This is a genomic window from Kineosporia rhizophila (genome assembly GCF_021277265.1).
In the GTDB taxonomy this organism is placed as follows: Bacteria; Actinomycetota; Actinomycetes; order Actinomycetales; family Kineosporiaceae; genus Kineosporia; species Kineosporia rhizophila.
The window spans coordinates 55,828-101,504 of record NZ_JAJSOH010000029.1; the positions used below are offsets into that span (position 1 = coordinate 55,828).

Consider the following 45,677-nt stretch of genomic DNA (forward strand, 5'->3'; position numbering starts at 1 on the left):
CATCCCCGCCGTGGGCGACGAGGTGCCCGTCGAGGGCGCTCGGGTCCGGGTGGAGCGGATGGACGGGCGTCGGGTCGACCGGGTGAGGCTGATCCTGCCCGACAGCGCCACGCCCGACCGGGGTGCCTCGGCCGACCCCGCGAAGGTGACTATGAACACCCGTCCGGCCCAACGGCCGACGGTCGACGCGGGCTCGCCCGGAAGGCAGCAGTCGTGACCAGCCTCCTCGTCGCCGCCCTCCTGCTGGCCCTCAACGCCTTCTTCGTCGGGGCCGAGTTCGCCGTCATCTCGGCTCGGCGCAGCCAGATCGAGCCGCTGGCCGACGCCGGCAGCCGGGCCGCCAAGACCGCGATGCGGGCGATGGAACAGGTCTCGCTGATGCTGGCCTGCTGCCAGCTCGGGATCACCATCGCCTCGCTGGGGCTGGGCCTGGTCGCCGAGCCCGCGATCGCCCACCTGATCGAGGTCCCGGCCGAGGCGGCGCACCTGCCCGAGGGCCTGATCCATCCGCTGGCCTTCGCCGTCGCCCTGGCCATCGTCAGCTACCTGCACGTGGTGCTGGGCGAGATGGTGCCGAAGAACCTGGCCCTGGCCGGGCCGGACCGGGCGGTCCTGGTGCTCGCGCCGCCGCTGCTGGCGGTGGCCCGGGCGGTCTCCCCGGTGATCCGCGCCCTGAACTGGGTGGCCAACCACGCGGTGCGGCTGCTGCGGGTGGAGCCCAAGGACGAGGTCGCTGCCGCCTTCACCGCCGACGAGGTGGCCTCGATCGTCACCGAGTCCACCCGGGAGGGCCTGCTGGACCATCACGGGCTGCTCACCGGGGCCCTGGAGTTCAGCGAGCTCTCGGCCGGCGACCTGATGATCCCGATCGGCCGCCTGGTCACCGTCCCGGTGGGCAGTACCCCGGCCGAGGTCGAGCGGCTGGTCACCCGCACCGGGTTCAGCCGCTTCCCGGTGGTCCGGCCCGAGCCGGACGATTCCGAGGCGGCGCCTGCGGTGCTGGGCTACCTGCACCTGAAGGACCTGCTGTACGCCGACGACGAGCGGCACGGGCTGCCGATCCCGGAGAAGCGGGTGCGTTCGCTGGTCGCGGTCGGGGCCGAGGACGAGGTGGAGGAGGCCCTGGCGACGATGCAGCGCGCGGGCAGCCACCTGGCCCGGGTGGTCGACCACGAGGGTCGCACGCTGGGGGTCCTGTTTCTTGAGGACGTCATCGAGGAGTTGGTCGGTGAGGTCCGGGACGCGACCCGGCGGGATCCGGGCCGGACGGCCACCCGCGCCTGACCCCGACCGGATGAGGTGTGACCGATTGGTTGCACTGAGCGATGTCGGCGTGGGCTTTCTCGCTCGGCATCCAGGTTTCAGACGCTTCGGCGAGGTCCCTGGCGGTCAGTGCCACGACTTGATGTCGCTGAGTCTTGCGTCACATCAAGCGCGTCACTCAAAGTCATGAGCCGTGTTGCCTGCGTGCGCATGCTCACAGAATTGATAACACTCAGTTGAGGTAAGCATACCCCAAGTGCGGGATATTGGACGTCGTATGAACGGCTTAAGTCCAACAGCGCGTCCCAACTTGATTTACCCACCCCGGTGGCCTTTATAGTTCCGTGACTCATCACCCAGAGTGCGGTTGGTAGGAACCCCCTCCACCTCCCTTCAGCCCTCCAGGAGGATCAACGGTGCCGTCGCATCGCGCCGACACAGCTGCCCCCGCGTTACGTCCGCGGAACAACCGGGGCACGCGGTCTTCAGGATCGCAGCGTCGCTCAGCCACGGGTGTTCAACGCCCGAATGCACCACGCCGCCCGCTCCGCAAGCCCGGCGGCTCGCTCAGTGCTCCGCAGGTCGGCATCGCCGGTGCCCTGGGTATCGCGACCATCGCCGCACCGATCAGCGGTGCCATGGCCGACCCGATGCCCAAGGCTCAGGTCAACCAGATCGCCAGCACCGTCTCCGTGGTCTCGGCGGTGTCCTTCCCCAACGCGGCCACCGCGGCCGGCATCGGGGTCGAGAACCTGGCCGTGGTGCCCGCCGAGGGCACGGTCCAGGCCGCCACGCCCAACCTTCTGGCTGCCCCGAAGACGATCATCGTCAGCCGGGCCTCCCGGGCCGGCGAGCGTTCGGTGCTGCCCGGCTGCTCCGGCATCCCGACCACCACGGGCGCCAGCAACGGCCAGCTGCCCGAGAGCTCGCTCTGCACGCTTTGGGACTCGGACCACCGGCTGCGGGCCGACGCGGCCGTGTCGCTGGCCAAGCTCAACATCGCGTACAAGCAGGAGTTCGGTAACGACATCTGCCTGACCGACTCCTACCGCACCCTGAGCGAGCAGTACGCGGTGCGGGCGAGCAAGCCCACGCTCTCGGCGGTGCCCGGCACCAGCGAGCACGGCTGGGGCCTGGCGGTCGACCTGTGCGACGGCGTCAACACCGGCACGGGTGCGCGCTTCCAGTGGCTGGCCGACAACGCGTCCTCGTACGGCTGGGAGAACCCGGACTGGGCCAAGTCCGGTGGCGGTGGCCCGTACGAGCCCTGGCACTGGGAGTACGCCGCAGGGCAGTGAGCTCTGTTTCGATCAGCTTCATCCGCCGAGAGCCGACTCTGTTCATGGGTCGGCTCTCGGCTTTTGCCGGACTGACCTGACTCGACTGCCCCGACCTGGCTCTGACCGGACCTGCCGGTCGTCTGCCTGTCTTCTCGTCGGCCGGCGTGCTCGCTGTCCGCTTACTTGTTCAGGTCAGGTTTGGTCTGCCTGCCTGCTGCGGAGCGAGAGAGCTGCCTGCGAAGGATGAACCCGCGACCAGTGGATCGGCTGATCCGTCAACGGTGGGGGCTACGCGCGCAACGGCAGTTCTCCTCCCGGTTCCGTGGTGGAGAGTGAGACCACGGGCGGGCTGCCGAACGCTGCGGATGACCGTTCCCGGCGCGGCTGAATCACTGGCCGCGGGTGGCACTGTGCATTTGTGGATGCGCCGTAACCGCTGCGTCTGAGGGGGCGCTGTGTTTGTGGCGTGTGCTCTGTTTCTGGGTGGTGCCGTGTTTCTGAGGTGCGTGCTTCTGGGGTGGTGCGGACTTCTGGGGTGGTGCGGTCGTGAGGTGTCGCGTGTATGTGGGGTGGTGCTGTGTATGTGGGTGATCCGCCAGCTGTCTGACGGTTGCTCTGGCGCGGCCCGCTTCAGGGGCGGGCCGTCCGGCCTGGAGGACGTTCACCCTTGGTGGCTCCGGCGCAAGCCGATCTGACATCGTCGGCCGCGGGGGCTCGTCCCGTAATTCTGGTTTTCAGTTGTGGTCGGCGCCGCACGACTCCCGTGCATCGCACGGACTCCCGTGCTCGGCTCCGTCAGGGGTGGGATCTGCCGATTCGGGCTGGGCCCTCATCGCACGGTCCCGGAGGAAAAGCTGGTCTGCGCCGACTTCATGACGCCGACCTCCGTAGACGTTCAAGTGTTCAGTTGTGGATCCGTTGATGCTGAACGGTTTTCGTGACCCTGGTGCGGCCCTGCGGTGAGGGCTCGACTCGGCTGTCTCGAAAGCGCCGGTGGTGCTGGTGTTTCGGAGGAACTGGTTGAGCTGGTGGTGCTGGTGCAGTTCGCGGAGGATCTGCTGGTTGTTCAGTTGCCTTGTGCTTCAGCTGGCTTCGCGCAGCTGAGCGGTCTTGCGGGCTTCGCGACGCTCCTTGCGCTCGGCCAGGTAGATGGCCTCACGGTCTTCCTCGGTCAGGCCGCCCCACACGCCGTACGGCTCACGGACCGACAGGCCGTGCTCGCGGCACTGCTGAATCACCGGGCAGCCGGCGCAGACGGCGACCGCAGCAGCATCACGCTTGTGACGGGCCGGGCCACGCTCACCCTCGGGGTGGAAGAAGAGCTGGGGGTCGGCCTCGCGGCACGCACCCTGGTACTGCCACTCCCAGACGTCGGCGACGGGAACGGGGAGACGGGAGAGCTCGGCCATCAGATCCTCCGGGTGCTGCGGTGATCGGCCCCTCGGCCGATCGGGTGCTTGAACCTTACTAACCGAGTCAGCCATTGTTCAAGCCCTTCGCTCCGAAACTTGTTCACGAGTACTTCAAGGTGGCCGGATCCGTCCTGAAGCGGTTCGTCTGCGACGGCCCGGTAGCGGGTTGTTCAAGTACCGGGCCGCCTCCTCGGAGATGGGCTCTGACCTGCGGAAACGCTGGTCTCGCGGATCCGTGGGCGGCCCCGTGAACCACTTGCTTCACGCGCTGAACCAGGTTGTTCACGCCTGCCGAAGCGGTGCAACGGTTTGTCGGGAGTGGTGCACGAACACCTTCGGAGCGAAGCGATTCACCGGCGTGTCGACTGTCTGAAACGGTTCCGCTGCCCTTTCGTGATCTGCCGCTGAAGCGATTCGTCCCGGATGGGCGAATCGCTTCAGCGTTCCGACGGCTGCATCGCGTCAGCGCAGGAAGCCGGCCAGACGGCTCAGCGTGCTGGGCTCACGCAGGATGCTCCCGTGGCCGGCCCCCTCCATCACCAGAAGCTCGGCGTCCGGCAGTACTTTTCGGACGTGTTCGGCCGAGCGCAGCCGCTCCTCGTCCAGCGAGCCCACGATCATCAGAGTGGGCAGCGTCAGACCCTGAAGCGTTTCGTCGTCCACCCCTGGATCGTTTTCCGAACCGGCCATGTACGCGGCCAGGGCCTTGGCGTCGTTGGCCTTGAAGGCGTGCACGGTGGCCTTGTCCAGGGGCTGCCCGGTCCAGGCCTGCCAGCCCTCGAGGAACCCGGTCATGCCGCCTTCCTGCAGTGACGCGATGCAGCCGGGGAAGAAGACCCGGTCGAAGGCGCCCTCGGCCGTGCTCGGCGCTCCGGCGATGCTGACGAATCGATTCAGGCGCGAAGGATGCGCGGCAGCGAGCGAGAATCCGACCCGCCCGCCGAGCGAGTAGCCGACGTAATCGGTCACGCTCGTTTCGGTCCGGTCCAGCACAGCGACCAGATCGGCGACAAAGGCCTCCATGCCATAGGCGCTTTCATGGTGCGGCCCCTCGCTACGCCCGTGCCCCCGAAGATCCACGGTGATCACGTTGTGCGTCTTGGTGAGTTCGCGGACATACCCGAAGCCCCGCCAGATGGCTTGGGAGAGGGCAGTGCCGTGAGACATCAGGACGGTGGGGGCAGCGGGGGAGGGGGAGCCACTGGGGGAGCCGGACGAACTGGAGACGGAGCTGGCCGGCTGGGCGCCACCCTGCGGACTGAGGTCGCGGGGGAAGGTGCGGTACGCAATGCGCGTGCCGTCGACCGGGCTGATCACGGTATCCACGGCCAGGACGTTACTTGGCGGGCAGGCCAGGGCCAGGGGTGAACGGTCGGCCCAGGTTGGCATGGATGGGGAAAGGAACCGTGCCTCAGCGGCTCCTTGGTCCGGCGACTCGCACCTGGAAGCGGATGACAGTCGCCGATCCAGCGGCCGCCGACCGTACAAGCCACCACTACGCAACCTTCTCGCTGCGACGCTGATCCCTGGACCGGGCCAGCCCACAGCAGCCAGGCCAGGGGTGCGGGCTGGACGCCAAAGTGTGCATCTGGTTCACCTGGTACCAGGTGTACACGATGTACACGTCGTCCTGTGGCGACCGCGGGCTGCATACCGGCCTGACCGGGAGCCGTGGGTAAGGGACCGGGGCGAAGAACCGGGGGTGAGGAACCCGTGGGCGAGAAACCCGTGGGCGCGGGACCCGTGGGCGAGGGACCCGTGGGGCGGGAGCATGTCGGGAGACCAGTGGCGAGGGGCCGGAGGCGGAAGAGCGGGGCGGGGTGAGGGACCTGTGGGCGGGAGAACGGGGTTGAAGAACCCGTGGGCGCGGGACCGGGTTAGGGGCCCGTGGGCGGGAGAGCGAGGGTGAGGACAGCGGGGCGAGAGGCCAGAGACCAGGGGTGGGGGCGAGGGACCGGGAGATGGGGCCGACGGGGTCGACGTGGTCGCGGCGGCGGTCGGCCACTTTGCGGTGTGTGCGAGGCAGCGACTGGCCTCCGACGAGGAGCGCAAGCGGTACATGTTGCACGAGGATCCGCGCGCACCTTGTCTCCTGGCCCCCGACTGGTCCCGGGCTCGAGGGTCCGCGCACTTTCCTCCTCGGGCCTGGACCGGTCCGAGGCCCTTTACGTGCGTGGGGCCTCCCTCGCCATCAGTCGGGAGGCGCTGTGGGTGGGGCTTTCCGGCTGCGACACACCCCGGCTCCACTGCGGGCCGGGAAGGTGAGTTCGGAGACGGGGCCGGGAGACGGGCCGGCCGCGGCTGAGGGGCGGCGCGCTGGCCGGCCGCGGGCGGCGCCCGCTCGGTCCTGTGCCCTGCCCATGGCCTGCTGCAAGGGACGCAGGTATTCCGGACCAGTCACTGCGGATCGGTCAGATCGGGCCGAGAGCAGGTCAGGTATTTCGGGCATCGAGATCCGCGTGTGAAAGTTCGCGTGTGATGGGCTCTTGGCCCGCGGGCCGGGCCAAGAGCCCCTTCCTGCATCCCTGGAACGAAACCCGCGCCACCCGGGCCCGGGCCCGCCTGAACGCCGACCTGCCGCCGCGCTGCCGGGTAGGGCCTCAATGTCGGCCTGGGTCGGCAGGTCCGGGTCCTGGTCCTGGATGGGTATCGAAGCTGGTGCCCGGGGTGGGGTCGAAGCTGGTGTCCGGGGGGGAAGTTGGTTCAGTAGCGCGGGATCTCGGGGGAGTCGGAGTCGAGGGGGACGGCGTTGCCGCGGACCAGGCCCAGTTCGGCCGATTCTCGGGTCAGCAGGGTGTTGAGGGCCCACTCGCTGGCGGTGCGGACGCGGTTGCCTGGCATTGAGAGCAGGTGGTAGCCGCGGGTGACGGCCTTGGCGGGGAGGCCGGCCAGGGGGATCTGCAGGGGGTTGGCCGCGGCCTGGGTGCCGCCGAGGTCGACCACGAAGCCGAGGTCGTGGTGCTTGTAGGGGCGGCGCTCGCCCTGCCCGAACGAGGCGGCGACGTTATGGGCGGCGAGTTTGCCCTGTCGGGTGGCGTGCTGCGCGGTCATGGCGGTGACCTCGCCGGGCCGGGTGAGGTCGGGCACGGCCGCGATGTCCCCGGCGGCGAAGAGCTCGGGATGCCCTGGCACGTTGAGGTATTCGTCGACCACCAGGCGGCCCTTCTCGAGGGGGAGGTCGAGGCCGCTGACGACCGGGTCGGGGCGCACGCCGACGCACCAGATCAGGGTGCGGGTGGGGACGAAGTCGCCGTTGGTGAGGTGAACGCCTTCTGCTGTAGCCTCTTTCACCGAGATGCCCATCAGCACCTCGACCCCGCGCTGCCGTAGCACCTTGTCGGAGGCCTCGGAGAGGCGCCGGTCGAGGGTGGGCAGAACCCGCTCGGCGGTGTCGAGCAGCAGCCAGCGGGCCTTCTGCCCGGCCAGGCGCGGCCGGTCGCCGAGCAGGACGTCGGTGATGAGCGGGCCCTGGGCGGCCACCTCGGTGCCGGTGTAACCGGCCCCGACCACCACGAACGTGCTGCGCTGGTCGCGCTCGGCCCGGTCTTCCGTGGTGTCGGCGAGCGCGATCTGGCGGGTGATGTGGTCGCGGAGGTAGACGGCCTCGGGAATGCCCCGGAAGCCGTGCGCGTACTCGCTGATGCCCGGCACCGGCAGCAGCTTGTTGACGCTGCCGGCGGCCATGACCAGCCGGTCGTAACCGAGGGTGCCGGAACGCTTCTCGGCATCGACGTAGGTCAGGGTGCGGGCCTGCAGATCGACGCTCTCGATCGACCCCAGCACCAGCCGCACCTTGGGCAGGGCCCGGGAGAGGGACACCGCGATACGTCGGGGGTCGAGGGTGCCGGCCGCGACCTCGGGCAGCAGCGGAAGGTAGAGGAAGTAGTTCGTCGGGTTGATCAGCACGATCTCGGCCGACTCGCCCGCGAGCCGACTCAGCCCGCGGGCGGCCTCGAAACCGGCGAAGCCCGCTCCGACGACGATGATTCTGGCGCGCCGGCGCTGGGCGAAAGCAGCATCGGTGATCATGGGACGACCCTATGCGGCTTATCGGTTCTACGCCGCCTGCGATGCTTCCAGCCGCAACAGGGCCTGCTTGGCAGTGACGCCCCCGACGTACTGCCCCATGCTGCCGTCGCTGCGGACGACCCGGTGGCAGGGCACCACCACCGGCAGCGGGTTACGGGCGCAGGCCGTGCCGACGGCGCGGACGGCCCGCGGGCTGCCCGCGGCGGCGGCCACCGTGGCGTAGCTGGCGGTGCTGCCGTAGGCGATGGCCTGCAGATGGGCCAGCACCGTGTGCCGGAAGCCGCTGGCCAGGCTCAGATCGAGTGGGAGGTCGAAACTGTGCCGGTCGCCGCGCAGGTATTCACCGATCTGCTGGGCGGCCTGGTCGAGGCGCTCGGGGGCGTGCAGGAGCCGCGGGCCGATGCGCTCGGCCAGGTCGGCCAGCACCTGGTCGTGCCCCTCGACGGCGTAGGCCACCCGCACCAGGCCCACCGGTGTGGCGGCCAGCAGCAGCGGGCCGAGCTCGGTGTCGATGGTGCGGTAGACCACGTCGAGCAGGCCCCGCTCACCGGCGGCGTGGGCCAGACGAGCGCGCAGCCGGCTCTGGTGGTCGGCGACCCCCTCGCCGCCCTCGGCCAGGCCGCGATCGAGGAAGTCGGTCAGGGCCTGCTCGAGCACGCTGATCTCGGCCGCCTGCTCAGGCGTAGAACTGTCGGGCATGGTGTCTGCCACCTTCTCCTGTTCGAGGCGCTCGGCCAGCCCGGGGAAGAAGGGCGGCCAGAGCTTCGCGGTCTTGGTCATGACGTCTCCTGGGGCTGAAGGATGCTGCGCAGTGCGGCGATGCCGTCGGAGGCGGCGCGACGGGCGGCCACGACCGAGCAGTTGAGCAGGGCCGCCACATCGGCATAGGGCAGCCCGGCCACGTGGTGGTACGCCACGGCCTGGCGTTGCCGCAGGGGCAGGGCGAGCACGGCCGGCCAGGGATCGAGGGCATCGGCCTGGTGCGGGAGGGACGCCAGGGCTCCGTCCAGCCCTTGTGCGAGGGCCTGCCCGAGAGCGACCTCGTCTACCGGTTCGGGGTGCTCGGGCGGATCGTTGCCCGCGTGCGCCTGGGCCACCGGCACCGGCCCCCGGGAGAGGTGGCGCAACTGGTCGACGGCCTTGCGGTGCGCGATGGTGACCAGCCAGGCCTCGACATTGCTGTCGGGCTGGAGGCCGGGATAGGCCTGCAGCGCGGCCAGGAAGGTTTCTGACCAGGCATCGTCGGCGGCGACGGGCCCCACGACGGCGCGGCAGACCCGCAGGACCGTGGGGCCATGGCGTTCGACCACGCTCTCGAAGGGTTCTCGCTTCACACTAGGTAAACGCGGGCAGCACCGCGGATGTGAGGTCGGCGGGCAAACTTTTCCGGAGACGCGGATGCAGGGCTGCAATCAGCTCTGGACGAGGCCGGGCAGCATCAGCCGGAGCGGGTTCCAGCTGACGCTGCCCGTGGCGGACGGCGGGGAAACCCGTCAGACCTGCCGCGCGGTCAGGAAACGGGTCAGGTCCATCAGCTCGTCGCGGACCGACTGCTCCATCGGCACCGACTCCAGGGCCTGGTTCGCCTTCTCCACCTCGCGCTCGGCCTCGGAGAGCGCCCAGTCCCGCCCACCGGCATCGGCCAGCACACCGGCCACCCGCTCGAGTTCGGCCTCGGCCGGCCCGCCTTCCGGTTCGCTCGAACCCAGCCAGTCCACCACCGCCCGGGCCGGCGCCCCACCGGCGCTCAGCACGTAGGTGACCGGCAGCGACTTCTTCCGGGTACGCAGGTCCGACAGCACGGGCTTGCCGGTCACCGCTGCGTCGCCCCAGATGCCCAGCACGTCGTCCACCAGTTGGAAGGCCATCCCGACGTGCGCGCCATAGGCGCCCAGAGCGTCCACCATTTTCTCGTCGCCCCCACCCAACAGGCCGCCGATCCGCGCACTGGCCGACAACAGCGCGCCCGTCTTGCCCGCCGCCATGGCCCGGCACTCGTCCAGCTCGATCCAGCTGCGCCGCTCGAAGGCCAGGTCTTCGGTCTGCCCCCGGATCAGCTCACGCACCGCCCGGCCGAGCGCCGCGGAGGCCCGGGAGTCGCTGGGCAGCAGCACCTCCTGAGCCAGATTCAACAGCGCATCGCCGGTCAGGATGGCCGCCGGCACACCCCACAGCGCCCAGACCGTGGGCCGGTGCCGACGCTCGGTGTCGCCGTCCATCACGTCGTCGTGGATCAGGGAGAAGTTGTGCACCAGCTCCACCGAGACAGCTCCGGGCAACGCCGCCTCGGCCCCCGCCGAACAGGCCTGGGCCGCCAGCATCACCACGGTGGGCCGCACCGCCTTGCCCGCCGTACCCTCGCGGGGCGTTCCATCGGCCTCGGTCCAGCCCAGGTGGTACTCGGTGATGGACCGGTTCGCCGGGTCCAGCCGCGCCACCGCCTCCCGCATCGCGGGTTCCACCAGAGCACGGGTGCGATTGAGGGCGGGGGGAACGGATGCTGCTGCCTCAATGCTCATACCGGAGCCTCCTGCGGCGCTGATGGGGAACCGTGACGCGGAGTGCAGCCAAACGTCCGTTGATCATCCGGAGTTCCGTGAGCAACCCGTTCAGGGTTGCTCGCACACCGTGGTCCCGCCTGTTGACAGGGCCCACAACTCCGCTCAAAGACATTCATACGCACCTCCCGCGCAGGTTCGGTGCGGACGGGCGGCCGGATTGCTCGGACGCCGACAAATTTCCGGGGCATTGCCGGACCGGTATGCGCGCAGTCCGCAGCGCCCGTTACGTATGCGTCCGGTCCTCCGACATGGTTCGATGCCGAAGTGAACTCCATCAGTCGGGGCTGGCTGTTCATCGTGCTCTTCGCGCTGGTCGCCATCGTGGTGCTGCTCGCGCGCGGATACGGCGGCCAGGGGGACATCGAGGGCTCGGTCGACGTCGGCCCGACCGGCACCACCAACCCCGCGCTGCCCTACGCCGGCGCTGCCGAAGTGCCCTACGACGACGAGGCCCCGGCGGACGAGACCGACGAGGACGACGAGGAAGAGGACGAGCCGGCGCCCGCTCCCACCCGGGTCACCGGCCAGCCGGCGAACACGGTCTACGCGGCCGGCGACCAGATCTTGCCGCTCTCGGGTGACAGCAGTGACCTGGCGGCCTACGTCGGGCAGCGGGCGACCGCCCGGGGGATCCCGGTGCAGTCGGTGGTCGCCGACGAGGGGTTCTGGGTGGGTAGGGCGAACGACCGGATCTGGGTGCAGCTGACCGGGCGGCCGCCGGAGTCGACCTACCACGTGGAGCGCGGTGACGAGGTGACCTTCGCTGGTGAGGTGGTTGCGCACAACGCCGGATTCGCCGACGAGGTGGGCGTGAACCAGGCCGAGGGAGCACGCTCGCTGACCTCCCAGGGTGCCCACATCGAGGTGCAGAAGCGCACTTTGGCGCTGGCGCCCTGACTCACCCGTCCGGTGCCGCCCGAACTTGAACCCTTAAGCAGGAGCATCACCCGGAAGGCCCAGAGAACAGCCCTCCGTTGATGCTCAGGCCACGGCCCACGGTGTCGATACCCACTGGGTGCCTCTCGCATCGACGGTCCTCGGGACGACACTCGCACCCGAGAAGATCGACCCCCAGCCCCGGACGGCCCGCCCCGAGTTCCGCCCGGACATCGAGGGTCTGCGCGCGGTGGCGATCATCCTGGTGGTGCTCTACCACTGCGGGATCAACGCGGTCAGCGGTGGCTACGTCGGGGTCGACGTCTTCTTCGTCATCTCCGGCTTCCTGATCACCGGTCACCTGGCGCGTGAGGTGGAGACCACCGGCCGGCTGCACATCGGCCGGTTCTACGCCCGTCGCGCGATGCGCCTGTTGCCCGCGGCCACCCTGACCATCGTTGCCACGCTGCTGGCGGCCTGGTGGTGGCTGCCCTCGGTGCGGCTGAAGGACATCGCCACCGACGGTCTGGCCGCCACCGGCTACGTGCTGAACTACCGGCTGGCCGCGACCGGCACCGAGTACAGCGGCGAGGGCGAGATGCCCTCTCCGCTGCAGCACTTCTGGTCGCTGGCCGTGGAGGAGCAGTTCTACCTGGTCATCCCGTTGCTGCTGCTGGCGACCGCGGTGCTGCTGCGACGTAAGGCGGCCTTCGTCGGGCTGGTCGCGGTGATCACGGCGGCCTCGTTCGCCTGGTCGGTCGCCTCGACCGACAGCAACGGCGTCTGGGCCTACTTCGGCGCACCCACCCGGGCCTGGGAACTGGGCGTGGGGGCGCTGCTCGCCCTGGCCCTGCCCCACATGCCCCGCCTGCCCGACGCCCTGGCCACGCTGCTTCGCCTGGGTGGCCTGGCCGCGATCGTGGCCGCGGCGATGATGTTCGACGACCGCACCCCCTTCCCCGGTCATCACGCCGCGCTGCCGGTGATGGGCGCCTTCGTGGTGATCGCCGCGGGCCGGGCCAGCAGCGGCCGGCTGCTCAGCCACGGTGTGCTGAAGGCGATCGGGGCCCGCTCCTACTCCTGGTACCTCTGGCACTGGCCGGTGCTGCTGATCGCCCCGTTCGTGCTGGACGAGGAGCTCGAAGTCCCCGGGAAGCTGGCCGCGGCCGGCTTCGCCTACCTGCTGGCCGTGCTCAGCTTCGCGATGATCGAGCGCCCCCTGCACGAACTCGGCCGGGAACGCGAGGGTTGGGGCCGCAACGCGATCACCGGCGTGGGCCTGATGGCCGTGGCCGCCGTGTTCTCCCTGCTCGTACCCGTGTTTCCCGACCGCACGCCGACCGGCACCGTGAACGCGGGCAAGCTCGAGCTCACCGGCAGCGCCACGGCCCGGGAGAAGCAGTTGGAGAAGAAGCTGAACGCGGCGATGGAGAACGACGAGCTGCCCAAGAACCTCACCCCGACGCTCAAGAACGCCGCGCGCGACCTCCCGCCCGTCTACCACAACGGGTGCCACCGCGAGCTCGAAGGCGTCACCGCCCCGCGCTCCTGCGAGAGCTTCGGCGACCCCAAGGGCAAGAAGCAGGTGGTCCTGCTCGGCGACTCGCACGCCGCGCAGTGGTGGCCGGCCCTGGACAAGATCGCCAAGGAACGGCACTGGCGCTTCGCCAGTTTCACCAAGAGCGCCTGCACCGCCGCCGACGTGACGATCTACCTGGAACTGGTGAAGCGGAACTACAACGAGTGCATCGAGTGGCGCAAGAACATGATCGCCCGGATCCAGGAGATGAAGCCCGAGCTGGTGGTGATGTCGGCCAACGCGGACGGCGGCGAGGCGCTGAACGGCAAGGGCTCGCAGGACGAGCGCTGGGTGGACGGCTGGCGCCGTAACGCCGAGGCGGTCCAGCGCTCCGGCGCCAAGGTGGTCTACCTGGACGACAGTGCCTGGCCCGCGGTGAACGTGCCGGAGTGCCTGTCCACCAAGCCCACCGAGATCTCCGAGTGCGCGGCCACGGAGCGCCAGGCCACCACCGCGCCCGACCGCAGGCAGATGATCAAGGACATGATCGAGGACATCGGGGGCACCGCGGTCGACCCGATGCCGTGGTTCTGCGCCCCCAAGGGCTGCCCCGTGGTGGTCGGCAACACCCTCGTCTACCTCGACGACAGCCACGTGACCACGGCCTACACCAAGACGCTGGCGCCGATCCTGGCCGAGCGGATCAAGCTGAAGTGATCACTCGTTCACCCAGCCGTGCCGCCGCGCCATCGTCACCACCGCACTACGCAGCTGGGTGATCTGCGCGCCGGTCATGCTCGGCACCGACTCCAGGCACAGCTCCACCAGTTCGCTGCCCAGAGCGTCGGCCGACACCGTCTCGCGCGCAGCGCGTTCGGACCCGTTGGCCGAGCGCTGCGGTGCGATGGCGGGGGCGCCGTGGGTGGCGGCAGCCGCCACGGTGGCCGGGGTAGGCACGGGCGGGGCGACAGTGGCCACCGACGAGGACGGAGAGGCCCCGTTGCTCGCGTGCGGTTGCGCCGCGGAGGAGTGCGCGGCAATCGCCTGCTGGGGCTGTATGGCGGGCCCGTGGGTGGCCGCGGCCTGGACCGCGGGTGAGGGCAGCGGTTTGACGGGGCTGCCCGGCATGGTTGCCGGGGAGGGGCCGGTGGGGGGCGTGGGCACGGCGGCGGGGGTGACAGAGGACGTCTGTGCCGCCTGGGGTGCCTGAGGTTTCGTGACGCCGTTGGCCGGGGTGGGTGAGCCCGCCCGGCCCTTGATCACGCGCACACCGGTGGCCTTGAGCCCGCGCTCGCCCTCGATCACGTCGAACTCGACGGGAACTCCGGGGTGGTACTGGTGTTTTTCTGCGAGCAGCGCGTTGGCATGCAGAAAGACGTCTTCACCCCCGGAGTCCGGAGCAATGAAGCCGTATCCACGAATTTCGTCGAACCGCAGTATCTTTCCTGTCGCCACAGCAGTCGCATCCTTCTCGTCATCGCCGAACGCGAGGTGGTCGATAATAGCGGATCCACGGCTCGCGAAATCGCTCCTGAGACACTCTTCCAGATAACAGAATGCCAGGTCAGGAGGGTTGCGAGAACGCGCCGGGAAGAGCCGGAAATGACCCGCGAGTATCGGTGGGTATAACGATGTCAACGATCTTGCGGATGATGTTCAGGCGGGTGGGAAATCCCCCGAACGGCCTGAGGCAAGAGCCCGGAATCGTGAGATCAGATCAGCCTGGTGGGGCGGGAGAAACGCCTGTGCCGCAGCAGTCGCGTCGTCGTAGGCGGAGATCAGGAGTTTCCGGGCGATCGGCTGCCCGGTGCTCTCGATCAGCGTGAGCGTGGCCAGCGTCAAAGCGAAGCGCAGGCGCGGCGGAAGAGCGGCGGTGTGCAGTTCTCCGCCCTTGCGTAAGTTCGGCACGCACTCGCTCAGAGCACTCATCGCCGCGGACGCCAGCGCGTGCCGCGCCTGGGGGTCCGATTCCCGGGCACAGGCCAGCAGCGTGTTCTCGGCGTGCGTGATGCGGGGGTCGGGCTCGGGGTCCCGGCCGTGGATGACTTCCAGCCGGTCGAGCTCGGCGTGCTCCCGCGGGGCGTCGTCGGCCTCGGCAAGCTCATGAGCGCGGGCGGGGGAGACCGTCTGTTGGGGGCCGGTGGGATTACGGACGTTTGGCGCGCCGAGCTGGGGTAGCTGCGGTTGGCCCGGGGTTGGCTGTCGGCGCGGGGGCCGCGCGGCTTGCGCAGGGGGCCGGTTCCAGGGGGCGGGATTGCGCGGCTGAGTCTTGTTTGAAGACGTCCTTGGGCTCGCCTTCGGGCGCGGGGGAGGTGCTGCTTCGGTGGGGGCTGCGCTCACAGCCGTGCGTGGTGCTGACCTTCCGGCTGACGAGTAACCGCCGCTCGTGTAGCCACCGCTGGTGAAACCGCCCTGCGTGAAGCGGGGTGCGACCTGGTCCCCACGCTCGGGCCGACGCGGGCGCGGCGCCGAACGCGTTCCCCGAGGGCGGGTGCGGCGGGGCTGCGGCGGTTCCGGAGGGGCCTCGAGCACGGCCGGAACCGGGGCAGCGGGAACGGGTTCGGCCTTGCGGGCGACGGGCGGGCGCGGGGCCGGCGTCGGCTGGGCCTGCTCGAACAGTGGTGAAGGCGCGAAGTCCGGGGTCTTGGCGAACGAGGAGATCCGCCGGGCCAGCGCGTCCGGATGCAGCACCCGGTAGCGCGGTGAGGTGGGCTGCGCCTGATGGCGGGCGATCCGCTTGGCGAAGAGGTCGGGATGCTCGTCGAGCACCAGCATCACCCGCTCTTCGTCGGTGTGGCAGTACTCGGCCAGCGTCGCAGCGTCGAACTCCTGCAGGCCGGCGGCGGTCGACAGCACGTCCACGTCGATCACGCGAAGGCCCCCTCAGGCGTTGTGACTACACCCTGCTTCAAGATGTGTCATTTTCTCGACGCACAGTGATGTCTGCGGCATCGACACGCCCTGGACGCCTGGGACTGGGGAGATTCGGCTGTTCGGCTGGGACAAAAGTGCCGCGGGGCGGAACGCGCCGATCGCGCACTCCGCCCCGCGGCAGCTGGTCGAACCGGGTTACTGACCAAGCAGTTTCCGGACCTCACCGGCGATCTGGAGATCCTCGCGGGCGGTGACCACAAACGTCCTCACCTTGGCGTCCGGACCGCTGATCTCCTGGTCCTCACCCCGCGTGCGGGCGTTCACGTCCTGGTCCACCGCGACCCCGGCCCAGCCCAGGTCCTCGGTGATCCGGCGCCGCACCAGCGCGCTGTTCTCGCCCACCCCACCGGTGAACACCAGCAGGTCGAGCCCGCCGGCCGAAGCCATCATCGAGCCGATCGAGGCCCGCAGCCGGTGGATGTACACGTCGAGCGCCAGCCCGGCCCGTTCGTCACCGGCCCTGACCCCGGCCTCCACCTCACGCATGTCCGCCGTGCCGGCCAGGGCCGTGAGGCCACCGACCCGCTCGAGCCCGTGCTGGACGTCCTTCGCCGACATCCCGGCCTGCTCCTGCAGCCACAGCACCAGGCCCGGGTCGACCGTGCCCGACCGGGTGGCCATGACCAGACCCTCGAGCGGGGTGAAGCCCATCGTCGTGTCCACGCTGACGCCCCCGGCCACCGCACTGAGCGAGGCTCCGGCGCCGAGATGGCAGATCACGATGCGCAGTTCGGACAGCGGCCGCCCGGCCAGTTCGGCCGCGCGGGCCGAGGCGTAGGCGTGGGAGAGACCGTGGAATCCGTAGCGACGGATGTCGTGGGTCTCCCGCCACTCCAGCGGGATGGGGTAGGTACTGGCCCCGGCCGAGAGCGTGGTGTGGAAGGCAGTGTCGAAACAGCCCACCGCCGGTACGTCCGGCAGGATCTCGGCCACCGCCTCCAGCCCGGCGATCGCCTTGGGCTGGTGCAGCGGGGCCAGGGCGGTGAGGCCACGCAGCTGCTCCATGACCTCACCGTCGATCCGCACCGGACCGCTGAACCGGGTGCCGCCGTGCACGATCCGGTGGCCCACCGCCTCGGGCGCCGGCCATTCCTTCAGGGCCGCCGAGAGCTCGGCCGTGTCGAAGCCGGAGCTGTCGGCCGGAAGGTCGACGGTCCCGACCGCCTCGTCGTCCTCACCCAGAAGACGTACCTTCAGGCTCGACGAGCCGGCGTTGACCACCAGAACGCGCATCGTGTTACTCCTGCTCCCTGCTGTCCGGACCGCTGCTCGTGTCGTCGGCCGCACTGCCGGCGTTGCCGGCCTCACTGTAGGGCCACGACCAGTCGGCGATCCCGGGGACGTCCTCACCGTGTTCCCGGGTGTACGAGCGGGCCTGGATGCGCAGGTCGTCCAGGTGCTGGCGGAGCTGGGCGCGGCTGCTGCCGAGCGAGGGCACCCGGTCGATCACGTCCATCGCCAGCCGGAACCGGTCCAGGTCGTTGAGCATCACCATGTCGAACGGCGTGGTGGTGGTGCCCTCCTCCTTGTAGCCGCGCACGTGGATGTTGTCGTGGTTGCGCCGCCGGTAGGTGAGCCGGTGGATCAGCGTCGGGTAGCCGTGGTAGGCGAAGACGACGGGCTTGTCCGGGGTGAACAGTGCGTCGAACTCGTTGTCGGACAGGCCGTGCGGGTGCTCGGACTCCGACTGCAGGCGCATCAGGTCGACCACGTTGACCACCCGGACCTTGAGCTCGGGCAGGTGCTGGCGCAGCAGGTCGACGGCGGCCAGGGTCTCCAGGGTCGGGATGTCGCCGGCGCAGGCCAGCACCACGTCCGGGTCGCCGTCGCAGTTCGAGGCCCAGGGCCAGATGCCCAGACCACGGGTGCAGTGCGCGATCGCCTCGTCCATCGTCAGGTAGTTGAGGGCCGGCTGCTTGCCCGCCACCACCACGTTCACGTAGTTGCGGCTGCGCAGGCAGTGGTCCATCACCGACAGCAGGGTGTTCGTGTCCGGCGGCAGGTACACCCGCACGACCTCGGCCTTCTTGTTGACCACGTGGTCGATGAAGCCCGGGTCCTGGTGCGAGAAGCCGTTGTGGTCCTGACGCCAGACGTGACTGGTCAGCAGGTAGTTCAGCGAGGGGATGGGCCGCCGCCAGGGGATCTCCTGGGTGGTCTTGAGCCACTTGGCGTGCTGGTTGAACATCGCGTCGATGATGTGGATGAAGGCTTCGTAGCAGGTGAACAGGCCGTGCCGGCCGGTCAGGTTGTAGCCCTCGAGCCAGCCCTGGCACAGGTGCTCGGACAGCACCTCCATCACCTGGCCGCTCGGGTCGAGGTGGTCGTCGCCCTCGACCCGGGAGGCGTTCCAGGCCCGGTCGCTGACCTCGAACACCGGCGAGAGCCGGTTGGAGGCGACCTCGTCCGGGCCCATCAGCCGGAAGTTGTCCGGGTTGGCCTTCATCACGTCGCGCAGCCAGATGCCCAGCTGACGGGTGGCCTCACCGGTGGCGTCGGCCGGCTTCTCCACGTCCACCGCGTAGTCGCGGAAGTCGGGCAGGCGCAGGTCACGGGTGAGCAGACCGCCGTTGGCGTGCGGGTTGGCGCTCATCCGCCGGTCGCCCTCTGGGGCCAGCGCGGCGATCTCCGGCAGCAACGAGCCGTCCGGCCCGAACAGTTCTTCGGGTTTGTAGCTGCGCAGCCACTTCTCCAGCTCGGCGCGGTGCTCGTCGTCGGTGCGGGTGCCCGACAGCGGCACCTGGTGCGAGCGCCAGGTGCCCTCGACCTTCTGGCCGTCCACACTCTTGGGCCCGGTCCAGCCCTTCGGCGTGCGCAGCACGATCATCGGCCAAGCGGGCGGCTCGTCCCCGGCCGTACCGGTGCGGGCAGCGGTCTGGATCGCCTTGATGTCGTCGAGCGCGGCCTCCAGCGCGGCGGCGAAGGCCTGGTGCACCTGGGCCGGGTCGTCACCGGCCACGATGTAGGGCTTGTGGCCGTAGCCCTCCATCAGCGAGACCAGCTGCTTCTCGGGGATCCGGGCGAGCAGCGTGGGGTTGGCGATCTTGTACCCGTTCAGGTGCAGCACCGGCAGCACCGCACCGTCGCGCCGCGGGTCGACGAACTTGTTCGAGTGCCAGCTGGCCGCCAGCGGGCCGGTCTCGGCCTCGCCGTCGCCGACCACCGTGAGGGCGATCAGGTCGGGGTTGTCGAAGATCGCGCCGTAGCCGTGCACCAGGGCGTAGCCCAGCTCGCCGCCCTCGTGGATCGAGCCCGGCGTCTCCGGGGCCACGTGGCTGGGGATACCGCCAGGGAAGGAGAACTGCCGGAACAGCTTTCGCAGGCCGGTATCGTCCTGGGTGATGCTGGAGTAGACCTCGCTGTAGGTGCCCTCGAGGTAGGCGTTCGCCACCAGTCCGGGACCGCCGTGGCCGGGGCCGGTGATGTAGATGGCGTCCAGGTCGCGCTGCTTGATCAGGCGGTTCATGTGCGCGTAGATCAGGTTCAGGCCCGGGGTGGTGCCCCAGTGGCCGAGCAGGCGGGGCTTGATGTGCTCCGGCGCCAGTGTCTCGTTCAGCAGGGGGTTGTCGAGCAGGTAGATCTGGCCCACGGACAGGTAGTTCGCCGCGCGCCAGTAGGCGTCGATGCCGGCCAGTTCCTGTTCACTCAGGGGCTCCTGGCCGGCCAGCGGGTCTCTGGTCACCGTCTCGTCGGTCATGGCGTCGGTCATTGCCGGACCGCTCCTCTCGATCTGAAGGCGTCTCCCGGCCCTGCCGGGCCGGGGGCGTGCCTCGATCCTCCCTAACCTGGGGCGGACCGCAAACGGGTCTTTCGTAACCTGCCGGCCCCTCGTTGGGCCTTTTCTCCGGTCCGGGCGTCCCGCGCATCCTGGAAACGCTCCAGTGCCGGATCGCTGATGCGAAAGCCGCCGGTTGCTCCAGCCACGGCTGGTGCCCGCCACCCTCCAGCACGGCCAGCCGTCCCTGCGGCAGTGCCTCGGCGAGTGCGGCGACCGGGGCCAGAGGACGAGGGTCGGCCGCACCGTGGATCACCAGCACGGGTGTTTCGACCGCCGCGCACTCCGCCAGTTCCGCAGGCAGGCCCCGCTCGGAAACCTGCGGCCAGAGTGCCTGGTTGCAGGCCGAATTCACCGTCAGGTCAATGCCTGCGGCCGCGTAGGCCAGTGGCTCGGCCGAGTCGCCGGGAGCGAAGTCGGGCAGCCAACGCAGAGCGCGCCACTGCACCTCCTGAGGCCAGGTGCGCACGGTGGACTCCAGTTCGCTCAGGCGGGCCTGCTGCTGGGCAGTCAGCCGGGCCTTGGCGTTGGCGTGGTAGGTCGCGCGATGGCTCGGCCAGTCGAGGCCGACGCCGTCGCAGTAGATCACCGCCTCCACCCGATCCGGGTAGCGAGAGGCGTACGTCAGGGCCAGGCTCGCCCCGAACGAGTGCCCGAACACGGTCCAGCGCTCGTGGCCGTGATGGCGCCGGAGCTCTTCCAAATCGCTGAGGTACTGGTCCAGGCGGTACTCGGTGACGGGGCCGGAGCGTCCACAGCCGCGCTGGTCGTAGCGATGTGTGCTGAACTCCTCCAGCAGATCGGCCACCGGCCCCAGGTAGTCCCACAGGCCCGGCCCGCCGTGCAGCAGCACCATCGGGGGTGCTGCCGGCCGCCACCGTGACGTGGTCCACAGCATCGCGCCGTCGCTGAGCCGCACCTGCTCTTCCTGCCCGTCCACGTACACCCCGCAATGCTCGGCGCCCGGCCGCGAGATCGCGACCGGGCGCCGGTGAAAGGTTGTGCGTCAGGCCTTCTCGGGCAGCTTACCCTGGAAGACCTGGTCCTTGCCCGCCCCGCCGACCAGCTTGTCCTTGCCGCTCTCGCCGGCGATCACGTCGTCGCCCTGGTTGCCGTAGATGGAGTCCTTGCCCGCCCCGCCGAGCAGACCGTCGTCACCCTTGCCGCCGCTGATCCAGTCGTTGCCGCCGTTGCCCCCGATGACGTCGCTCCCGGCGTCGCCGTACAGCTTGTCGTTGCCCCGGGCACCGACAAGGAGGTCGTTGCCGCCGTTGCCGCGGACGGTGTCGTTGCCGGCCCCACCGCTGATCTGGTCCTTCCCGGCCCCACCGCAGATGGTGTCGTTGCCGCCGGCGCCGTCGACCACGTCGTTGCCGCCGAGCGCGACGATCACGTCGGCACCCCGGGTGCCGGCGATCTTGTCGGCGCCGGCGGTACCGACGATCGTGGCCCGCTTGCCGTCACACCTGGGGGTGGCCGCCTGCGCCGGGCCGGCCACGGAGAGGGCCAGACCGCCGGCCATCGCCAGGCTGCCGCCAAGAACCGCAAAACGCTTGACCTTGTTCACGAACCGCTCCTGAGATCGGGTCTTGTGTTGCACCGCGTGGATCAGCTGCAGTGCTGTGAAAGCTAGGGGCAGTCCGAAGGGTCCGCAATTGGAGATCTTGGGGCGATTGCATCGGTTCGAGAAGAAAATGGAAGACGTCCGAAAGTTCCCTCGAGGGGGTCGCAATCCGGTCTCGGTTGCCGCTGTGGCCGCAATTCCCGCGGGCATGGTGGCGGCCCGGTGTTCCCCGCCGGGACAGCAAGAATCCCCGGAGAGGGCGGTCTCCAGGGATTCACACCAGGTTCTGGTCACTCACCCGCCGCAACGGCGGGAAGTGGGAGTCAGGCGTCGTAGTTGTCCCGGCTGCCGGACTTGGCCAGGCCTCGCGCCACCATGTAGCCGATGGTCAGGTAGGTGATGTAGCGCAGCGCGTCGTTGGCGCTGAACGGGTCGGGGGTCTGGCCGTCATTGGCCGTGTCGCTGCTTCCGACGACCAGCGCCGTGATGGCCACGGCAAGGATGGCGACGACGAAGACGATGAGCTCGGTGGTCTTGGTCGAGGCCTTCGTCTCGGTGCTCAGCCGCCGGGGTGCCCGGTAGTCGTCGACGGTCGAGGGGGCGGACGCAGCAGAATATTCAGTCACAGGTACTCCTTGGTATTTGCTCGGCAGTCAGGCCGCCGGCTGGCCGGTGAAAAAGCCTTGAACGGCTTTTCCTCACTGTTGGGAACACTACGTCGAAATGGGCATCGGCGCCTTCTGAGATGTTCCGGACCGGTCCCGGATTTTCGCCGGTGATCATCCGGGACGAAAGAAATCGGGTGAGACGGCTTTTCCGGAGCTGATCATTTTGCCTCGATCTTCGCGTAAAGACTTGCGGTGCAGTGCTTTCTGAAATAAGTACACATTCTGAGCCGGTTCTGATCACTGCAGTGGCGCGGCCGAGCTTCTGTACAGTTATCGGCCCGGCCGAGTACGCTGATCGTGCAACTCGCTGCCCCGGTCCCGGCGGCTCCTCCTCCTGCGCGCACCTGTGGAGTCCGGGTCATGCTCAAATCCAGTCAGCCCAAATTGTTCGCGGTGGACCGACCGCCCCGGCCGCTGGTCGTGCAGGACCAATCTGTCACCGTGAGTTTTTCCGGTGATCTGAGAGCCTCCGGTGTCCCCGTGATGCGGCTGCACCTACTCAGCCTGGCCTGCGAGGACGGGCCGGGGGAGATCGTGGTCGATCTTTCCGGGGTGACCTGGCTCGACCGGGACGGCATCGAGCCTCTGATCGAGGCCCGCCGCCTTCAGGTGCTGCGAGGAGCTGTGCTGCGGCTGGGCGAGATCTCCGCTGTGGCAGACCGTTTCCTCAAGGCCGAGCCGCATCTGGCGCAGATCCTCGAGGGGCCCGCGCACCCGATGACTGTGTCCGGTTCCGGGCAGCGCCCCGGCCAGGAAGCCCCCGGCTCGCAGGGCCTCCGCCTCGAGCAGGCCGAGGTGGAGACACCGCGGGACGAGATCGGGCAGGTGCGGGAAGCACTTTCGAACCGGGGAGCCCTCAGTCCGTCTCGAAGTTCGGCATCTGAGCAGGATCACTGACGATGAGCCGGGCCGTCTCGCTCAGGCGCAGATGGTGGGTCCGGCAGTAGGTTCGCAACATGGTGAACGCCTCGTCGATGGTGACCGCGCGGGCCTGGGCAATGACGCCTTTGGCCTGCTCGATGACGATGCGGCTGTTCAGTGCGCCCTGGAGTTGCTCGGTCAGGACCTGTCCGCGGCGCACCTGGCGTTCCTGCAGGATCCCGATCGTGGCCACGTCGACCAGGGCCTGCACGACCCGGACGTCGGCCGGGGCCATCGCCACCGCTGAAGCCCCGAAAAGCCCGACGCTGCCGATCACCTGCTGACGCAGCCGTAACGGGAATGCTTGCACCGAGGCGAATCCCGCCTGCAGGGCGGCCGGAGCGAACCGCGGCCAACGGGTCTCGGCCCGCCGCAGATCCGCGGCGCTCACCGCCGCACCCTGCCGGAAGCAGTCGCGGCACGGACCCTCGTCGGTCTGGATCTGGAACAGGTCCAGGAGGTGGACCCGCTCGTCCGAGGCGGCCATGAAGTGCAGCCGGTCCTCGGCATCGGCCAGCATCAGCCCGGCGGCCCGCGCCCCGGTCAGCTCGGAGACCCGCGAGGTGAGCATCTGCAGGAACTCCACCAGATCGAAGTCGTCCACCAGAGTGTCGGCCAACTCGACAAACACTTCGGACAGGCGCTCCGAGGCAATTGCACTCATCGACTGCTCATTCCCTCGTTCACCGGATCGGTGAGCGCGTCGGCTGGTCCGGTCATCCCTGATCCCGTTCCAGAGTTATTTTACGGTCGATGATGTCGCGAGCGACCTCACCGACCCTTCGGCCCTGCAGGAAGGCCTCGGCCCGGAGCCGGACGAGCGCTGCCTCGGAGTCGACCCCGAGCTGGACCTGCAGCATGCCGGCCGCCTGGTACACCTCGACCCGGTAGTGCGAGGCCTGCGTGAGCTCCTGCGCCAGTTGTTCCGAGCCGATCGAGTCGTGCACGTCGAGGAGGCCGGTCAGGGCCACCCGGGCGAACGCCTGGGCCAGTTCGAGCGCGTCGTAGGAAAGCTCTCCGGGACGGGCCCGGTACATGTCCAGGACGCCCAGCTGGGCCACCCCGATCCGCAGCGGAAAGGCGAAAACCGCTTCCACACCGTGCTGTACGGCGGCCGAGGAATAGGCCGGCCAGCGCGCGCCGGACTCCCCGGCCAGATCGGGGGCCAGCACCGGCCGGCCCTTGGCGTAGGCCTCCAGACACGGCCCTTCGCCGAGGGTGAACTGCAGTTCCTCGACCATCTTGCTGCGGGTGTCCGAGGCGGCGGCCAGGCCCTGCGAACTGCCGGCGGCCATCACGCTGATCGCGGCCCCGGTCACCGGCAGGGCCCGGGTGGCGGCTCGGCACAGGCACTGCAGCCAGGCGATGGACCCACTCATCACCCCTGGATCACAGGCCTCACGCACGATCAGGTCATGGACCCGGGCGGCGTCGTCGCCGAACGAGGTCATGCCCGGGCCGATGGCGGCGGGCGAACCTCTGACCTGTTCAGGTCAGGCATGGCGGCACCGCTTCTGGTCGTGGTCGGGGAACCGGAGCGAAGTGCACGCCTGTTCGCTGTGCCGCCAGCCTATCCGAGAAGTCGCGACCACCAGCTGAGAACCTCATCGGTACTGGCGCACCATCGGACAGGAGAACGGATCCCGGTCAGGCCGGCCGACGCTGTTCAGGTACCGGATGACGATGCCGTACGAGCTGATCAGGCTGGTCTCGGTGTAGGTCACCTGCTTGCGGTGGCAGAACTCGCGCACCAGCGGCTGGGCCCGGCGCAGATTGGGCCGGGGCATGTTCGGGAACAGGTGGTGCTCGATCTGGTAGTTCAGCCCGCCCATGGCCACGTCCGTGACCGGACCGCCGTGCACGTTGCGAGACATCAGGACCTGCCGCTGGAGGAAGTCGATCCGGGTGTCCGCAGGGACGATCGGCATGCCCTTGTGGTTCGGTGCGAACGAGGCGCCCAGCAGCAGTCCGAAGACGCCGAGCTGAACGGCGGCGAAGGCAGCAGCTTTTCCGATCGGCAGCACCGCCAGGAGCACACCCAGGTAGAGAGCGAACCGGGTGAGGATGATCGAGAGCTCCAGTCGGCGATGCGGGAGCGTGCGGTCGGCGAGCAGCGTCCGGATCCCACTGACATGCAGATTGGCGCCCTCCAGCAGGAGCAGGGGGAAGAACAGGTATCCCTGGCGCCGGGTGACCCAGGCGGCCGCACCGGTGCGGCTCAGGGCCACGGCCGGGGTCATGGCCACCGGCCCGGGGGCGATGTCGGGATCACGGTTCACCTGGTTCGGTCCGCTGTGGTGGCGGTTGTGCTTGTGCGACCACCACCCGTAGCTCAGGCCCGCGAACGCGCCGGACAGCACCCGTGCCGTCCACTCGTTCCACGCCGAGGAAGCGAAGATCTGCCGGTGCGCCGCATCGTGGCCCAGAAAGCCGAACTGGGTCACGACCACCCCCGTCACCGCGGCCACCGCCAGTTGCCACCAGGAGTTCCCCAGGATCGGCACCGCGGTCCAGCAGGCGAAGAACGCCAAGGTCAGGCCAATGATCCAGGACCAGTAGTAACCGTGGCGACGACGCAGAAGGCCAGCATCCCGGATCTCGCGGGACAGTTCGGCGTAGGCGGAGACCTGGCGTACCCGGACTGATCCGGATTCGCGGCCATCGTGCGGATCGGGCATGTGCTGCAGCTTTCGCGGGTTCGGCGGACGGTACCGCCGGGTCCGGGGCAGCAGTTCACGATAACTCCGATCCGGTGGGGCCACCTCCGCAGGCGATCTGACCTGAAAGGGGTAACGTCACGGTCATATCCAGTGCTGCCCCGGCCCCGGTGGCACTTCCCCGCAGATGTCCTGCCCGGCCCGAGCCGAAGCACTGAGAACCTGGCTGGTTTCCGGACACTGCTGATCGGCAAGGACCGACACCGGCCCGTCCGCAGGCTCGCGGTCGCCGGGCGCCACCAGTTCCCTCGTCCGGCCCGGTTCCGTCCCGGATCGTCCCACGCCCCTGCAGAGGAACGCACGGCGGTCGGCGACCGGACTCAGCAACTCGAGTTCTGTCTGGAGTCAGAGACTTTCGGCATCGCTCGGCAACCGAAGGAGCACCAAGATGAGTTCGCGCAACACGCTGATCCGGTCCATGCACGACCTCGGGGCGGCCGCCTGGCTGGGCGGCTCACTGATGGGGGCGGTGGCCCTGAACGGTGCGGCCTCGGACGTGGAGAACCCCGACGAGCGCGTCCGGATCGCCGCCGACGGCTGGGCCCGCTGGAGCCCGGTCAGTGCCGCCGCCATCGGCGCGCACCTGATCGGCGGTGCCGGCCTGATTCTGGCCAACCGTGACCGGGTGATGAACCAGAGCGGCGTGACCTCCAACACCGTCATCAAGTCGCTGGTCACCGTGGCGGCCGCCGCCACCACCGCCTACAGCGGTTTCCTGGGTGCCAAGCTCGCGGCCTCCGGGGGCACGCACGCCGAGGGGGCCACGGAGCCGGCCGCGGACACGCCGGACGAGCTTGCTTCGGCCCAGAGCCGTCTGCGCGCCCTGCAGTGGGCCATCCCCGTCCTGACCGCCGTCATCGTCGTCATGGGCGCTCAGCAGGGTGAGCAGCAGCGCCCGGGCGAGATTCTCGACGGCCGGCGGAAGAAGGCCGAGCAGCGCCGCTGATCCGGCTCGCTCTGCGAATGTCTCGTCCGGGTCGTTGCCGGGCGAAGAGCGGGACGCAGCTGGGGTGACCCAGCTGCGTCCCGCCGCACGTCCCGACAGCCCGCCCCGGACGAGACAGTGGTCGGGGGCAACCCGATGATCAGGAGTTGGTCGTGAGTCAGCGCACTTCATGGACGAGGTCGACGCAGTTGCCCGCACCGGTGGCGAGCCGCGCCGGCTGGGACGAGGTGGATCTGAGAGCGGTCGACACCGCCCGCATGCTGGCCGCCGACGCCGTGCAACAGGTCGGCAACGGCCATCCAGGCACGGCCATGAGCCTCGCCCCGGTGGCCTATCTGCTGTTCCACAACGTGATGCGCCACGATCCGGCCGACGACCAGTGGCTGGGCCGGGACCGGTTCGTTCTGTCCTGCGGGCACACCAGCCTGACCCTGTACGCCCAGCTGTACCTGTCGGGGTACGGGCTGGAACTGCCCGACCTACAGGCCTATCGCACCTGGGGATCGGCCACTCCTGGCCATCCGGAATACCGCCACACCCGTGGGGTGGAGATCACCACCGGCCCGCTGGGGCAGGGCCTGGGAAGTGCAGTGGGCATGGCGATGGCGGCGCGCCGCGAACGCGGCCTGCTGGACCCGGACACCGAACCCGGCCGCAGCCCGTTCGACCATCACGTCTACGTGCTGGTCTCGGACGGTGACATGATGGAAGGCGTTGCCGCCGAGGCGAGTTCGCTGGCCGGGCACCAGGAGCCGAGCAATCTCGTGGTGATCTACGACCAGAACCACATCTCCATCGAGGACGACACCGGCGTCTCGTTCACCGAGGACGTCGCCGGGCGTTACGAAACCTACGGCTGGCACGTGCAGACCGTGGACTGGACTCACACGGGTGAGTACGTGGAGGACGTCGACGCCCTCTTGGCCGCCGTCGAGGCCGCCAAGAGCGAGACGCGCCGCCCGTCCTTCATCGCCCTTCGCACTGTCCTGGGCTGGCCCGCCCCCACCTCGCAGAACACGTTCAAGGCGCACGGGGCGGCGCTGGGGCCCGAAGAGGTCCGGGCCACCAAGGAACTGCTCGGATTCGATCCGGAAAAGACTTTCGTGGTCGAGGACACCGTCCTGGACCGGACGCGTTCCGTCGCCGTTTCGGCCAAGCAGTCGCGTCAGGACTGGGACATCGACTTCCAGGCCTGGCAGGCGGACAACCCCGGACGGGCCGAGCTGCTCGACCGTCTGACAGCGCCCCGGCTGCCGTCCGGATGGGTCGACGCGCTGCCGGTCTTCGCCCCCGATCCCAAGGGCCTGTCCACCCGCAAGGCGTCCGGAAGCGTCCTGTCCGCGCTGGCTCCGGTGCTGCCCGAACTGTGGGGCGGCTCGGCCGACCTGGCCGAGTCGAACAACACCACGATGGCCGGCGAGCCGTCATTCCTGCCGACCGGCCGCCAGACCCGGCTCTGGCCGGGGAATCCGTACGGGCGCACCCTTCACTTCGGGGTGCGTGAGCACGCCATGGGCGCGGTCATGAACGGCATTGCGCTACAGAGCCTGACCCGCCCCTACGGCGGAACCTTCCTGACCTTCAGCGACTACATGCGCCCGGCCGTGCGGCTGGCCGCATTGATGAAGATCCCAGTGACCTACGTATGGACGCACGACTCGATCGGTCTGGGTGAGGACGGCCCCACGCACCAGCCGGTCGAGCACCTCGCCGCACTACGGGCAATTCCCGGCCTGGACGTCGTGCGCCCCGGCGACGCCAACGAAACAGCGTGGGCCTGGCGCACCATCCTCGAGCACACCGACCGCCCGGCCGGACTCATCCTTTCCCGGCAGAACCTACCGGTGCTGGACCGTTCCCGACCCGGCTTCGCCTCGGCCGAGGGAGTCGCCCGGGGCGGTTACGTCCTGGTCGACGGCGATCCGGAGGCGGCCGCCACGGTCATCCTCATCGCCACCGGGTCCGAACTGCAGATCGCCCTGGCCGCCCGGGACCTCCTGCACACCGAGGGCGTCGCCGCCCGGGTGGTGTCGATGCCGTGCCGGGAATGGTTCGACCTACAGCCCCAGGCCTACCGCGACCAGGTCCTTCCCCCCACGATGCGGGCTCGCGTCAGCATCGAGGCGGGCATCGCCCAAGGCTGGCGGGACGTGGTCGGCGACGCCGGCCGCATCGTCTCGCTCGAGCACTTCGGCGCCTCCGCAGACCAGCAGCGCCTCTACCAAGAGTTCGGCATCACGCCGGAAAACACCGTCCGGGCAGCGCTCGAGAGTCTCAGCCAGGCGACCACCAGCCAGCCCTCGGCGGGCTTCGTCCCTGCCCAGGACAGCACTGTCCCGGCGCGGGGCGGAACCGGGGACCAGTAGGGGCACGAGGATCTGATCTTTGCTCCGCGTCATCGAGGAGGCCAGCCTGCACCAGAGAATGTAGCCAGGATGATGCGGTCTGGCGTGAGACCTCGCATCGTTCGGCCACGGTGCTGATGCGGCAGTAGGCTGTTCGAAGAGCAGGTAGAGGAAGCGGGAGTCACGTGCGCCCGGAGTGGCTGCCCGGGCTCGTTCCGCAATCATCTCCTGGCAGGTGCGGATGCTTGCTTGCACCTTGATCGGTGACGCGATCACCCTGTTTCTTCATGTCGCATGCGCTGCTCACGGCGATCTCGTACCAAAGTCGACGATCCCTCGACATGCCGCCGCCGGGCGTAGCTCGCTGATCGGTCAGTTGGCGTCTGGCCACGGTCGGGGCGGGCTATGCAGGGCGAGAGCTTGGCCGCGTACTGGCCGTGGACAGTAGTAAACGGCCGCCTATGGCCGGACGCACAACAATGGCCCGCAGTCCAGGTCTTGCCTGTTCAGCGGGCCATCTGTGCACTTCGAAAAGAAGTGCCCCCGGCAGGATTCGAACCTGCGCTTTCGCCTCCGGAGGGCGACGCTCTATCCCCTGAGCTACGGGGGCTCGGGTGTTCTGAACACTAGCAGCCGCGCCGTCCGGATGACCAATGCAATGCCGGGCGCCCTCAGTTCTCCGGCTGCACCCGCACCTCGAGGTCGGCCACGTCCTCCTTGTCGCTGCCGGCGATCAGCGCGTCGAGGAAGGCGGCGGCCTCGGCCGCGGCCGTCTCGGCGTCGCCCGCGATGACCGCCTCCACCAGGGCGGAGTGGTCGTCGTCGGCGGGGGCGACGGCGGCCACGTTCAGGCGCACGTTCTCCTGCAGGGCCACCACCAGGTCCTCGTAGAGGTCGGTGAGCACGGGGTTGTGCGATGCCTGGACGATCGCGCGGTGCAGACGTACGTCCCGGGCCACCAGTTCGTCCACGTCGTCCAGCAGGCGGGCGGCCTGGCGGCCGTCGTGCAGTTCGCGCAGGTGGGCGATGTCGGCCTCGGTGCGGCGGCGGGCGGCCAGCCGGGCGGCACCGACCTCGAGGGTGCGGCGGACCTCGAGGACGTCGAGGCGGCGGGCCTTGGCCACCCGGCGGCTGACCGCCCCGGCCAGCTCGCTGGCCGCCAGCACGTAGGTGCCCGAGCCCTGCCGTCGCTCCAGCAGGCCGGCGTGGACCAGGGACTGGACCGCCTCGCGCACGGTGTTGCGGCTGGTGTTGGTCAGCTGCGAGAGCTCGGTCTCGGTGGGGATGCGCTCGCCGACCGCCCACGCGCCGGCGGTGATCTGGGTGCGGAGCTGGTCGATGACCTGGTCGATCAGGCCTGCCCTGCGCGTCGAACGCAACGGGCCGGGTGCCTCACTCACCGGGGCTGACATCGAGTCATCCTACCAATCGCCGATAAAACGGAAGTATCTACTGTGATGCTTGCGCTGCTCTTGGTGCGGGTTAGGCAGAACCGGCCGGTCTGCGGGTCAGAGTGCCACGTCCGGGGCCCACCCGCCGAGCTTCGGCCGGGCTCCAGCCGAAGGGACCAACCGGCGCGCCGGGCCGAACCGGCTGTGCGGCAACGACTCGCCCCGGTCGCGAGCGCCCCCGCCGGGCCGCCGGTAATGCCTGCGACCAGCACCGCCACCAGCGGATACCCTTGCCGGTGTGACTCCCGACGAACTTTCCGCCGCGATCCGGGCGTGCCTGGAGGCCGCCGTCGCTGCCGGTGATCTCACCGTCAGCGTCCCCGCCGAGATCCGGGTCGAGCGACCGAAGCAGCGCGAGCACGGCGACTGGTCCACCAACATCGCCCTGCAGCTGGCCAAGCCGGCCGGCAAGCCGCCGCGCGCGGTCGCCGAGCTGCTCGCGGCGCGCCTGGGCGAACTGCCGGGGATCAAGAGCGTCGACATCGCCGGGCCGGGCTTCCTGAACATCGTGCTGGACGCGGCCTCGGCCGCCGAGCTGGTGCGCACCATCGTCGAGGCCGGTCCTGCCTTCGGGCAGAACCAGCAGCTCGCCGGCACCGTCCTGAACCTGGAGTTCGTCTCGGCCAACCCGACCGGTCCGCTGCACATCGGGCACACCCGGTGGGCCGCGCTCGGCGACGCGCTGGCCCGGGTCCTGACCGCCAGCGGCGCCCAGGTCACCCGCGAGTTCTACGTGAACGACGCGGGTGCCCAGATGGACCGGTTCGGCGGCTCGATCCTGGCCCGGATCAAGGGCACCGAGATCCCCGAGGGCGGTTATCACGGCGAGTACGTGGCCGAGCTGGCGGCCAAGGTGCGCGAACAGCGCCCCGACATCGACGACCTCCCGCTCGCCGAGGCCCAGAACGTGGCCCGGGAGCTCGGGTACGCCATCCAGCTCGCCGAGAACCGCGAGACGCTCGACGGTTTCGGGGTCCAGTTCGACGTCTGGTTCTCCGAGCGCACGCTGCACTCCTCCGGCGCGGTCGACGCCGCCGTGGAACGGCTGCGCGAGCAGGGCCACGTGGAGGACCGGGACGGCGCGGTCTGGCTGCGCACCACCGACTTCGGCGACGACAAGGACCGGGTGCTGGTCAAGGCCGACGGCGAGAAGACGTACTTCGCCGCCGACGCGGCCTACTGGCTCTCGGTGCGCGACCGCGGCTTCCCCAAGAAGATCTACATGCTCGGCGCCGACCACCACGGCTACGTGAACCGGCTGAAGGCGATCGTGGCCTGCGCCGGCGACGACCCGGCGGAGTCGGTCGAGGTGCTGATCGGCCAGCTGGTCAACGTGGGTGGGGCCCGGCTGAGCAAGCGGGCCGGCAACATCATCGAGCTGAAGGACCTGGTCGACTGGCTGGGCCGCGACGCGGTGCGCTACTCGCTGGCCCGGTACCCGGCCGACTCGCCGCTCGCGCTGGACGGTGAGGTGCTGCAGAAGAAGACCAACGACAACCCGGTCTTCTACGTGCAGTACGCCCACGCCCGGCTGTCGTCGCTGGCCAACCAGGCCCGCGAGCACGGCGTGGAGCGCACGGTCTTCGAGCCGGCCCTGCTCGACCACCCCACCGAGAACGAGCTGATCGCCGTGCTGGCGCAGTTCCCGGCGGTGGTGGCGCAGGCCGCCGAGCTGCGGGAACCGCACCGGGTGGCGCGGCATCTGGAGGTCGTCGCCGGGGCCTTCCACAAGTGGTACGACAACTGCCGGGTCACCCCGCGCGGCGAGGACCCGGTGGAGGACCTGCACCGCACCCGGCTCTGGCTGGCCGAGGCCACCCGGCTGGTGCTGGCCAACGGTCTCGATCTGCTCGGCGTGAGCGCGCCCGAGCGAATGTGAGGAACTGAGCATGGGTACGCACGAGGCCGGCGAGCTGCACAGCCCGGGGCACGGCGGGGTAGCGACGGTTCCGGGCTGGCTGCGGCCCCCGGGCGACGTCAACGACCTGCTGCCCGGGCTGTGGGCACAGAGCGTGCACCGCTCCGACGACGGGGTGCTTCAGATCGGCGGGGTCTCGGTGACCGACCTGGCGGCCGAGTTCGGCACCCCCGCCTTCGTCCTCGACGAGGCCGACTTCCGGGCCCGGGCAACGGCTTTCCGCGACGCGTTCGCCTCGGCCTTCGCCGGGGTCGGGGGCGCCGACGTGTACTACGCCGGAAAGGCGTTCCTGTGCACCGAGGTCGCCCGCTGGATCGCCGAGGACGGGTTGTTCCTCGACACCTGCTCCGGCGGTGAGCTGGCCGTCGCCCTGCGCGGCGGGGTGCCGCCGGAGCGGATCGCCCTGCACGGCAACAACAAGCTGCCGAGCGAGATCGACCGGGCGGTCGCGGCCGGGATCGGCCGGATCGTGATCGACTCGATGACCGAGATCGACCGGGTGGCCGAGGCGGCCGCCCGGCACGGCGTGGTCCAGCCGGTCTTCATCCGGGTCACCGTGGGCGTCGAGGCGCACACCCACGAATACGTCTCCACCGCCCACGAGGACCAGAAGTTCGGTCTCTCGCTGGCCGGGGGAGTCGCCGCCCAGGCGATCGCCAAGGTGCTCGCCTCGCCCTCGCTGAAGCTGCTGGGCCTGCACAGCCACATCGGCTCGCAGATCTTCGACACCCAGGGTTTCGAGGTCTCGGCCCGGCGCCTGCTCGGGCTGCACGCCTCGGTCGAGCGCGACCACGGCGTGGCGCTGCCGGAGATCGACCTCGGCGGTGGCTACGGCATCGCCTACACCAGCCAGCACGACCCGCTGGAGGCCAAGCTGCTGGCCGACCAGCTGGCCGACATCGTGCTGCGGGAGTGCCGGGCGCTGCAGATCGCGGTGCCCCGGGTCTCGGTCGAGCCGGGCCGGGCGATCGCCGGCCCGAGCACGTTCACGCTGTACCAGATCGGCACCCTGAAAGACGTCACCATGGACGGCGGCGGCGTACGCCGCTACGTGTCGGTCGACGGCGGGATGAGCGACAACATTCGCACCGCGCTGTACGACGCCGACTACTCCTGCACGCTCGCCTCGCGCTCGTCCGACGCCCCCGCCGCGCTCTGCCGGGTGGTGGGCAAGCACTGCGAGAGCGGTGACATCGTGGTGCGCGACGAGTTCCTGCCGGGCGACCTGACCCCGGGCGACCTGCTCGCGGTGCCCGGTACCGGGGCCTACTGCCGCAGCATGGCCAGCCAGTACAACCACGTTCCCCGCCCGCCGGTGGTGGCGGTGCGCGACGGTAGGGCCCGGGTGATCGTGCGCCGCGAGACCGAAGAGGACATCCTCGCCCTCGACGTGGTCTAGAAGAACCAGACCACCGACTATGGACGTCCGTGAGCGCCTTGGTGCCCACGGGCGTCCATTGTTTGTGGTCGAGTAAGTCTGGATAATGACGAAGGTGACCCGACCGTCTGCCGGAGTGCCGCGGGCCCTGCGCCGGCTGGGCACCGATCTGGCCACCTGGCGGCGTATCCGCAAGCTGACCGTCGAGGAACTCTCCCAGCGCTCGGGCGTCGGTATCGCCACCATCACCAGGCTGGAGGCCGGGCAGGGGGCACCGCTGGAGCACGTGTTCCGGGTCGCCTCGGTGCTCGGCGTGGCCGAGGTGCTGGCCACCGCCCTCACCCCCCGCAACGTCCTGGCCCGGGCCACGCCACCGGCACCTCCCGGAACACCCCCACAAGCCTGAGCGGTGTGGCGTAGTTCAACTGCGCCCACTGTCCGGCTCAAGCCGGCGTTCCTAAGCTGGGGGTATGAGCGCCGCGCCGCTGCAACCGCCGCCGGATCTGCCCCTGGCCGGGCTGTTCGACCCGGCCGAGCCGGCCCAATGGCACCGCCTGGTCGCATCTGCCCTGGTGAAGGCCGGCCGGATGACTCCGGACGACGATCCGGCGCAGGCCGTGAGCCGGCTGACCAGCACCACTTACGACGGCATCGGGATCCGCCCGCTGTACACCCGGGACGACGCGGTGGCCGAGGACGCGATCGGCGTTCCCGGGCTGGCCCCGTTCGTGCGTGGGTCGCGGGCGGCCGGAACCGTGCCCTACGGCTGGGACATCCGCCAGCGTCATCTCGACCCCGACCCAGAGGTCACCCACGAGGCGGTGATGGCCGATCTGGAGAACGGCGTCACCTCGCTCTGGCTCACCCTGGGCCAGGGCGGGCTGCCGCTGGGCAGTCTGTCGCAGGTGCTGAACGGGGTGCTGCTCGACCTGGCCCCGGTGGTGCTGGACGCCGGCGCCGACACCGAGGCTGCGGCCGAAGAGTTCCTGACCTTGCTCGACGGTATCGCCGGCGCCGGTGGCAACCTCGGCGCCGACCCGATCGGCCTGCGCGCCCGGCTCGGCGCCGGCCACACTCCCGACCTGGCGCTGCTGCCCAGGCTGGCCGAGCGCGCCACCGGCACTGCCCTGCGGGTGGCCACGGTCGACGCCACCGTGTATCACGACGCCGGAGCCTCGGACGCGCAGGAACTGGGCGCCTCGCTGGCCACCGGCGTGGCTTACCTGCGGGCCCTGACCGAGGCCGGGATCGGCACCGCCGACGCCTTCGCCCAGCTCGAGTTCCGCTACGCCGCGAATGCCGACCAGTTCCTGACCATCGCCAAACTCCGTGCTGCCCGCCGTCTCTGGGCCCGGGTGGCCGAGGTCTGCGGGTTGGAGGAGCAGCTGGGCGACCCGGCCTCGGCGAACCGGCTGGGGCAGCGGCAGCACGTGGTCACGTCGTCGGCGATGATGAGCCGCCGCGACCCCTGGGTGAACCTGCTGCGCACCACGCTCGCCGCTTTCGGGGCCGGTGTGGGCGGGGCCGACTCGGTCACGGTGCAGCCGTTCGACGCGGCGATCGGCCTGCCCGACGCGTTCTCCCGCCGGATCGCCCGCAACACGTCGTCGCTGCTGGTGATGGAGTCGCACCTGGCCCGGGTGATCGACCCGGCCGGGGGCTCCTGGTACGTGGAGCAGATCACCGAGGAGCTCGCCCGCGCCGCGTGGGAGCAGTTCACCTCCATCGAGGCCGAGGGTGGGATGGCGGCTGCGCTCGGGACCGGCCGCCTCGCCGCCGAGATCGACCAGGTCTGGCAGAGGCGGGCCAAGCGACTGGCCCACCGCAAAGACCCACTCACCGGCGTAAGTGAGTTCCCGAACCTTTCCGAGCCCACACTCGTCCGTAAGCCTCTGCCCGAGAAGCCCCACGGGGGGCTGCCGGTGCACCGCTACGCCGAGGAGTACGAGGCCCTGCGGGACAGTGCCGAAGCGCAGACCGGGGCGCCCGAGGTCTTCCTGGTCACCATCGGCCCGGTCGCCGTGCACACCGCCCGGGCCACCTTCGCCGCCAACCTCTTTCAGGCCGGTGGGTTGCAGACTCCGAGCGGCGACGTGGAGGCGTTCCGGGCCAGCGGGGCCACGATCGCCTGCCTGGCCTCCAGCGACAAGGTCTACGCCGAGCAGGCGCAGGCCGTGGCCGAGGCCCTGAAAGAGGCGGGCGCACAGCATGTCCTGCTCGCCGGGAAGCCGGGCGAGTACCCGGCGGTCGACGACTACGTGTTCATGGGGGTGGATGCCCTGGCGGTGCTGCGGGATCTCCACCGGCGGATCGGCATCGGGAGCTGACGAGAATGGCCATTCCCAACTTCGCGGACGTGCCGCTCGGGCAACCGCACGCATCCGGCGACTGGGCCGCGGCGCTGAAGGCGCAGGGGCAGCAGGACGCCGCCGAACTGCTCTGGCGCACGCCCGAGGGGATTGACGTCAAGCCCCTCTACACCGGGGCTGACCTGCAGGGTCTCGACTTCCTGGACACCTACCCGGGGATCGCGCCCTACCTGCGGGGGCCCTACCCGGCGATGTACGTGACGCAGCCGTGGACGATCCGCCAGTACGCCGGTTTCTCCACCGCGGCCGCCTCCAACGCCTTCTACCGGCGCAACCTGGCGGCCGGGCAGAAGGGCCTCAGTGTGGCCTTCGACCTGGCCACGCACCGCGGCTACGACTCCGACAACCCGCGGGTGACGGGCGATGTCGGCATGGCCGGGGTGGCGATCGACTCGATCCTGGACATGCGCCAGCTCTTCGACGGCATCCCGCTGGACCGGATGTCGGTCTCGATGACCATGAACGGCGCCGTGCTGCCGGTGCTCGCGCTCTACGTGGTGGCGGCCGAGGAGCAGGGGGTGAGGCCGGAGCAGCTGGCCGGCACCATCCAGAACGACATCCTCAAAGAGTTCATGGTGCGCAACACCTACATCTACCCGCCCGCCCCGTCGATGCGGATCATCAGCGACATCTTCGCCTTCACCTCGGCGAACATGCCCAAGTTCAACTCGATCTCGATCTCCGGCTACCACATTCAGGAAGCCGGGGCGACCGCCGACCTGGAGCTGGCGTACACGCTGGCCGACGGGGTCGAGTACCTGCGCGCGGGGGTCGGGACAGGGCTCGGGGTCGACGTGTTCGCGCCCAGACTGTCGTTCTTCTGGGCGATCGGCATGAACTTCTTCATGGAGGTGGCGAAACTCCGTGCCGCCCGCCTGCTCTGGGCCCGGCTGGTGCGCGAGTTCGAGCCCAAGAATGCCAAATCGCTGAACCTGCGCACCCATTCGCAGACAAGTGGCTGGTCGCTGACCGCGCAGGACGTGTACAACAACGTGATCCGCACCTGCGTAGAGGCGATGGCCGCCACCCAGGGCCACACCCAGTCGCTGCACACCAACGCCCTCGACGAGGCGCTGGCCCTGCCCACCGACTTCTCCGCCCGGATCGCCCGCAACACCCAGCTGCTGCTCCAGCAGGAGTCCGGCACCACCCGGGTGGCCGACCCGTGGGGCGGCAGCGCCTACGTCGAGCGCCTCACCTACGACCTGGCCCGTAAGGCCTGGCAGCACATCGAAGAGGTGGAGAAGGCCGGCGGCATGGCCAAGGCCATCGACGAGGGCCTGCCCAAGCTGCGGATCGAGGAGGCGGCGGCCCGCACCCAGGCCCGGATCGACTCCGGCCGTCAGCCGGTGATCGGGGTGAACACCTTCCGCCCCACCGCTGATCAGGCAGGGGACCCGATCGAGGTATTGAAGATCGACAACGCCCAGGTGCGGGCCGAGCAGATCGAGAAGCTGCGCCGGCTGCGCGAGGAGCGCGACCCCGAAGCCGCCGACGCGGCGTTGCAGCACCTCACCAACGCTGCCGAACGCAACGACGGCAACCTGCTCGACCTGGCCGTCCGGGCGGCCCGGGCGCACGCCACCGTCGGTGAGATCTCCGACGCCCTGGAGAAGGTCTACGGCCGGCACACCGGCCAGATCCGTACCATTTCCGGTGTGTACCGGGACGAGGCGGCGGGGGCAGGCAACGTGGAGGCGGTGCGCACCGCCACCGCCGAGTTCGAGAACGCGGAGGGCCGCCGGCCCCGCATCCTGGTGGCCAAGATGGGCCAGGACGGCCACGACCGGGGGCAGAAGGTGATCGCCTCGGCGTTCGCCGACCTCGGCTTCGACGTGGATGTGGGCCCGCTGTTCCAGACCCCGGAAGAGGTCGCCCTGCAGGCGGTCGAGGCCGACGTGCACGTGGTCGGCGTCTCCTCGCTGGCGGCCGGGCACCTCACCCTCGTGCCGGCGCTGCGGGAGCAGCTCGAGGCGCTGGGCCGGCCCGACATCCTGATCGTCTGCGGCGGGGTGATCCCGCCGGGCGACTACGAGCAGCTCCGGCGTGACGGGGCCAGCGCCATCTTCGGCCCGGGCACGGTGATCGCCGACGCCGCCCTCGACCTGCTGGGCACCCTGGCCGACCGCCTGGGCCACACCGCCGGAGCATAGGCTGACGACCATGGCTGAGGCATGTACACACCTGGACCAGATTCACGAGGTCACGCCCAGCGCGGCCGGCTGCGAGGACTGCCTGAGGAGCGGCGGTACCTGGGTGCACCTGCGGCTGTGCCGCACCTGCGGGCACATGGGCTGCTGCGACTCCTCGCCGGCCAAGCACGCCACCGCGCACTTCCACGCCCAGGAGCACCCGGTTGTGCAGTCGGCCGAGCCGGGGGAGAGCTGGCTGTGGTGCTACTCCGACGAAGTGGCCTTCGAACTGCGATGAACCAGGCATGAGCACCCGGGCCACCCGGCCGCCGTTCGACCTGCAGGAGGCGGCCGGGCAGATCCGGGCCGGTTCCCGGGCCTGGATCGCCCGGGCGATCACCCTGGTCGAGTCGACCCGGCCCGACCACCGGCGCCTGGCCCAGGAGCTGCTGACGAACCTGGCCCAGGACACCCCGCCGACCATCCGGGTCGGGGTCACCGGGGTGCCGGGGGCGGGCAAGTCCACGTTCATCAACGCGCTCGGCGGCCGGCTGATCGACGCCGGGCACGCGGTGGCGGTGCTCGCGGTCGACCCCTCCTCCACCCGCACCGGCGGCAGCATCCTGGGGGACAAGACCCGGATGACCAGGCTGGCCAGCGATCCGAAGGCGTTCGTGCGGCCCTCGCCGAGCGCCGGCACGCTGGGCGGGGTGGCCCGGGCGACCCGCGAGGCGATGGTGGTGCTGGAGGCGGCCGGCTACGACGTGGTGATCGTCGAGACGGTCGGGGTGGGGCAGTCCGAGACCACGGTGGCCGAGATGGTCGACACGTTCCTCCTGCTCACCCTGGCCCGCTCGGGCGACCAGCTGCAGGGGATCAAGAAGGGCGTGCTCGAGCTGGCCGACGTGATCGCGGTGAACAAGGCCGACGGCAAGCACGAGAGCGAGGCCTGGAAGGCGGCCCGCGAGCTCAGCGGAGCGCTGCACCTGATCGGCACGGCCGACGAGGCCTGGCAGCCGCCGGTGCTTACCTGCTCGGCGCAGGAGGGCAGCGGGCTCGACGAGGTCTGGGCCCAGGTGCTCGCGCATCGTTCGGCGCTCGGCGAAGGGCTGGCGCACAAGCGCCGGCAGCAGCTGATCGGGTGGACGTGGGCGATGGTGCGCGATTCGCTGCTGACCGAGCTGCGTGAGTCCGGGCCGGTGCGGGAGCTGACACCGCAGGTCGAGGCGCAGGTGCTGGCCGGGTCGCTGGCGCCTACGGCTGCGGCCGAGCAGATTCTGGCCGCGCTGCGGGGCACTGAACCGGCTTAGCCCTCGACCTCACGTTTGGGGTCTTGGGGATCGTCTTCCCGGGTGGGTGGGGGCTGGGGACGGCCTTATTACGGTGAACTCAGACCGCTCTCAAGCTGGTCACAGCGGGTACCTGTGAGAATGCCGGGATGAGTTCCGAGCACGGCTGGCGGTTCGCCGCTGCCTCGGCCCCCCGGCGGCTGCTGCCCTCGGTGCGGGCGCGCTCCACCGTGTCCGCGGTCCTGGTGGTCGGCATGGCGCTCGGCCTGGCCGGCGGGCTGATCTTCTACGTGCTGCAGCGCAGCCTGATCAGCGGGCTGAACCAGGCCGCCGACGCGCGGCTGACCGAGGTCGAGGGCCGGCTGGACCTGGTCGGTGAGGGAACGCTGGACGAGGAGCTGAAGAAGGCCCAGAACCAGCGCACCGGGCAGTGGGTGCAGGTGCTCAAGGGCGAGGACATCGTCTCCAGCTCCAGCTACGACGCGGTCCAGCACCCGATCACCGGCCTGCGCCCGGCGATCGGCGAGACCGTGCGGGAGGAGGCCGGCGTGTTCAAGATCTTCGACACCGACCGGCCGTTCCTGGTGGTCGCCCGGGGGGTGGAGTACAGCGGCCAGAAGGACACGATCATGGTCGCCACCTTCCTGGACTGGCAGCGGCGCACCGTGGTGATCGTGATGGGCCTGATGGCCGTCGCCTTCCCGTTGCTGCTCGCCGCGGTCGGGGCGGTGGTCTGGGTGCTGCTCGGGCGGGCCCTGCGCCCGGTCGAGGAGATCCGCTCGCAGGTGGCCCGGATCGACGAACGCGACCTGGAGGACCGGGTGCCGATCCCGCCGACCCGCGACGAGATCGCCCGGCTGGCGATCACCATGAACGAGATGCTCGACCGGCTGCAGGCCGCCCAGACCGCGCAGCGCCAGTTCGTCGCCGACGCCAGTCACGAGCTGCGCAGCCCGCTGGCCACGCTGTCGGCGACCCTCGAGGTGGCCGACGCCGACGTCACCGGCCGGGCCTGGGCCGAGCTGCGCCCGGTGCTGCAGAACGAGACCGAGCGGATGGGCGTGCTGGTGCAGAACCTGCTGCTGCTGGCCCGGGCCGACGACCAGGGGCTGAAGCTGGTCTCGGTCGAGGTGGACCTGGACGACCTGGTGCTCGAGGAGGCCCGCCGGCTGCGCAGCTCGTCCGGGCTGGAGGTGCCGGTCTCGATCACCCCGGTACGCATCATGGGCGACCCGCACAAGCTCGGCCAGGTGCTGCGCAACCTGGTGGACAATGCGGCCCGCTACGCCGAGACCACCGTGGCCCTGGGCCTGGCCGTCTCCGGCTCGACCGCGCTGATCATGGTGGACGACGACGGGCCGGGGATCGCGGCGGCCGACCGGGACCGGGTGTTCGAGCGTTTCGTCCGGCTGGACGAGAGCCGCGACCGGGCCAGCGGGGGGGCCGGGCTGGGGCTGCCGATCGTGCGTGAGGTGGTGCGCGGGCACGACGGTGAGGTCGCCCTGGGGGTGTCGCCGTACGGCGGGGCGCGGTTCCAGGTGCAGTTGCCGATCACCATCCCGGCCGACGAGATGGAGCCGCTGCCGGGCGAGACCGGTGAGATCCCCCTGGCCGAACTCACCACCGGGCCGGGGGAGCAGCGCGACTGAGAGGTCACCCGAACGGGTGGTTCTGGTCGCGAAGAACCCGACCAGGACAGGACCTAAGGACGTCCTCGGTCGGGTTGTTCGCGCGTCAGCCTCCGGTGGTGGAGAGTCGGTAGCCCATCCCGCGCACCGTCTCGATCGCCCGGCGCTCGAACGGGGCGTCGATCTTGCGGCGCAGGTAGCGGATGTAGACCTCGACCACGTTGGGGTCGCCGTCGAACGCCGGGTCCCAGACCCCTTCCAGGATCTCGCTCTTGGTGACGACGTCGCCCTTGTGCTGCATCAGGAACTCCAGCAGGCCGTACTCGCGCGGCGTGAGCGAGATCTCGTTCCCGGCCCGCTCCACCCGCCGGCGCACCGGGTCGAGGGTGAGGTCGCCACAGGCCAGCACGACCGGGCGTTCCGGCGCGCCGCGCCGGATCAGCGCCCGCAGCCGGGCCACCAGCACGATGAAACTGAAGGGCTTGGTGAGGTAGTCGTCGGCGCCCAGGTCGAACGCGTCGGTCTGGTCGTAGTCACCGTCTTTCGCGGTGAGCATCAGCACCGGGGTCCAGATCTCGCGCCGGCGCAGCTCGGCCAGCACCTGGTAGCCGTTGCCGCGCGGCAGCATGATGTCCAGAACGACTGCGTCGAAACGCTTCTCGGTGGCCGCCCAGAGCGCGTCCTGGCCGTTGTGGGCGACCTCGACGACGAATCCCTCGTCGGTCAGGCCACGCCGGATCGTCTCAGCCAGTGGACGTTCGTCGTCGACGATCAGTACCCGCACGGTCCTCCTCGGTCAGACCTGCAAAGATACTTGCCGAGACGGTGTCCGGTCGCGTGAACTCAGCACGGTCTCAGGCCGCAGGACGGGCCGTCATTCTCACATGTCGAGACAATACACACTAGTCAGGGGAGTCAGGGTGGAGCCGCTCAAGGTCGCGCTGCTGGGGTGCGGGTCGGTCGGGACGCAGGTCGCCCGGCTCCTCGGCACGCACGCGGAAGAACTGGCCCAGCGGGCCGGTGCACCGCTGCAGCTGACCGGGATCGCGGTGCGCACGCTGGAGGCCGACCGCGGCCCCGGCATCGACCCGGCGCTGCTCACCACCGACGCCCCCGAACTGATCAAGCGCGCCGACCTGGTGATCGAGCTGATCGGCGGGATCGAGCCGGCCCGCACGCTGATCCTGCAGGCCCTGTCGTCCGGGGCCTCGGTGGTCACCGGTAACAAGGCGCTGCTGGCCGAGCACGGTCCCGAGCTCTACGAGGCGGCCGACCGCGGTGGCGTCGAGCTCTACTACGAGGCCGCCGTGGCCGGGGCGATCCCGCTGCTGCGCCCGATCCGCGAGTCGCTGGCCGGTGACCGGGTGCGGCGGGTGCTCGGCATCGTCAACGGCACCACCAACTACGTGCTCGACAAGATGGACACGGCGGGTCTCGACTTCGCCGCCGCGGTCGCCCAGGCGCAGGACCTGGGGTACGCCGAGGCCGACCCGACCGCCGACGTCGAGGGTTACGACGCGGCGGCCAAGGCCGCGATCCTGGCCTCGCTGGCGTTCCACACCCGGGTGCACGCCGACGACGTGCACCGCGAGGGCATCACCGAGGTCACCGCGGGCGACGTGGCCTCGGCCAAGCAGATCGGCGCGGTGGTCAAGCTCCTGGCGATCTGCGAGCGCACGGTCGCGGCCGACGGTTCCGAGGGGGTCTCGGTCCGCGTGCACCCCGCGATGATCCCGGCCTCGCACCCGCTGGCCAGTGTGCGGGAGGCGTTCAACGCCGTGTTCGTCGAGGCCGAGGCCGCCGGCGAGCTGATGTTCTACGGCCGCGGCGCGGGCGGTCTGCCCACCGCCAGTGCGGTTCTGGGCGACCTGGTCTCGGCCGCGCGCAACCGGGTGGCCGGCAGCCGCGGCCCGGGGGAGTCGTACTACGCGCAGCTGCCGTTGCGGCCGATGGGCGAGGTGGTCACCCGCTACCACATCAGCCTGGCCGTCGCCGACCGTCCCGGCGTGCTCGCCACGGTCGCCAAAGTCATTGCCGAGCACGGGGTCTCGATCGAGACCGTGCGGCAGCAGCAGATCCCGGCCGACCGTTCGCAGGCCGGTGCGCACAACAGTGCCTCGCTCGTGGTGGTCACCCACTCGGCCACCGAGGCGGCACTGGAAGCAACCGTCTCGGCGCTGGCCGGGCTGGACATCGTGACCGCCGTGGTCGGCGTCATGCGGGTCGAGGGTGAGGACTGATGGCACATCTGTGGCGCGGCGTCGTCGAGGAGTACCGGGACCGGCTGCCGATCCTGGGCGACGCCCCGGCGGTGACGCTCGGCGAGGGGGGCACGCCGCTGGTGCGGGCCCGGGCCCTGTCGGAGCACACCGGCTGCGAGGTCTGGCTGAAGTGTGAGGGGGTCAACCCGACCGGCTCGTTCAAGGACCGCGGGATGACGGCGGCGATGACCGCCGCGGCCGCGGCCGGCGCCAAGGTGGTGATCTGCGCCTCCACCGGCAACACCTCGGCGAGTGCGGCCGCGTACGCCACCGCCGCCGGGATGACCTGCGCGGTGCTGGTGCCGGACGGCAAGATCGCGATGGGCAAGCTGGCCCAGGCGATCGCCCACGGCGCCCAGCTGCTGCAGGTCGACGGCAACTTCGACGACTGCCTGACGGTGGCCCGTAAGCTCGCCGAGGCCTACCCGGTCGAGCTGGTGAACTCGGTCAACCCGGCCCGGATCGAGGGCCAGAAGACGGCCGCGTTCGAGGTCGTCGACGTGCTCGGCGACGCGCCGGACATCCACTGCCTGCCGGTCGGCAACGCCGGCAACATCACCGCCTACTGGCGCGGGTACCGGGAGTACGCGGCCGAGGGTTCCCCGGCCTCCAAGACCCCGAAGATGTGGGGCTTCCAGGCCGCCGGCGCCGCCCCGATCGTGCTCGGGCACCCGGTCGACCAGCCCGAGACGGTGGCCACCGCCATCCGGATCGGCAACCCGGCCTCCTGGTCGCAGGCGGTCGAGGCGCGCGACGCCTCCGGCGGCCGGATCGACGCGATCGACGACCCGGCCATCCTGGCCGCGCACCGCTGGCTCTCGGCCCGCGAAGGGGTGTTCGTCGAGCCGGGTTCCGCCGCCTCGGTGGCGGGCCTGCTGCAGACCCACGCCGCCGGTGAGCTGGCCCCCGGCCAGACCGTGGTGTGCACGGTGACCGGGCACGGCCTGAAGGACCCGCAGTGGGCCCTGAAGGACGCGAACGGCGAGCCGGTGCAGCCGACCCGGATCCAGGTCGACGTGGTCAGCATCGCCTCGGCCCTCGGGCTGGCCTGATGACGGTCGGGTCGGCCTCCGCAACATCCGGTGAACTGCTGATGAACCGCCGCGCCACCGTGCGGGTCCCGGCCACCAGCGCCAACCTGGGCCCCGGGTTCGACAGCCTGGGCCTGGCGCTGACCGTGCACGACGTGGTCACCCTGAGCCTGGCTCCGGCCGGGCTCGAGGTGAGCGTCGAGGGGGAGGGCGAGGCCGGGGTCCCGCTGACCGAGGAGCACCTGGTGGTGCGCGCCGTGCGGGCCGCCTTCGACCACGTCGGGGTGCCGCAGCCGGGGATCCGGCTGCACTGCGCCAACCGCATCCCGCACGGCCGGGGCCTGGGGTCCTCGGCCGCCGCGGTGGTGGCCGGGCTGGTCGCGGCCCGCGGCTGCCTGGCCGAGCCGGAGGCGCTCGACGACGCCACGGTCCTGGCCCTGGCCACCTCGTTCGAGGGGCACCCGGACAACGCCGCCGCGGCCCTGCTGGGCGGCTGCACGATCTCCTGGCACTCGCACAGCGGGGTGCCGCGGGCCGAGCGGCTCGACGTGCGCACCGATCTCGACCCGGTGGTCTGCGTGCCCTCGGGCGAGCTGTCCACCACCACCGCCCGCGCCATGCTGCCGGCGCTGGTCGCCCACCCGGACGCCTCGTTCAACGCCGGCCGGGCCGCGCTGCTGGTGCACGCCCTGACCCGCCGGCCGGACCTGTTGCTCGAGGCCACCGAAGACCGGCTGCACCAGGCCCAGCGCGCGCCGGCCATGCCGGAGACCGCCGATCTGGTGCACCGGGTGCGGGAACTCGGGGCGGCGGCGGTGGTTTCCGGCGCGGGCCCGACGGTCCTGGTGCTCGGCCGCCGGGGCGAGGCGCTGAACGCGGTGAACTCCGCGCTGACCGGTCCGGCCGCGCACCGCTGGAAGGTGCTGCAGCCGGGAATCGACACGGTGGGTTCGCTGCTGGCTACAGAAGGCGAATAGTCCGGCCGAGTAAGCTGCGGTGCGGCCGGGTCGGGGGCCCGCCGTCTCCGCCGGGACCGGGCAAACACGGTTTTCGGACGGGATCGGCAGCTTGGGCTGATTCCGGTTCTTCGTTCTGGGCCCCGCCGGTGTTACAGTACGTGTGCAGTCGCTGAGATGCCGGTTCGTTCAGGCACACGCGCTGTACTCCGCCGCTCATTTCAGTCTTCGTGCCTGCGTGCACGGAGCGCGGCGTACAACCATCCGGATTCTCCGGGTGCAAACCCGCTGGTCGTGACTGTATCGCGGCCGAGGAGGGGGAAGACCTTTCGTGACAGATACCACCGAGATGTCGACGTCCGCTGTCGATCTCTCCACGCTCCGCCTGCCGCAGCTCCAGGCCGTCGCCTCGCAGCTGGGGATCAACGGCACGGCCCGGATGCGTAAGGCCGAG

At 70.1% G+C, this 45,677-nt stretch carries 39 protein-coding genes and 1 tRNA gene (1 of these 40 running past the window's edge); 20 read left to right on the top strand and 20 right to left on the bottom strand.

The genetic code is table 11. From position 1 onward, the window contains the following. From LWF15_RS29480 to LWF15_RS29490, 3 genes are all read left to right on the top strand, one after another. Positions 1-217, top strand: partial view of a hemolysin family protein gene (locus tag LWF15_RS29480; RefSeq protein ID WP_232814237.1) — the final stretch only. It extends 1,190 nt beyond the left edge of the window; only the last 217 of its 1,407 coding nucleotides appear in the window; the start codon falls outside the window, past its left edge; it ends in the stop codon at positions 215-217. Then, the gene (locus tag LWF15_RS29485; protein ID WP_232814238.1) at positions 214-1,284 is read left to right on the top strand and encodes a hemolysin family protein; all 1,071 of its coding nucleotides are present in this window, start codon (positions 214-216) and stop codon (positions 1,282-1,284) included. The genes LWF15_RS29480 and LWF15_RS29485 overlap by 4 nt, the downstream gene beginning before the upstream one ends. 395 nt (positions 1,285-1,679) lie before the next feature. Then, entirely contained in the window at positions 1,680-2,561 is an 882-nt protein-coding gene (locus LWF15_RS29490) for a M15 family metallopeptidase (RefSeq protein ID WP_232814239.1), read from the top strand. A 1,064-nt stretch (positions 2,562-3,625) separates the two neighbouring features. On the opposite strand, the gene LWF15_RS29495 is transcribed toward LWF15_RS29490, so the two are convergent. From LWF15_RS29495 to LWF15_RS29520, 6 genes are all read right to left on the bottom strand, one after another. After that, a complete protein-coding gene (locus LWF15_RS29495; RefSeq protein WP_232814240.1) occupies positions 3,626-3,952 on the bottom strand; it encodes a WhiB family transcriptional regulator in 327 nt (108 codons plus the stop codon). A gap of 465 nt (positions 3,953-4,417) precedes the next feature. Continuing rightward, positions 4,418-5,281, bottom strand: coding sequence for an alpha/beta fold hydrolase (locus LWF15_RS29500; protein WP_232814241.1), 864 nt, complete (start codon positions 5,279-5,281; stop codon positions 4,418-4,420). A 1,377-nt stretch (positions 5,282-6,658) separates the two neighbouring features. Beyond that, the gene (locus tag LWF15_RS29505) at positions 6,659-7,984 is read right to left on the bottom strand and encodes an NAD(P)/FAD-dependent oxidoreductase (RefSeq protein ID WP_269811041.1); all 1,326 of its coding nucleotides are present in this window, start codon (positions 7,982-7,984) and stop codon (positions 6,659-6,661) included. 27 nt (positions 7,985-8,011) lie between these two features. After that, entirely contained in the window at positions 8,012-8,626 is a 615-nt protein-coding gene (locus LWF15_RS29510; protein ID WP_408624279.1) for a methylated-DNA--[protein]-cysteine S-methyltransferase, read from the bottom strand. A 134-nt stretch (positions 8,627-8,760) separates the two neighbouring features. Beyond that, entirely contained in the window at positions 8,761-9,318 is a 558-nt protein-coding gene (locus LWF15_RS29515; protein WP_352396622.1) for an RNA polymerase sigma factor, read from the bottom strand. 159 nt (positions 9,319-9,477) lie between these two features. After that, entirely contained in the window at positions 9,478-10,503 is a 1,026-nt protein-coding gene (locus LWF15_RS29520) for a polyprenyl synthetase family protein (RefSeq protein WP_232814244.1), read from the bottom strand. Positions 10,504-10,809: 306 nt separating this feature from the next. On the opposite strand from LWF15_RS29520, the gene LWF15_RS29525 reads away from it, so the two are divergent. Then, a complete protein-coding gene (locus LWF15_RS29525; protein ID WP_232814245.1) occupies positions 10,810-11,442 on the top strand; it encodes a hypothetical protein in 633 nt (210 codons plus the stop codon). Between the two features lie 118 nt (positions 11,443-11,560). Then, positions 11,561-13,657 (top strand): acyltransferase family protein, encoded by a 2,097-nt coding sequence (locus tag LWF15_RS37915; RefSeq protein ID WP_232814246.1) that lies wholly within the window; start codon positions 11,561-11,563, stop codon positions 13,655-13,657. On the opposite strand, the gene LWF15_RS29535 is transcribed toward LWF15_RS37915, so the two are convergent. From LWF15_RS29535 to LWF15_RS29565, 7 genes are all read right to left on the bottom strand, one after another. Continuing rightward, a complete protein-coding gene (locus tag LWF15_RS29535) occupies positions 13,658-14,395 on the bottom strand; it encodes a cold shock domain-containing protein (RefSeq protein ID WP_232814247.1) in 738 nt (245 codons plus the stop codon). Between the two features lie 201 nt (positions 14,396-14,596). After that, on the bottom strand, positions 14,597-15,811 hold the full coding sequence (locus tag LWF15_RS29540) for a hypothetical protein (RefSeq protein ID WP_232814248.1): 1,215 nt from the start codon (positions 15,809-15,811) through the stop codon (positions 14,597-14,599). A gap of 198 nt (positions 15,812-16,009) precedes the next feature. Continuing rightward, positions 16,010-17,107, bottom strand: coding sequence for an acetate/propionate family kinase (locus LWF15_RS29545; protein WP_232814249.1), 1,098 nt, complete (start codon positions 17,105-17,107; stop codon positions 16,010-16,012). A gap of 4 nt (positions 17,108-17,111) precedes the next feature. After that, the gene (locus tag LWF15_RS29550; protein WP_232814250.1) at positions 17,112-19,583 is read right to left on the bottom strand and encodes a phosphoketolase family protein; all 2,472 of its coding nucleotides are present in this window, start codon (positions 19,581-19,583) and stop codon (positions 17,112-17,114) included. Then, positions 19,516-20,595: an alpha/beta fold hydrolase gene (locus tag LWF15_RS29555; protein WP_232814251.1), complete on the bottom strand. Its 1,080-nt coding sequence runs from the start codon at positions 20,593-20,595 to the stop codon at positions 19,516-19,518. Before LWF15_RS29555 ends, LWF15_RS29550 begins: the two co-directional genes overlap by 68 nt. 60 nt (positions 20,596-20,655) lie before the next feature. Beyond that, entirely contained in the window at positions 20,656-21,216 is a 561-nt protein-coding gene (locus tag LWF15_RS29560) for a calcium-binding protein (protein WP_232814252.1), read from the bottom strand. Positions 21,217-21,536: 320 nt separating this feature from the next. Beyond that, entirely contained in the window at positions 21,537-21,839 is a 303-nt protein-coding gene (locus tag LWF15_RS29565; protein WP_232814253.1) for a hypothetical protein, read from the bottom strand. 483 nt (positions 21,840-22,322) lie between these two features. On the opposite strand from LWF15_RS29565, the gene LWF15_RS29570 reads away from it, so the two are divergent. Continuing rightward, positions 22,323-22,778, top strand: coding sequence for an STAS domain-containing protein (locus LWF15_RS29570; protein ID WP_232814254.1), 456 nt, complete (start codon positions 22,323-22,325; stop codon positions 22,776-22,778). On the opposite strand, the gene LWF15_RS29575 is transcribed toward LWF15_RS29570, so the two are convergent. From LWF15_RS29575 to LWF15_RS29585, 3 genes are all read right to left on the bottom strand, one after another. Further along, complete coding sequence (locus LWF15_RS29575; RefSeq protein WP_232814255.1) at positions 22,738-23,466, bottom strand: GAF and ANTAR domain-containing protein; 729 nt, start codon at positions 23,464-23,466, stop codon at positions 22,738-22,740. The genes LWF15_RS29570 and LWF15_RS29575 overlap by 41 nt on opposite strands. A gap of 52 nt (positions 23,467-23,518) precedes the next feature. Next, entirely contained in the window at positions 23,519-24,253 is a 735-nt protein-coding gene (locus tag LWF15_RS29580) for a GAF and ANTAR domain-containing protein (RefSeq protein ID WP_232814256.1), read from the bottom strand. Between the two features lie 153 nt (positions 24,254-24,406). Continuing rightward, on the bottom strand, positions 24,407-25,480 hold the full coding sequence (locus LWF15_RS29585) for a fatty acid desaturase family protein (protein WP_232814257.1): 1,074 nt from the start codon (positions 25,478-25,480) through the stop codon (positions 24,407-24,409). A 427-nt stretch (positions 25,481-25,907) separates the two neighbouring features. On the opposite strand from LWF15_RS29585, the gene LWF15_RS29590 reads away from it, so the two are divergent. Next, positions 25,908-26,465 (top strand): hypothetical protein, encoded by a 558-nt coding sequence (locus LWF15_RS29590; protein ID WP_232814258.1) that lies wholly within the window; start codon positions 25,908-25,910, stop codon positions 26,463-26,465. 152 nt (positions 26,466-26,617) lie between these two features. Beyond that, positions 26,618-28,831 carry a transketolase gene (gene tkt, locus LWF15_RS29595; RefSeq protein WP_232814259.1) on the top strand — a complete coding sequence of 738 codons (2,214 nt, stop codon included), beginning with the start codon at positions 26,618-26,620 and terminating at the stop codon, positions 28,829-28,831. On the opposite strand, the gene LWF15_RS38280 is transcribed toward tkt, so the two are convergent. The 3 genes from LWF15_RS38280 to LWF15_RS29605 all read right to left on the bottom strand — a co-directional run bounded on the left by LWF15_RS38280 (position 28,740) and on the right by LWF15_RS29605 (position 30,222). Then, positions 28,740-28,940, bottom strand: a complete 201-nt coding sequence (locus LWF15_RS38280; protein WP_352396621.1) for a hypothetical protein — start codon at positions 28,938-28,940, stop codon at positions 28,740-28,742. The genes tkt and LWF15_RS38280 overlap by 92 nt on opposite strands. A 408-nt stretch (positions 28,941-29,348) precedes the next feature. Then, positions 29,349-29,420 (bottom strand) — tRNA-Arg (locus tag LWF15_RS29600). A 61-nt stretch (positions 29,421-29,481) separates the two neighbouring features. Continuing rightward, positions 29,482-30,222: a FadR/GntR family transcriptional regulator gene (locus tag LWF15_RS29605; RefSeq protein ID WP_232814260.1), complete on the bottom strand. Its 741-nt coding sequence runs from the start codon at positions 30,220-30,222 to the stop codon at positions 29,482-29,484. 277 nt (positions 30,223-30,499) lie between these two features. Here LWF15_RS29605 and argS point away from each other — a divergent pair, with 277 nt between their 5' ends. The 8 genes from argS (at position 30,500) to LWF15_RS29645 (ending at position 40,996) form a co-directional block, all read left to right on the top strand. After that, complete coding sequence (gene argS / locus LWF15_RS29610) at positions 30,500-32,140, top strand: arginine--tRNA ligase (protein WP_232814261.1); 1,641 nt, start codon at positions 30,500-30,502, stop codon at positions 32,138-32,140. 10 nt (positions 32,141-32,150) lie between these two features. Next, positions 32,151-33,578, top strand: coding sequence for a diaminopimelate decarboxylase (gene lysA, locus LWF15_RS29615; protein WP_232814262.1), 1,428 nt, complete (start codon positions 32,151-32,153; stop codon positions 33,576-33,578). 94 nt (positions 33,579-33,672) lie between these two features. Further along, positions 33,673-33,963, top strand: coding sequence for a helix-turn-helix domain-containing protein (locus tag LWF15_RS29620; RefSeq protein ID WP_232814263.1), 291 nt, complete (start codon positions 33,673-33,675; stop codon positions 33,961-33,963). A 64-nt stretch (positions 33,964-34,027) separates the two neighbouring features. Then, a complete protein-coding gene (locus LWF15_RS29625) occupies positions 34,028-35,884 on the top strand; it encodes a methylmalonyl-CoA mutase subunit beta (RefSeq protein ID WP_232814264.1) in 1,857 nt (618 codons plus the stop codon). Positions 35,885-35,889: 5 nt separating this feature from the next. Further along, a complete protein-coding gene (gene scpA, locus LWF15_RS29630; RefSeq protein ID WP_232814265.1) occupies positions 35,890-38,079 on the top strand; it encodes a methylmalonyl-CoA mutase in 2,190 nt (729 codons plus the stop codon). A gap of 10 nt (positions 38,080-38,089) precedes the next feature. Then, positions 38,090-38,356: a UBP-type zinc finger domain-containing protein gene (locus tag LWF15_RS29635; RefSeq protein ID WP_232814266.1), complete on the top strand. Its 267-nt coding sequence runs from the start codon at positions 38,090-38,092 to the stop codon at positions 38,354-38,356. Positions 38,357-38,363: 7 nt separating this feature from the next. After that, positions 38,364-39,368, top strand: coding sequence for a methylmalonyl Co-A mutase-associated GTPase MeaB (gene meaB, locus LWF15_RS29640; RefSeq protein WP_232814267.1), 1,005 nt, complete (start codon positions 38,364-38,366; stop codon positions 39,366-39,368). A gap of 128 nt (positions 39,369-39,496) precedes the next feature. Beyond that, positions 39,497-40,996: a sensor histidine kinase gene (locus tag LWF15_RS29645; protein WP_232814268.1), complete on the top strand. Its 1,500-nt coding sequence runs from the start codon at positions 39,497-39,499 to the stop codon at positions 40,994-40,996. Between the two features lie 85 nt (positions 40,997-41,081). Here LWF15_RS29645 and LWF15_RS29650 read toward each other — a convergent pair whose 3' ends face one another. Then, entirely contained in the window at positions 41,082-41,759 is a 678-nt protein-coding gene (locus tag LWF15_RS29650) for a response regulator transcription factor (protein ID WP_232814269.1), read from the bottom strand. Positions 41,760-41,859: 100 nt separating this feature from the next. On the opposite strand from LWF15_RS29650, the gene LWF15_RS29655 reads away from it, so the two are divergent. The 4 genes from LWF15_RS29655 to LWF15_RS38285 all read left to right on the top strand — a co-directional run. Beyond that, positions 41,860-43,215 carry a homoserine dehydrogenase gene (locus LWF15_RS29655; protein ID WP_269811045.1) on the top strand — a complete coding sequence of 452 codons (1,356 nt, stop codon included), beginning with the start codon at positions 41,860-41,862 and terminating at the stop codon, positions 43,213-43,215. Then, positions 43,215-44,288: a threonine synthase gene (gene thrC, locus LWF15_RS29660; protein WP_232814271.1), complete on the top strand. Its 1,074-nt coding sequence runs from the start codon at positions 43,215-43,217 to the stop codon at positions 44,286-44,288. Before LWF15_RS29655 ends, thrC begins: the two co-directional genes overlap by 1 nt. Then, positions 44,288-45,244 (top strand): homoserine kinase, encoded by a 957-nt coding sequence (thrB, locus tag LWF15_RS29665; protein WP_232814272.1) that lies wholly within the window; start codon positions 44,288-44,290, stop codon positions 45,242-45,244. The genes thrC and thrB overlap by 1 nt, the downstream gene beginning before the upstream one ends. Before the next feature lie 328 nt (positions 45,245-45,572). After that, positions 45,573-45,677: Rho termination factor N-terminal domain-containing protein (locus LWF15_RS38285; protein ID WP_408624281.1), on the top strand; the 105-nt coding region annotated here is incomplete at its 3' end.

Bases quoted from the DNA above. Each gene is read 5' to 3' on its own strand.
- LWF15_RS29495 (WP_232814240.1), bottom strand. From the start codon at position 3,952: ATGGCCGAGCTCTCCCGTCTCCCCGTTCCCGTCGCCGACGTCTGGGAG.
- LWF15_RS29505 (WP_269811041.1), bottom strand. From the start codon at position 7,984: ATGATCACCGATGCTGCTTTCGCCCAGCGCCGGCGCGCCAGAATCATC.
- LWF15_RS29520 (WP_232814244.1), bottom strand. From the start codon at position 10,503: ATGAGCATTGAGGCAGCAGCATCCGTTCCCCCCGCCCTCAATCGCACC.
- LWF15_RS29545 (WP_232814249.1), bottom strand. From the start codon at position 17,107: ATGCGCGTTCTGGTGGTCAACGCCGGCTCGTCGAGCCTGAAGGTACGT.
- LWF15_RS29550 (WP_232814250.1), bottom strand. From the start codon at position 19,583: ATGACCGACGCCATGACCGACGAGACGGTGACCAGAGACCCGCTGGCC.
- LWF15_RS29575 (WP_232814255.1), bottom strand. From the start codon at position 23,466: ATGAGTGCAATTGCCTCGGAGCGCCTGTCCGAAGTGTTTGTCGAGTTG.
- LWF15_RS29580 (WP_232814256.1), bottom strand. From the start codon at position 24,253: ATGACCTCGTTCGGCGACGACGCCGCCCGGGTCCATGACCTGATCGTG.
- LWF15_RS29585 (WP_232814257.1), bottom strand. From the start codon at position 25,480: ATGCCCGATCCGCACGATGGCCGCGAATCCGGATCAGTCCGGGTACGC.
- LWF15_RS29590 (WP_232814258.1), top strand. From the start codon at position 25,908: ATGAGTTCGCGCAACACGCTGATCCGGTCCATGCACGACCTCGGGGCG.
- LWF15_RS29605 (WP_232814260.1), bottom strand. From the start codon at position 30,222: ATGTCAGCCCCGGTGAGTGAGGCACCCGGCCCGTTGCGTTCGACGCGC.
- lysA (WP_232814262.1), top strand. From the start codon at position 32,151: ATGGGTACGCACGAGGCCGGCGAGCTGCACAGCCCGGGGCACGGCGGG.
- LWF15_RS29625 (WP_232814264.1), top strand. From the start codon at position 34,028: ATGAGCGCCGCGCCGCTGCAACCGCCGCCGGATCTGCCCCTGGCCGGG.
- scpA (WP_232814265.1), top strand. From the start codon at position 35,890: ATGGCCATTCCCAACTTCGCGGACGTGCCGCTCGGGCAACCGCACGCA.
- LWF15_RS29635 (WP_232814266.1), top strand. From the start codon at position 38,090: ATGGCTGAGGCATGTACACACCTGGACCAGATTCACGAGGTCACGCCC.
- meaB (WP_232814267.1), top strand. From the start codon at position 38,364: ATGAGCACCCGGGCCACCCGGCCGCCGTTCGACCTGCAGGAGGCGGCC.
- LWF15_RS29645 (WP_232814268.1), top strand. From the start codon at position 39,497: ATGAGTTCCGAGCACGGCTGGCGGTTCGCCGCTGCCTCGGCCCCCCGG.
- LWF15_RS29655 (WP_269811045.1), top strand. From the start codon at position 41,860: ATGTCGAGACAATACACACTAGTCAGGGGAGTCAGGGTGGAGCCGCTC.
- thrC (WP_232814271.1), top strand. From the start codon at position 43,215: ATGGCACATCTGTGGCGCGGCGTCGTCGAGGAGTACCGGGACCGGCTG.
- thrB (WP_232814272.1), top strand. From the start codon at position 44,288: ATGACGGTCGGGTCGGCCTCCGCAACATCCGGTGAACTGCTGATGAAC.